At 73.8% G+C, this 55,572-nt stretch carries 51 protein-coding genes and 1 pseudogene (1 of these 52 only partly in view); 25 read left to right on the forward strand and 27 right to left on the reverse strand.

The features are described 5' to 3' along the window. Window positions 1-503 precede the first annotated feature (503 nt). Window positions 504-1,334, reverse strand: a complete 831-nt coding sequence (locus ACFWE1_RS12615) for an aldo/keto reductase (RefSeq protein WP_376933782.1) — start codon at window positions 1,332-1,334, stop codon at window positions 504-506. A 131-nt stretch (window positions 1,335-1,465) separates the two neighbouring features. On the opposite strand from ACFWE1_RS12615, the gene hrpA reads away from it, so the two are divergent. Further along, window positions 1,466-5,470 (forward strand): ATP-dependent RNA helicase HrpA, encoded by a 4,005-nt coding sequence (gene hrpA / locus ACFWE1_RS12620; RefSeq protein ID WP_376933783.1) that lies wholly within the window; start codon window positions 1,466-1,468, stop codon window positions 5,468-5,470. 55 nt (window positions 5,471-5,525) lie between these two features. Here hrpA and ACFWE1_RS12625 read toward each other — a convergent pair whose 3' ends face one another. From ACFWE1_RS12625 to ACFWE1_RS12635, 3 genes are read right to left on the reverse strand one after another with little or no spacing between them, the layout of a single operon-like run. Further along, window positions 5,526-6,278, reverse strand: a complete 753-nt coding sequence (locus tag ACFWE1_RS12625) for an amino acid ABC transporter ATP-binding protein (protein ID WP_376933976.1) — start codon at window positions 6,276-6,278, stop codon at window positions 5,526-5,528. A 56-nt stretch (window positions 6,279-6,334) separates the two neighbouring features. Continuing rightward, on the reverse strand, window positions 6,335-7,342 hold the full coding sequence (locus tag ACFWE1_RS12630; RefSeq protein ID WP_376933784.1) for an amino acid ABC transporter permease: 1,008 nt from the start codon (window positions 7,340-7,342) through the stop codon (window positions 6,335-6,337). A gap of 2 nt (window positions 7,343-7,344) precedes the next feature. Then, a complete protein-coding gene (locus ACFWE1_RS12635; RefSeq protein WP_376933785.1) occupies window positions 7,345-8,241 on the reverse strand; it encodes an ABC transporter substrate-binding protein in 897 nt (298 codons plus the stop codon). 245 nt (window positions 8,242-8,486) lie between these two features. Here ACFWE1_RS12635 and ACFWE1_RS12640 point away from each other — a divergent pair, with 245 nt between their 5' ends. From ACFWE1_RS12640 to ACFWE1_RS12675, 8 genes are all read left to right on the forward strand, one after another. After that, entirely contained in the window at window positions 8,487-9,695 is a 1,209-nt protein-coding gene (locus ACFWE1_RS12640) for an MFS transporter (protein WP_376933786.1), read from the forward strand. A 13-nt stretch (window positions 9,696-9,708) separates the two neighbouring features. Further along, the gene (locus ACFWE1_RS12645) at window positions 9,709-10,536 is read left to right on the forward strand and encodes an aldo/keto reductase (protein WP_376933787.1); all 828 of its coding nucleotides are present in this window, start codon (window positions 9,709-9,711) and stop codon (window positions 10,534-10,536) included. 153 nt (window positions 10,537-10,689) lie between these two features. Beyond that, on the forward strand, window positions 10,690-11,559 hold the full coding sequence (locus tag ACFWE1_RS12650) for a DUF4349 domain-containing protein (protein WP_376933788.1): 870 nt from the start codon (window positions 10,690-10,692) through the stop codon (window positions 11,557-11,559). Between the two features lie 9 nt (window positions 11,560-11,568). Continuing rightward, window positions 11,569-12,726, forward strand: coding sequence for an acyl-CoA dehydrogenase family protein (locus tag ACFWE1_RS12655; RefSeq protein ID WP_376933789.1), 1,158 nt, complete (start codon window positions 11,569-11,571; stop codon window positions 12,724-12,726). Window positions 12,727-12,826: 100 nt separating this feature from the next. After that, on the forward strand, window positions 12,827-13,003 hold the full coding sequence (locus tag ACFWE1_RS12660; protein WP_189085919.1) for a hypothetical protein: 177 nt from the start codon (window positions 12,827-12,829) through the stop codon (window positions 13,001-13,003). A gap of 7 nt (window positions 13,004-13,010) precedes the next feature. Continuing rightward, on the forward strand, window positions 13,011-13,892 hold the full coding sequence (locus ACFWE1_RS12665; protein WP_376933790.1) for a metal-dependent hydrolase: 882 nt from the start codon (window positions 13,011-13,013) through the stop codon (window positions 13,890-13,892). 85 nt (window positions 13,893-13,977) lie between these two features. Further along, window positions 13,978-14,472, forward strand: a complete 495-nt coding sequence (locus ACFWE1_RS12670; RefSeq protein WP_189085917.1) for a cation:proton antiporter regulatory subunit — start codon at window positions 13,978-13,980, stop codon at window positions 14,470-14,472. A 13-nt stretch (window positions 14,473-14,485) separates the two neighbouring features. Next, window positions 14,486-15,676 (forward strand): cation:proton antiporter, encoded by a 1,191-nt coding sequence (locus ACFWE1_RS12675; protein WP_376933791.1) that lies wholly within the window; start codon window positions 14,486-14,488, stop codon window positions 15,674-15,676. A gap of 49 nt (window positions 15,677-15,725) precedes the next feature. Here the strand turns inward: ACFWE1_RS12675 and ACFWE1_RS12680 are convergent, their stop codons facing one another. Next, entirely contained in the window at window positions 15,726-16,832 is a 1,107-nt protein-coding gene (locus tag ACFWE1_RS12680) for an LLM class flavin-dependent oxidoreductase (protein WP_376933792.1), read from the reverse strand. A 187-nt stretch (window positions 16,833-17,019) separates the two neighbouring features. On the opposite strand from ACFWE1_RS12680, the gene ACFWE1_RS12685 reads away from it, so the two are divergent. Beyond that, window positions 17,020-17,670 (forward strand): NADPH-dependent F420 reductase, encoded by a 651-nt coding sequence (locus ACFWE1_RS12685; RefSeq protein WP_376933793.1) that lies wholly within the window; start codon window positions 17,020-17,022, stop codon window positions 17,668-17,670. Window positions 17,671-17,696: 26 nt separating this feature from the next. Here ACFWE1_RS12685 and ACFWE1_RS12690 read toward each other — a convergent pair whose 3' ends face one another. Further along, window positions 17,697-19,184 carry an MFS transporter gene (locus tag ACFWE1_RS12690; protein WP_376933794.1) on the reverse strand — a complete coding sequence of 496 codons (1,488 nt, stop codon included), beginning with the start codon at window positions 19,182-19,184 and terminating at the stop codon, window positions 17,697-17,699. Between the two features lie 161 nt (window positions 19,185-19,345). On the opposite strand from ACFWE1_RS12690, the gene ACFWE1_RS12695 reads away from it, so the two are divergent. Further along, window positions 19,346-19,984: a hypothetical protein gene (locus tag ACFWE1_RS12695; protein ID WP_376933795.1), complete on the forward strand. Its 639-nt coding sequence runs from the start codon at window positions 19,346-19,348 to the stop codon at window positions 19,982-19,984. On the opposite strand, the gene ACFWE1_RS12700 is transcribed toward ACFWE1_RS12695, so the two are convergent. Both ACFWE1_RS12700 and ACFWE1_RS12705 read right to left on the reverse strand, forming a co-directional pair. Beyond that, window positions 19,909-20,526 (reverse strand): GNAT family N-acetyltransferase, encoded by a 618-nt coding sequence (locus ACFWE1_RS12700; RefSeq protein WP_376933796.1) that lies wholly within the window; start codon window positions 20,524-20,526, stop codon window positions 19,909-19,911. The genes ACFWE1_RS12695 and ACFWE1_RS12700 overlap by 76 nt on opposite strands. Window positions 20,527-20,629: 103 nt before the next feature. Further along, window positions 20,630-21,082 carry an SRPBCC domain-containing protein gene (locus ACFWE1_RS12705; protein ID WP_376933797.1) on the reverse strand — a complete coding sequence of 151 codons (453 nt, stop codon included), beginning with the start codon at window positions 21,080-21,082 and terminating at the stop codon, window positions 20,630-20,632. Between the two features lie 156 nt (window positions 21,083-21,238). Between ACFWE1_RS12705 and ACFWE1_RS12710 the strand changes: the two genes are divergently transcribed. Next, window positions 21,239-22,111 (forward strand): helix-turn-helix domain-containing protein, encoded by an 873-nt coding sequence (locus ACFWE1_RS12710; RefSeq protein WP_376933798.1) that lies wholly within the window; start codon window positions 21,239-21,241, stop codon window positions 22,109-22,111. Between the two features lie 12 nt (window positions 22,112-22,123). Here the strand turns inward: ACFWE1_RS12710 and menC are convergent, their stop codons facing one another. The 14 genes and pseudogenes from menC to aceB form a co-directional block, all read right to left on the reverse strand. Beyond that, window positions 22,124-23,347 carry an o-succinylbenzoate synthase gene (gene menC, locus ACFWE1_RS12715; RefSeq protein WP_376933799.1) on the reverse strand — a complete coding sequence of 408 codons (1,224 nt, stop codon included), beginning with the start codon at window positions 23,345-23,347 and terminating at the stop codon, window positions 22,124-22,126. Further along, a complete protein-coding gene (locus ACFWE1_RS12720; RefSeq protein ID WP_376933800.1) occupies window positions 23,344-24,174 on the reverse strand; it encodes a hypothetical protein in 831 nt (276 codons plus the stop codon). The genes menC and ACFWE1_RS12720 overlap by 4 nt, the downstream gene beginning before the upstream one ends. 118 nt (window positions 24,175-24,292) lie before the next feature. Further along, window positions 24,293-25,243 carry a factor-independent urate hydroxylase gene (gene pucL / locus ACFWE1_RS12725; RefSeq protein ID WP_376933801.1) on the reverse strand — a complete coding sequence of 317 codons (951 nt, stop codon included), beginning with the start codon at window positions 25,241-25,243 and terminating at the stop codon, window positions 24,293-24,295. A gap of 3 nt (window positions 25,244-25,246) precedes the next feature. After that, the gene (gene uraH, locus ACFWE1_RS12730; protein ID WP_376933802.1) at window positions 25,247-25,588 is read right to left on the reverse strand and encodes a hydroxyisourate hydrolase; all 342 of its coding nucleotides are present in this window, start codon (window positions 25,586-25,588) and stop codon (window positions 25,247-25,249) included. Window positions 25,589-25,620: 32 nt separating this feature from the next. After that, window positions 25,621-26,118 (reverse strand): 2-oxo-4-hydroxy-4-carboxy-5-ureidoimidazoline decarboxylase, encoded by a 498-nt coding sequence (gene uraD, locus ACFWE1_RS12735; RefSeq protein ID WP_376933803.1) that lies wholly within the window; start codon window positions 26,116-26,118, stop codon window positions 25,621-25,623. 171 nt (window positions 26,119-26,289) lie between these two features. After that, entirely contained in the window at window positions 26,290-26,766 is a 477-nt protein-coding gene (gene bcp / locus ACFWE1_RS12740) for a thioredoxin-dependent thiol peroxidase (protein ID WP_376933804.1), read from the reverse strand. Window positions 26,767-26,885: 119 nt separating this feature from the next. Next, window positions 26,886-28,316 (reverse strand): allantoinase AllB, encoded by a 1,431-nt coding sequence (allB, locus tag ACFWE1_RS12745; RefSeq protein ID WP_376933977.1) that lies wholly within the window; start codon window positions 28,314-28,316, stop codon window positions 26,886-26,888. Beyond that, a pseudogene (locus ACFWE1_RS12750) lies at window positions 28,305-29,432 on the reverse strand (glycerate kinase); the annotation flags it as partial. The pseudogene ACFWE1_RS12750 and the gene allB, both read right to left, overlap by 12 nt. Before the next feature lie 2 nt (window positions 29,433-29,434). Beyond that, complete coding sequence (gcl, locus tag ACFWE1_RS12755; RefSeq protein WP_376933805.1) at window positions 29,435-31,228, reverse strand: glyoxylate carboligase; 1,794 nt, start codon at window positions 31,226-31,228, stop codon at window positions 29,435-29,437. A 73-nt stretch (window positions 31,229-31,301) separates the two neighbouring features. Further along, entirely contained in the window at window positions 31,302-32,180 is an 879-nt protein-coding gene (locus ACFWE1_RS12760; protein WP_376933806.1) for a 2-hydroxy-3-oxopropionate reductase, read from the reverse strand. A 61-nt stretch (window positions 32,181-32,241) separates the two neighbouring features. Continuing rightward, window positions 32,242-33,033 carry a hydroxypyruvate isomerase family protein gene (locus ACFWE1_RS12765; RefSeq protein WP_376933807.1) on the reverse strand — a complete coding sequence of 264 codons (792 nt, stop codon included), beginning with the start codon at window positions 33,031-33,033 and terminating at the stop codon, window positions 32,242-32,244. Window positions 33,034-33,270: 237 nt separating this feature from the next. Then, entirely contained in the window at window positions 33,271-34,083 is an 813-nt protein-coding gene (locus ACFWE1_RS12770; RefSeq protein ID WP_376933808.1) for a bifunctional allantoicase/(S)-ureidoglycine aminohydrolase, read from the reverse strand. Beyond that, window positions 34,080-35,396 (reverse strand): DUF6986 family protein, encoded by a 1,317-nt coding sequence (locus tag ACFWE1_RS12775; RefSeq protein ID WP_376933809.1) that lies wholly within the window; start codon window positions 35,394-35,396, stop codon window positions 34,080-34,082. The genes ACFWE1_RS12770 and ACFWE1_RS12775 overlap by 4 nt, the downstream gene beginning before the upstream one ends. Continuing rightward, entirely contained in the window at window positions 35,396-36,997 is a 1,602-nt protein-coding gene (aceB, locus tag ACFWE1_RS12780) for a malate synthase A (RefSeq protein WP_376933810.1), read from the reverse strand. Before aceB ends, ACFWE1_RS12775 begins: the two co-directional genes overlap by 1 nt. Window positions 36,998-37,248: 251 nt before the next feature. Between aceB and ACFWE1_RS12785 the strand changes: the two genes are divergently transcribed. From ACFWE1_RS12785 to ACFWE1_RS12805, 5 genes are all read left to right on the forward strand, one after another. Beyond that, window positions 37,249-37,998 (forward strand): IclR family transcriptional regulator, encoded by a 750-nt coding sequence (locus ACFWE1_RS12785; RefSeq protein WP_376933811.1) that lies wholly within the window; start codon window positions 37,249-37,251, stop codon window positions 37,996-37,998. A gap of 332 nt (window positions 37,999-38,330) precedes the next feature. After that, the gene (locus ACFWE1_RS12790) at window positions 38,331-39,872 is read left to right on the forward strand and encodes a xanthine dehydrogenase small subunit (RefSeq protein WP_376933812.1); all 1,542 of its coding nucleotides are present in this window, start codon (window positions 38,331-38,333) and stop codon (window positions 39,870-39,872) included. Further along, on the forward strand, window positions 39,869-42,256 hold the full coding sequence (gene xdhB / locus ACFWE1_RS12795) for a xanthine dehydrogenase molybdopterin binding subunit (RefSeq protein WP_376933813.1): 2,388 nt from the start codon (window positions 39,869-39,871) through the stop codon (window positions 42,254-42,256). The genes ACFWE1_RS12790 and xdhB overlap by 4 nt, the downstream gene beginning before the upstream one ends. A 10-nt stretch (window positions 42,257-42,266) precedes the next feature. Next, a complete protein-coding gene (gene xdhC, locus ACFWE1_RS12800) occupies window positions 42,267-43,133 on the forward strand; it encodes a xanthine dehydrogenase accessory protein XdhC (RefSeq protein ID WP_376933814.1) in 867 nt (288 codons plus the stop codon). Further along, a complete protein-coding gene (locus ACFWE1_RS12805) occupies window positions 43,130-43,876 on the forward strand; it encodes an SDR family oxidoreductase (protein ID WP_376933815.1) in 747 nt (248 codons plus the stop codon). The genes xdhC and ACFWE1_RS12805 overlap by 4 nt, the downstream gene beginning before the upstream one ends. A 36-nt stretch (window positions 43,877-43,912) precedes the next feature. Here ACFWE1_RS12805 and ACFWE1_RS12810 read toward each other — a convergent pair whose 3' ends face one another. From ACFWE1_RS12810 to ACFWE1_RS12820, 3 genes are all read right to left on the reverse strand, one after another. Further along, window positions 43,913-45,052: an MFS transporter gene (locus ACFWE1_RS12810; protein ID WP_376933816.1), complete on the reverse strand. Its 1,140-nt coding sequence runs from the start codon at window positions 45,050-45,052 to the stop codon at window positions 43,913-43,915. A 162-nt stretch (window positions 45,053-45,214) separates the two neighbouring features. Then, on the reverse strand, window positions 45,215-46,660 hold the full coding sequence (locus ACFWE1_RS12815) for an NCS2 family permease (RefSeq protein ID WP_376933978.1): 1,446 nt from the start codon (window positions 46,658-46,660) through the stop codon (window positions 45,215-45,217). A gap of 57 nt (window positions 46,661-46,717) precedes the next feature. Continuing rightward, window positions 46,718-47,248 carry a nucleoside deaminase gene (locus ACFWE1_RS12820; protein WP_189085890.1) on the reverse strand — a complete coding sequence of 177 codons (531 nt, stop codon included), beginning with the start codon at window positions 47,246-47,248 and terminating at the stop codon, window positions 46,718-46,720. A 233-nt stretch (window positions 47,249-47,481) separates the two neighbouring features. Here ACFWE1_RS12820 and ACFWE1_RS12825 point away from each other — a divergent pair, with 233 nt between their 5' ends. Genes ACFWE1_RS12825 through moaA form a run of 5 tightly spaced genes read left to right on the forward strand, consistent with a single transcriptional unit; the run spans window position 47,482 to window position 51,881 of the window. Beyond that, on the forward strand, window positions 47,482-47,904 hold the full coding sequence (locus ACFWE1_RS12825) for a molybdopterin-binding protein (protein ID WP_376933979.1): 423 nt from the start codon (window positions 47,482-47,484) through the stop codon (window positions 47,902-47,904). A gap of 2 nt (window positions 47,905-47,906) precedes the next feature. Beyond that, complete coding sequence (gene modA / locus ACFWE1_RS12830) at window positions 47,907-48,779, forward strand: molybdate ABC transporter substrate-binding protein (RefSeq protein ID WP_376933980.1); 873 nt, start codon at window positions 47,907-47,909, stop codon at window positions 48,777-48,779. Then, window positions 48,776-49,606 (forward strand): ABC transporter permease, encoded by an 831-nt coding sequence (locus tag ACFWE1_RS12835; protein WP_376933817.1) that lies wholly within the window; start codon window positions 48,776-48,778, stop codon window positions 49,604-49,606. Before modA ends, ACFWE1_RS12835 begins: the two co-directional genes overlap by 4 nt. After that, entirely contained in the window at window positions 49,603-50,739 is a 1,137-nt protein-coding gene (locus tag ACFWE1_RS12840) for an ABC transporter ATP-binding protein (protein WP_376933818.1), read from the forward strand. Before ACFWE1_RS12835 ends, ACFWE1_RS12840 begins: the two co-directional genes overlap by 4 nt. A gap of 50 nt (window positions 50,740-50,789) precedes the next feature. Next, the gene (gene moaA, locus ACFWE1_RS12845; protein WP_376933819.1) at window positions 50,790-51,881 is read left to right on the forward strand and encodes a GTP 3',8-cyclase MoaA; all 1,092 of its coding nucleotides are present in this window, start codon (window positions 50,790-50,792) and stop codon (window positions 51,879-51,881) included. Window positions 51,882-51,911: 30 nt separating this feature from the next. Here the strand turns inward: moaA and ACFWE1_RS12850 are convergent, their stop codons facing one another. Together ACFWE1_RS12850 and ACFWE1_RS12855 are read right to left on the reverse strand one after the other, a co-directional pair. After that, entirely contained in the window at window positions 51,912-52,385 is a 474-nt protein-coding gene (locus tag ACFWE1_RS12850; protein WP_376933820.1) for a molybdenum cofactor biosynthesis protein MoaE, read from the reverse strand. A gap of 59 nt (window positions 52,386-52,444) precedes the next feature. Next, window positions 52,445-53,593: a ThiF family adenylyltransferase gene (locus ACFWE1_RS12855; protein WP_376933821.1), complete on the reverse strand. Its 1,149-nt coding sequence runs from the start codon at window positions 53,591-53,593 to the stop codon at window positions 52,445-52,447. A 72-nt stretch (window positions 53,594-53,665) separates the two neighbouring features. Here ACFWE1_RS12855 and ACFWE1_RS12860 point away from each other — a divergent pair, with 72 nt between their 5' ends. The 3 genes in view from ACFWE1_RS12860 to moaC are tightly spaced (at most 33 nt apart) and all read left to right on the forward strand, a layout consistent with a single transcriptional unit that may run on beyond the window. Continuing rightward, the gene (locus ACFWE1_RS12860) at window positions 53,666-53,911 is read left to right on the forward strand and encodes a MoaD/ThiS family protein (RefSeq protein WP_376933822.1); all 246 of its coding nucleotides are present in this window, start codon (window positions 53,666-53,668) and stop codon (window positions 53,909-53,911) included. Between the two features lie 33 nt (window positions 53,912-53,944). Next, window positions 53,945-55,204: a gephyrin-like molybdotransferase Glp gene (gene glp, locus ACFWE1_RS12865; protein ID WP_376933823.1), complete on the forward strand. Its 1,260-nt coding sequence runs from the start codon at window positions 53,945-53,947 to the stop codon at window positions 55,202-55,204. Next, on the forward strand, window positions 55,197-55,572 hold the 5' portion of the coding sequence (moaC, locus tag ACFWE1_RS12870; protein ID WP_376933824.1) for a cyclic pyranopterin monophosphate synthase MoaC. 110 nt of this gene lie beyond the right edge of the window; only the first 376 of its 486 coding nucleotides appear in the window; its start codon is at window positions 55,197-55,199; the stop codon falls past the right edge of the window. Before glp ends, moaC begins: the two co-directional genes overlap by 8 nt.

The following is a 55,572-nucleotide window of genomic DNA, read 5'->3' on the forward strand; positions in this document are numbered from 1 at the left end:
ATCAAAGGAATCCCACCTGCCAAAGCAGGCTGGGGTTCAATAAATTGGCATTGAACATAGTGCACGCTGTTGAGTTCTCAAGAAACGGACGCACCTGAACTCCGGTCAATCAGACCTTCAATCAGGGCAACCTGTCTACCGTACCACCCCTGCGAGCCGGTCGAGACCGAGCGATTCGAACCAGAGAGATCTGGATCGAGATTCACAGAGGAGGAGGTTTCATCTTAGGCTTGAAATCACCGAGTCGCAATGCTGCGCCTTCGAGGTTATTTGGCTAAGATCTTCGCCGTTCGGGGCCCGTTCGCTTCTCGCGTTTTCCGGCCGCCGTGGCGACATGGAATAACTTACGCGGCTCCGGCCGCCGCAGCAAAATCGGGCCTGCATCCCGGGCGTGTCGCCCGGATTTCCGCCGTTCTCGCCCGAAGACGGCGCCGGAGACGAGCAGAGGCCCGCCCATCCTCGCGGATGAACGGGCCTCGCCCTGCTCGAAGGTGCCGGGTGCCTTACTCGACCTCGTCGGGGTGCGCGCTCACGCGCCCCTCGCGCTCGAGCGCGGTGATCGCCTGCATCTCGGCCTCGTCGAGCACGAAGTCGAACACGTCGAAGTTCTCGGCCATGCGCTCGCGCCGGTTCGACTTGGGGAAGACGATGTGGCCGCGCTGCAGGTGCCAGCGGATGACGACCTGCGCCGGCGTCTTGCCGTGCGCCGATGCGGCGCCCGTCACCTCGGGCAGCTCGAGCAGCGGGTACTTGCCCTGGCCGAGCGGACCCCACGCCTCGATCGCGATGCCGTGCTCGCGGGCGAACGCCGCGGTCGCCGGCTGCTGGTGCGCCGGGTGCAGCTCGATCTGGTCGACGGCCGGCACCACGCTCGTCTCGGAGAGCAGCCGCTCGAGGTGCGGCACGAGGAAGTTCGAGACGCCGATGGACCGGGCGCGGCCGGACTCGCGGATGCGCTCGAACGCCTGCCACGTCTCGACGTAGCGGTCGCGCGCGGGCGACGGCCAGTGGATCAGGTAGAGGTCGACCTCGTCGAGGCCGAGTCGCTCGAGGCTCGCCTCGAACGCGTCGAACACCGACTGCGTGCCCTGATCGTCGTTCCAGAGCTTGGTCGTGATGAAGAGCTCGTCGCGCGGGATGCCGGACGCCGCGATGGCCCGCCCGACGCCCGCCTCGTTGTCGTAGATGCGCGCGGTGTCGAGGTGGCGGTAGCCCACCTCGAGCGCATCGCTCACGATGCGCTCCGTCTCGACCGGATCGACCTTGAAGACCCCGAACCCCAGCTGCGGGATCGAACGGCCGTCGTTGAGCTGCACCACGGGAACCTGCGTCATGCCTCCATCCCACCACGCCCCGCCGACACCCGGGAGGGGCGTTCGCTGCTCGCGATCATCGCCAGCGGACGGGCGCGGCGGCCCTCGGAACGCCCCGCCGGCCGCGCCCCGCGTCATACGATGGAGGGCTCATGTCTCGACTCGCCCCGGTGCCGCCCATCACCTACCCGCCCGAGCTCCCCGTCTCGGCGCAGCGGGAGGAGATCGCGCGCGCGCTGCGCGAGCACCAGGTCGTGATCGTCGCGGGAGCCACCGGCTCGGGCAAGACGACGCAGCTGCCGAAGCTCTGCCTCGAGGTCGGCCGAGAGCAGATCGCGCACACGCAGCCCCGCCGCATCGCGGCCCGCACGATCGCCGAGCGCATCGCGGAGGAGACCGGCACCGAGCTCGGGGGCCTCGTCGGCTACCAGGTGCGGTTCACCGACCGGGCGAGCGAGTCGACCCGGGTGAAGGTGATGACCGACGGCATCCTGCTGAACGAGATCCACCGCGACCGGGAGCTCCGCCGCTACGACACGATCATCATCGACGAGGCGCACGAGCGAAGCCTCAACATCGACTTCCTGCTCGGCTACCTGAAGCAGCTGCTCCCCCGCCGCCCAGACCTCAAGCTCATCGTCACGAGCGCGACCATCGACCCGGAGAGCTTCGCGACGCACTTCGCGGACGCCGACGGCACCCCCGCCCCCGTGATCGAGGTGTCCGGGCGCACCTACCCGGTCGAGATCCGGTACCGCCCCCTCGTCGGCGATGCGGCCGGCGACGACGACGAGGGCGCCGCCGCCGACGACCGCGACGTGCAGCAGGGCATCCTCGACGCGCTCGACGAGCTCGACCGCGAGGCACCGGGCGACGTGCTCGTCTTCCTCTCCGGCGAGAGCGAGATCCGCGATGCCGAGCAGGCGGTGCGCGCGCACGCCGAGCGCCGCGGCGGACGGGGCGGGGCGACCGAGGTGCTCCCCCTCTACGGCCGGCTCTCCTCCGCGGAGCAGCACCGCGTCTTCGAGCGCTCGGCGGTCGCCGGGCTGCGACGCCGGGTCGTGCTCGCCACCAACGTCGCCGAGACGAGCCTGACCGTGCCCGGCATCCGCTACGTCGTCGACGCCGGCACGGCGCGGATCAGCCGCTACTCCGCGCGCTCCAAGGTGCAGCGGCTGCCGATCGAGCCGATCTCCCAGGCCTCGGCCAACCAGCGCTCGGGCCGCTCCGGCCGCACGAGCGACGGCATCGCCATCCGCCTCTACGGCGAGGACGACTTCGCGCGCCGCCCCGAGTTCACCGACCCCGAGATCCTGCGCACGAACCTCGCCGCCGTCATCCTGCAGATGGCCGCCCTCGGGCTCGGCCCGATCGAGGACTTCCCCTTCCTCACCCCGCCGGACACCCGCGGCGTCCGCGACGGCCTCGATCTGCTCGCGGAACTCGGCGCGCTCGAGCCCGGCGGCCGCGACGATCCGCGCGGCCCGCGGCTCACCCGGATCGGGCGCCAGCTCTCCCGGCTGCCGATCGAACCGCGCTACGCGCGCATGGTGCTGGAGTCGAAGGCGCACGGCGTCTCCCGCGAGGTGCTCGCGATCGTCGCCGGCCTCACGATCCAGGACCCGCGCGAGCGCCCGCTCGATCGGCGCGAGGAGGCGAACCAGGCGCACGCCCGCTTCGTCGACCCGACGAGCGACTTCCTCACCCTGCTGAACCTCTGGAACCACCTCGAGCAGCAGCAGAGAGAGCTCTCCGGCAGCGCGTTCCGACGCCGCTGCAAGGCCGAGTTCCTGAACTCGCTGCGCGTGCGCGAGTGGCAGAACCTCTACCGCCAGCTCGTCCGGCTCGCGAAGCCGCTCGGCCTCGAGATCGCGGCCGGCCCGGCGGGCGCCACCGCCGCCGAGGCCGGGGCGAACGCCGACGGCATCCACCGCTCGCTCCTCGCGGGGCTGCTCTCCCAGCTCGGCCTGCGCGACGACACCAAGACCTCCTCCGGCCGGGGCGGCGCCGGGCAGGCCCGCGAAGCGGAGCGCAAGGGGCGGCGCCAGCAGGCCGAATTCCTCGGCGCCCGCGGCGCGCGCTTCGCGATCTTCCCCGGCTCCGCGCTCGCGAAGAAGCCGCCCGCCGCCGTGATGAGCGCCGAGCTCGTCGAGACGAGCCGGCTGTTCGCCCGCACCAACGCGGTGATCGACCCGGCGTGGGCCGAGCAGCTCGCCGGCCCGCTCGCGAAGCGGAGCTTCTCCGAACCGCGCTGGGAGCGCAAGCAGGGCGCGGCCGTCGCCGACGAAAAGGTCACGCTCTACGGGCTCGCCATCGTGCCGAAGCGGCGCATGCAGCTCGCCCGCGCCGACGCCGAGCTCGCCCGCGAGCTCTTCATCCGCCACGCCCTCGTGCTCGAGGAGTGGGACTGGAACCGGCTCGACCGGCGCGTGTACCGCTTCGTCCGGGCGAACCGGGAGCTCCGCCGCGAGCTCGGCGAGGTCGAGGAGCGCACCCGCCGCCGCGACCTGCTGCTCGGCGACGAGGCCGCGGTCGCCTTCTACGAGGCGCGCGTGCCCGCCGACGTCGTCGACGTGCGCAGCTTCGAGCGCTGGTGGCGCGGCGAGCACCGCGAACGTCCCGAGCTGCTCACGATGACGCGCGCCGACCTGCTCGGCGAGGAGGAGGCGGATGCCGCGGCCGACGGCTTCCCCGACGGCTGGGTGCAGGGCGATCAGCGGCTGCGGCTCGCCTACCGCTTCGAGCCCGGCGCCCCCGACGACGGAGTCACCGTGCTCGTGCCGCTCGTGCTGCTGCCGCGGCTCGAGCCGAGCGGATTCGACTGGCAGGTGCCCGGCCTCCGCGACGAGCTCATCACCGCGATGCTGCGCACCCTGCCCAAGGTGCTGCGCCGCCAGGTCGTCCCCGCCGCCGAGTGGGCGGCGAAGATCGCCGCCGAGCTTCCGGGCGGCCCGGAGAGCGGGGAGGCGCGCCCGCCGTTCGCCGAGATCGTCGCGCAGACGATCAAGCGCCTCACCTATGCGCCGGTGTCGGCGGAGGACTTCGAGCTCGACCGCATCCCGCCGCACCTCCGGGTCACCTACCGTGCGGTCGACGAACGCGGGCGCGCGCTCGGCGAGTCGAAGGAGCTCGCCGAACTGCAGTCGCGGCTGGCCGAGCGGGCCGGGCGCGCCGTCGCCGCGACGTTCACGGGCGGCGGCCGGAACGCCGCCGATCGAGCGGAGCGCGGCCCGGGTGGCGGCGAGCGCCGCGGCCCCGCCGCCGTCGCGGCCGCCGCGCACGAGGGGCCGAAGCCCGAGCGCGGGATCACCCGCTGGAGCTGGGACGCGCTGCCCGCGCACGTCGACACCCGCCAGGGCGGCAATACGATCCGCGCCTACCCGGCGATCGTCGACGAGGGCGACAGCGTCGCCCTCGTGCTCGTGCCCACGGCCGAGGAGCGCGACCGGGCGTCGCGCCGGGGCATCCGCCGGCTCCTGATGCTGCAGACCCCCTCGCCGTCGGCCTACGTGCAGGAGCACCTCTCCAACGAGGAGAAGCTCTCCCTCGGGCAGAGCGCCTACCAGGGGCCGCGCGCGCTCCTCGAGGACTGCCTCGCGGCGGTCGTCGACGACGAGCTGCGACGGCGGCATCCCGACGGTCTGCTCGCGAGCCGCGCGGAGTTCGACGACGCGCTCGCCGCGATCGGTGCGGTCGTCGTCGAGCGCATGTTCGAGACCGCCGCGCTCGTCGCGAAGATCCTGAAGGCCTCCCGCGAAGCGGATCGCGCGATCTCGAAGGCGTCGAGCCTGCAGCTGATGTCGGCGCTCGCCGACGCCAGGGCGCAGCTCGAGGCGCTCACCCCCGCCGGCTTCATCCAGGCGACCGGGCTCGCGAGGCTCCGGCACCTGCCCCGCTACCTCGAGGCGATCACCGTGCGGGTGCGCCGGATGCAGGAGAACCCCGGCCGGGACCGGCAGCTCATGACCGAGTTCGCGCAGGCCGCCGAGGCCTACGCGAAGGCGGGCGGCACCGTGCCGATCGACCCGGAGGCCGATGCCGCGCTCGTGCGCGTGCGCTGGCTGCTCGAAGAACTCCGCGTCGGCCTGTTCGCGCAGGAACTGCGCACGGCCGAGACCGTGTCGGTGCAGCGGATCCGGAAGGCGCTCGCCGGCTGAGCCGGGCGAGCGCCCTCCGTCGCGGTACGCCGTTCGGGCGTCGCGCGGACCGCGGCTAGAGGACCTTCGAGAGGAAGGCCTTGGTGCGCTGGTGCTGCGGGTTCGCGAGGACCTCGCGCGGGACGCCGGTCTCGACGACCACGCCGCCGTCCATGAAGACGAGGGTGTCGGCGACCTCGCGCGCGAAGCCCATCTCGTGCGTCACGACGACCATGGTCATGCCGGTCTTCGCGAGCTCCTTCATGACGTCGAGCACCTCGCCGACGAGCTCGGGGTCGAGGGCGGAGGTCGGCTCGTCGAAGAGCATCAGCTTCGGGTCCATCGCGAGCGCGCGGGCGATCGCGACGCGCTGCTGCTGCCCGCCGGAGAGGTGCGCCGGGTAGTAGTCGGCGCGCTCGGCGAGGCCGACCCGGGCGAGGAGCTCCAGCGCCCGGGCCTTCGCCTTGGCCTTCGGGAGCCCCTTCACCTGCGTCGGCGCCTCCATGACGTTCTCGAGGGCCGTCATGTGCGGGAACAGGTTGAAGCGCTGGAACACCATGCCGATGTCGCGGCGCTGCTTCGAGATCTCCTTCGGGTGCATCTCGTGCAGCCGCCCGCCCGCCTCGCGGTAGCCGACCAGCTGCCCGTCGACCGCGAGCCGCCCGGAGCTCACCTGCTCCAGGTGGTTGATGCAGCGCAGGAAGGTCGACTTGCCCGAACCGGACGGCCCGACGAGGCAGAGCACCTCGCCGCGCTTCACCTCGAGCGAGATGTCCTTCAGGACCTCGTTCGAGCCGAAGCTCTTCGACACGTGCTCGGCCCGCACCATCGGCACCGAGGCGGCCCCTCCGGCGGGGGCGCCCGCGGGCGCCGTCGTCTGCTCGCTCATCGTGCGTCTCCTCCGTGCTTGGCGGCGATGGCGGCGTCGGCGGCCGCGCTCTCGTCGAGCTCGACGGCCGACATGGACGCCGTCACCGGACCGGGGCCGGCATCGGGCCGCGCGCCCACGCCGCGGGCGAAGCGCTTCTCGAGGAAGAACTGGCCGACCATCAGCACCGAGGTGATGGCGAGGTACCAGATCGAGGCGACGATGAGCAGCGGGATCGGGTTGAAGATCTCGACCGAGATGTCCCGGGTTCGGGTGTACAGCTCGAGCGTGAACGGCACGGCCGTGGCGAGCGACGTCGTCTTCAGCATCGAGATGACCTCGTTGCCGGTCGGCGGGATGATGACGCGCATCGCCTGCGGCAGCACGACGCGGCGCATCGTCTTGCCCCAGCCCATGCCGAGCGCCGTCGCGGCCTCGTGCTGCCCCGGGTCCACCGAGAGGAGCCCCGCGCGCACGATCTCGGCCATGTAGGCCGACTCGTTCAGGCCGAGGCCGATGACCGTCAGCCAGAAGGCGTTGAAGAGCAGCTTGGTCGGGAACGACACCCACGGCTCCATGAACGGCACGCCCAGGTCGATCGAGGAGTAGATCGTCGCGAGCAGACCCCAGAAGACGAGCTGCACGTACACCGGCGTGCCGCGGAAGATCCACAGGTACACCCACGCGACCGACTTCAGCACGGGGTTCGGCGACTGCCGCATCACCGCGAGGATGATGCCGAGCACCACGCCGATGATCATCGAGAGGACGGTGAGCAGCAGGGTGAAGCCCGCGGCCTGGGTGACGCGCTTGTCGAAGACGTACTTGCCGACGGAGGCCCAGTCGAAGGCCTCGCGCTGCGCGGCGTCGATCACGAAGACCGCGACCGCGGCGAGCAGCAGCACCGCGACGACGATGCGCCAGGGATGCCGGAGCTTCACGACCTTCTCGGGGCCGCTGGACGGGGCGGGCGCCCCGCCCGCCGGCGCGGGCGAGGACGCCCGGCCGGCTGACGAGTCGCTCATGCCTACTTGCCCGCGTTGATGTCGATCGTGTCGACGGCGCCGGCCTCGACGCCCCACTCGGCGAGGATGTCGCCGTAGGTGCCGTCGTCGATCAGCGACTGCATCGCGGCCTGCACGGCCTTCGCGAGCTCCGAGCCCTTCTTCACCGGGAAGCCGTAGGGCGCCGAGTCGAAGACCTCGCCGGCCTGCTCGAGCTTGCCGTCGGTCTGGGCGATCGCGTAGCCGGTCACGGGCGAGTCCGCGCTCATCGCGTCGGCCTGGCCGAGGACGACGGCGTTGGCCGCGGCCTCCTGGGTGTCGAACGGCGTGATCTCGATCGCGGGCTTGCCGGCGTCGACGCAGGCCTGGCTCTTGGCCGGGAGCTCGTCGGTGTGCTCGTACGTCGTGGCCTGCACGGCGACCTTCAGGCCGCAGGCGTTGTCGGGGTCGACGGTCTTGCCCTTGGGGGCGGCCCAGAGGATGCCCGCACTGTAGTAGTCGACGAAGTCGACCTGCTTCTGGCGCTCGGCGTTGTCGGTGAAGGAGGACATGCCGAGGTCCATGGTGCCGCCGGTGATCGACGGGATGATCTTGTCGAAGCTCGCGATCTCGTACGTGATCTTGAGGCCGAGCTTGGCGCCGAGCGCGTCGACGAGGTCGACGTCCCAGCCGATGGGGTTGCCGTCGGCGTCCTTGTACTCGTTGGGCGGGTAGGCGGCGTCGGTGCCGACGACGAGCTCGCCTGCGCTCTTGATCTCCTCGGGGAGGAGCGCGACCGCGGCCTCGTCGACCGCGATGGATGCGCCGGTGTCGTCGCTGGGGGCGGCGCTGGGCGGGGTGCTGTTGTCGACGCAGCCGGTGAACAGCAGCGCGGCGGCCGAGGCGATGGCGGCCGGGAGGAGCAGACGTCGGGTGTGCATGATGGGACCTCTGTCGTCACGAAGTGATTGGGGACACGTACGACGACGTAGCGTAATCTCCAAGGCTCCGTCGCCGTGGCCCGAGCATAGCCCGCCCGGGCGCGCCGACCCGAACTCACGACCGAATACGCCGTGATCCGGCGCTCGAACGCAGGATTCTGGCGCTCGCCTCGAAATGCACGCAGCGATTCACCCATCTCGCGGCGGCTTCCCCCGGCGGCCGCGCTCGATAGAGTGGTCCAACTGTGGGGAGCTACTCGGAACTGCTGAAGACCAGGGGCGTCGCCCGCATCATCGCGGCGCAGCTGACGGCCCGATTCCCCTCCGGCATGCTCTCGCTCGCCTTCCTCCTGCACGTCGAGCAGCAGACCGGCTCGTACGGCTCCGCGGGCCTCGTGCTCGCCGCGACCTCGGTCGGTCAGGCCGTCGCCGGCCCGCTCACGAGCCGCATGATGGGGCGCTTCGGCATGCGCCCCGTGCTCGTCACCACGCTCACCATCTGCGTCGCCGCGATCGTCGCCATCGGCGTCATCCCGCCGGTCATGCCCCTCTACCTCGGCATCGGCCTGCTCGCCGGCCTCGCCACGCCGCCCGTCCAGCCCGCGGTGCGCACCATCTACCCGAAGATGGTGAACTCCCGCCAGCTGACCCCGCTGTTCTCCCTGGACGCCTCGGCGCAGGAGATCATCTGGGTCGTCGGCCCGGTCGTGACGACCTTCGTCTCCACGCAGATCGGCACCATCTGGGGCATCCTGCTCGCCGCCGCGCTCATGGTCGTCGGCGGCGCCTGGTTCATCTCCTCCCCCGAGCTCGGCCGGGTGCGCATCCCGCGCTCGAAGCGCCGCTTCGGCGTCGTGCTCGCCCGTCCGGCCGTGCTGCTCGCGACCGTGGTGGGCTTCCTCCTCGTGGGGGCGTGCGCCGCCATCGAGGCGGGCGTCGTCGCCGTCTTCGGCCACGGCGGCCCCGAGGCGGGCCTCGTGCTCGCCATCTTCTCGATCGGCAGCCTCGCGGGCGGGCTCTTCCTCGGCCACGCCCCGATCAGCCCGTGGTCGACCGCCCGACGCATGTTCATCGTCTTCGCCGGCACCGCGCTCGCCGCCGCGGCGATGGACTTCTGGTGGCTCGCCGGCACCCTCTTCGTCGCGGGCATCGGCATCGCCCCCGCGCTCGCCGTGCTGTTCGCGATCGTCTCGGCGAGCGTGAAGTTCTCCGACACCGCGGAGGCCTACGGCTGGGTCGGCACCGGCCAGCTCATCGGCGCCGCCCTCGGCTCGGCGCTCGCCGGCTTCCTCATCGACGGCAACGGTGCGCAGGGCGCGTTCTGGGCCGCCTCGGCGCTCGCCCTGCTCGGCACGCTCGTGCCGGCCCTCGCCAAACGCTGGCACCCCGACCTCCGCGGCCGCGACGCGAGCCCGATGCCCGACACCGAGCCGGTGCCGATCACCCCCAGCTGACGAGGAGGACCGCATGTCCGACCACCGCTCGCCCCTGCTGCCGCTGGCCGACGGCGCCGAGATCCCGCAGCTCGGTTTCGGCCTCTACAAGGTGCCCGCCGAGGACGCCACCCGGCTCGCCCGCGCCGCGATCGACGCCGGCTACCGCCACCTCGACACCGCGGCCTTCTACGCGAACGAGGCGGAGGTCGGCCGCGCCGTGCGCGAGGCGCCCGTGCCCCGCGAGGAGCTCTTCGTCACGAGCAAGGTCTGGAAGGACGACAACGGCTACGACGAGACGCTCCGCGCCTTCGACGCCTCGATGGGCCGCTTCGGGCTCGACCGCATCGAGCTGTATCTCATCCACTGGCCGGTGCCCTCGACCGACCGCTACGTCGATAGCTGGCGCGCCCTCGTGCGGCTCCGCGACGAGGGGCGGGTGCGCTCCATCGGCGTCGCGAACTTCCACGCGCACCACATCGAGCGGCTCATCGACGAGACCGGCGTGGCCCCGGTCGTGAACCAGGTCGAGCTGCACCCCTGGCTGCCGCAGACGGAGCTCCGCGCGTACGACGGCGCGCACGGCATCCTGACCGAGGCGTGGTCGCCGCTCGCGCGCGGCCGCGTGCTCGACGATCCCGTGCTCGCCGGCATCGCCGCGAAGCACGGCCGCACGCCGGCGCAGATCGTGCTGCGCTGGCACGTGCAGCTCGGCAACGTCGTGATCCCGAAGGCGTCCTCGCCCGAGCGGATCCGGGAGAACCTCGACGTCTTCGACTTCGCGCTCGACGCGCAGGATCTCGCCGAGATCGCGGGCCTCGAGTCGGGCGAGCGGACGGGTCGCGACCCCGACGGCGACTGAACGCGGAACCAACGCCGACGCCGACGCCGACGAACGAGCGGCGGCCGCGGTTGTGGCCGCCGAGGGACTCCCAGGAGACGGCAACCCGATCGTGACCGGACTCCCAGCGCCCGGTCAGCCACGGCCCTCGGCGTCCGCCCTAGCGTGTCCGCCATGACCACGACGACGCGACTCCCACGGCCCCTCGCGGCCCTCGCCGCGGCGGCGTTCGCCGCCCTGCTGCTCGCCGGCTGCACCGGCCAGGGCGGGGGCTCCTCGTCCCCCGACATGCCGGCCGCCCCCGGTGCTCCGCTCGCCGACGAGCCGGCGGGCGCGGACACGGCCCAGGACGCCGACGGCACGAGCGAGCGCAGCGTGGTGACCACCGGCTGGCTGCAACTCACGGTCGAGGACCCCCTCGCCGCGGCGGCGGATGCCTCGGCCCTCGTCGAGCGCGCGGGCGGCCGGGTCGATCACCGCTCCGAGACCCCGGGCACCGAGACGCAGGAGGCGCGCGCCTCGCTCGTGCTCCGGATCCCGGCCGACGAGCTCGACGGCACCGTCGCCGCGCTCCGCGAACTCGGGCACGTCGACCAGGTGTCGCTCGACGCCTCGGACGTCACGGTCGAGCGGCAGGACCTCGAGGCCAGGATCGACGCCCTCACCGCCTCGGTCGCGCGCCTGCAGCAGCTCCTCGCGAGCGCCGCGACGACCGCCGACCTCATCGAGATCGAGTCCGAGCTCACCACCAGGCAGGCGGAGCTCGACGGCCTCACCGCGCAGCGCGAGCTCCTCGTCGACCAGATCGACTACGCCACCGTGAGCCTCGAGCTCGTCACCGAGGGCGTCGCGCCGAGCGCCGGCCCCGGGGACTTCTGGTCAGGGCTCGCCGTCGGCTGGGACTCGCTCGTCGCCTTCACGGGGACGGCCCTCGTCGCCCTCGGCGTCGCCCTGCCGTGGCTCGGCGTCCTCGTCGTGCTCGGCGGCCTCGTCGTCGGGATCGTGCTGCTCGCGACGCGCCGCCGGCCCGACCCGGAGGCGTAGGCTTCGGGTGTGGGCCCTGAGACGCTGCTCGACGACATCCTGCTCGACCGTATCCGCGAGCGCGCGGCCGGCTACGACCGCGACAACGCCTTCTTCACGGAAGACCTCGAGGAGCTGCGCGAGCTCGGCTACCTGCGCGCCCTCGTGCCCGCCGAGTTCGGCGGGCTCGGCTGGAGCCTCGAAGACACGGTGCGGGGCCAGATGCGCCTCGGCGGCGCCGCCCCGGCGACGGCGCTCGCGGTCAACATGCACCTGGTGTGGACGGGCGTCGCGAGGGTGCTGCACGAGCGGGGCGACGACACGCTCGACTTCCTGCTCCGCGAGGCGGGCGAGGGCGAGCTGTTCGGCTTCGGCATCAGCGAGGCCGGCAACGACCTGATGCTCTTCGGCTCGCGCTCGGAGGCCGACCCGCAGCCCGACGGCGGGTACCGCTTCACCGGGCGCAAGATCTTCACCTCGCTGTCGCCCGCCTGGACGCGCCTCGGCACCATGGGGCTCGACTCGACGTCCGCCGACGCGCCCAAGCTCGTCTACGCGTTCATCGACCGTGAGGACCCGGACGTCAAGATCCTCGACGACTGGAACACGCTCGGCATGCGGGCCAGCCAGAGTCGCACCACGGTGCTCGACGGCGCGTACGCGGCCGCCGACCGGATCGTGCGCCGCCTCGATCCCGGCCCGAACGCCGACCCCCTCGTCTTCGGCATCTTCGCGAACTTCGAGCTCCTGCTCTCGGCGGTCTACACGGGCATCGGCGGCCGGGCGATCGAGCTCGCGGTGGCCGCCGCGCGCCGCCGCACCTCGATGAAGCACGGCGGCCGGCCGCTCTCGAGCGATCCCGACATCCGCTGGCGCATCGCCGACGCCGCGATCGCGCACGACGCCATCGAACCGCAGCTGCGCTCGCTCGCCCGCGACGTCGACGAACTCGTCGACCACGGCGCGCAGTGGTACCCGAAGCTCTCCGGGGCGAAGGTGCGCGCCACCGAGACGGCCAAGCAGGTCGTCGACCAGGCGGTGCGGGTGGCCGGCGGCTCGAGCTACTTCGCGGGCAACGAGCTCGGCCGCTTGTACCGCGACGTGCTCGCCGGCCTCTTCCACCCCTCCGACGACGAGTCCGCGCACGGCACCGTCGCGAACGCGCTGCTCGGCCCGGCCGAGCACTGAGCGGGCCGTCGGCGCGGCCCGGCCCGGCCGCGGCGCCGGTGCGCGCCTGGCTAGACTGGAGGAGGCGGCATCCGCCCGCACCCGCACTCTGGAGGTCGTTGTGAACGTCGTCGCTTTCCTCATCGCCATGGGCCTGTTCGTGTTCGGCATGTGGCTCATGGGCACCGCGCCGCACCTCGCGGGCGTCGAGGCGATCGTCTTCTTCGCGGGCATCATCTGCGTCTCGCTCGCGATGGCGATCCCGATGAACCTGCTCGGCCGTCGCGACGGCGTCTGATCCGCCGATGACGCTGCCCGGCACGCCGACCCGCGTCGACTACCCGTCCGGGGCGCTCACGAGCACCGCGACGGTGCTGCACGTCGCCCCCGCCGCCGACGGCCTCGTCGCCGTCGTGACCGACACCACGAGCTTCCACCCGGTCGACGCCGCCTGGCCCGACCAGCCCGCCGACCGGGGCGTGCTCCGCGCGGGCGGCCGGGAGCTGCCGATCGTCGACGCCGTCGTGGCGGCGACGGACGGCGCCGAGCTGCACCTCGGCGACGCCGTTCCGGTGCGCAAGGGCACCGAGGGCTGGACGTTCCTCGTCGCGCACCTCGTCGACGCCGCCGGCGCGCCGGCCGAGGGCGAGGAGGTCGAGATCGTCGCCGACCCCGAGCTGCGCGCCGCCCTCAGCGTCGGCCACACCGCCTGCCACCTCGCCTCGCTCGCGCTGAACCGGGCGCTCGCCGGGCGCTGGTCGAAGGAGCCCCGCCGGGACGCGCTCGGCGCCCCCGACTTCGACGGCACGGCCATCCAGAGCTCGCGCATCGAGGCCGACGGCTCCGTCGACCGCTACCGGCTGAACAAGTCGCTGCGCCGCGCCGGCTTCGACACGGCCTCGCTCGACGAGGCCTCCCTCCCCGCGCTCGCCGCGGAGATCGAGGCGACGCTCACCGCGTGGGTCGCGGCGGATGCCGCGGTGCGCATCGAGGCCGAGGGCCCGACGCTCACCGACCGGCGCAGCTGGGTCTGCGAACTTCCGGATGCCACGGCGCGGATCCCCTGCGGCGGCACGCACGTCGCCTCGACCGGCGCGCTCGGCGGCCTCGACGTGCAGCTCTCACTTCGCGACGACGCTGGCACGCCCGTGCTCGTCATGACCACCCGCGCGACGCCGCGGGGCTGACCCCGCGAACGATCCCCGCGAGCGGCCCGGAGCGACTCGCCCGCGGCTGCCGGAGCACCCCTCCGGCGGGAGTACCATTGCCGACGTGGGAATTCGCATCGAGAAGGTCGACCTGCCGGGCATCGGCGTCCGGCACGATCTCGTGACCGAGCACGGTCGCCGCATCAGCGTCGTCTCGCACCGCGACGGCGAACGCGACCTCGGGGTCTTCGACGAGGACGACCCCGACGCCTGCCGCAACTCCGTGCCGCTGAACGACGAGGAGGCGGCGGCGCTCGCCGACGTCCTCGGCGCCTCGGTCATGCTCTCCCGGTTGACGAGCCTCTCCGACGAGACGGCCGGCCTCTACACCGAGCAGATCGCCCTGCCCACGGACTCGCCGTTCCTGAACCGCACCCTGGGCGACACCAAGGCCCGCACCCGCACGCACGCCTCCATCGTGGCGATCGTGCGCGACGGCCAGGTCATCCCCTCGCCCACCCCGGCCGAATCGCTGCGGGCCGGCGACGTGATCGTCGCCGTCGGCACCCGCGAGGGCCTCGACGGCGTCTCGCGGCTGCTCGCCAACGGACCAGACTGAGTCCGCGCCCCGTATGCACGAGACCACGCTGCTCCTGATCGAAGTCGGCGCGCTGCTTCTCGGCATGAGTCTGCTCGGGCGCCTCGCCCTGCGCATCGGCCTCTCGCCGATCCCGTTCTACCTGCTGCTCGGCCTCGCCTTCGGCCAGGGCGGCATCGTGCCGTTCGACGCCAGCATCGAGTTCCTGCAGACCGGCTCCGAGATCGGCGTCATCCTGCTGCTCGCGCTGCTCGGCCTCGAGTACACCGCGGGCGAGCTCTTCGAGAGCCTGAAGTCCGCGCGCGCGGCGGGCATCGTCGACGGCCTGCTGAACGCGCTGCCCGGCGCCGCGCTCGCCCTGCTGCTCGGCTGGGGGCCGATCGCCGCGGTCGCCCTCGCCGGAGTGACCTGGGTGTCCTCCTCCGGCGTGATCGCGAAGCTGCTGCGCGACCTCGGCCGCCTCTCGAACCGCGAGACGCCGGCACTGCTCGGCGTGCTCGTCCTCGAGGACCTGGCGATGGCGTTCTACCTGCCGGTGCTCTCGGCGATCGTCATCGGGGTGAGCCTCTGGCAGGGCGCCATCGCCGTCGCGATCGCGGTGACGGTCGTCGTCGTCATCCTCTACATCGCGCTGCGGCACGGCGCCATCGTCTCCAAGCTGTTCCCGGCCGACCACGCCGAACCGCTGCTGCTCGGGGTGCTCGGGCTGACCATGCTCGTCGCGGGCGTCGCGCAGGAGGTCTCGGTGTCGGCCGCGGTCGGCGCGTTCCTCGTCGGCATCGCCCTCTCGGGCCGGGTCGCGGCGGCCGCGAGCCAGGTGCTCACGCCGCTGCGCGATCTGTTCGCGGCGACCTTCTTCGTGTTCTTCGGGCTCACCACCGACTCGTCGAACCTGTTGTCGATGCTCGTGCCCGCGCTCGTGCTCGTCGTCGTCACCTCCGCGACGAAGGTCGCCACCGGGGCGTTCGCCGCCCGGCGGGCGGGCGTCGCCGCGCTCGGCCAGTGGCGGGCGGGCTTCAGCCTCATCCCGCGCGGGGAGTTCTCGATCGTGATCGCGGGGCTCGCGGTGACCGCCGGGGTGACCCCGGCGCTCGCCTCGCTCGCGACGGACTACGTGCTGCTCACGATCATCCTGGGCACCTTCCTCGCTCGGATGCCCGACGCCATGTGGTTCCGCCAGGCGGTGCGCCGGCGCCGGCTCGCCAAGGAGCCGGCGCCGAGCTGAGCCGCGGTGCGCGGCGCAGCTCGACTCTGCTCAGCCCTCGGCGGCGTGCTCAACCCTCGGCGGCGGCGTCGGCGCGATCGGCGCGGGCGAGCCGCTCGGCGTCGGTCTCGCTCGGCTGCTCCGCGGCCGCGAGCAGTTCGCGGACCCGGGGCACGACCTCGCTGCCATAGCGCTCGATGCTGCCCAGCATCGCCTCGTGCGGCAGCGTGCCGTTCGAGTACTTCAGGTCGAAGCGGACGGCGCCGACGTTGCGCAGCGCCGCGGCGATCTTCTGCGCGACGGTCTCCGGCGAGCCGGCGAAGAGCGCGCCGTGCGCGGAGGCCTCCGCCTCGAAGTGCTCCCGGGTGACCGCGCCCCAGCCGCGCTCGCGGCCGATCCGGTCGATGATCACCTGGTAGTGCGGCCAGAGGAGGTCGAGCGCCTCCTCGTCGCTGTCGGCGATGAAGCCGGGCGAGTGGATGGCGACGGGCTGCTCGGGCTTGCCGAACTGGGCGAGCGCCTTGCGGTAGAGGTCGGCGAGCGGGGCGAAGCGCGCGGGGCTGCGGCCGATGATCGCGAGCACGAGGGGCAGGCCGTAGTGCGCGGCGCGCACGACGGACTCGGGGCTGCCGCCGACGCCGATCCACGTCTTCAGCCGGCCGTGCTCGACGGGCGGGAAGACGCGCTGTTCGGTGAGCGGGGCGCGCAGCGCGCCGGACCAGGTGACGGGCTCCTGCTCGAGGAGCGCGGAGAACAGCTCGAGCTTCTCCTCGAAGAGCTCCTGGTACTGCGCCAGGTCGTAGCCGAAGAGCGGGAAGGACTCGATGAACGAGCCCCGGCCGAGGATGACCTCGGCGCGTCCGCCGGAGAGCCCGTCGAGCGTCGCGAAGCGCTGGAAGACGCGCACCGGGTCGTCGCTCGAGAGCACGGTGACGGCGGAGCCGAGGTGGATGCGCTCGGTGCGGCCGGCGATCGTGCCGAGCACGACCTCGGGCGCGGACACCGCGAACTCGTGCCGGTGATGCTCGCCGATGCCGAAGAAGTCGAGCCCGAGCCGATCGGCGAGCACGGCCTCCTCGACGATGTTGCGCAGCACCTGCGCGTGACTGAGCGTCGCACCGTCGGGGCCGACCGTGACGTCGCCGAAGGTGTCGAGGCCGAATTCATACGTCTGCATGCTCTGCGGAACCTCCCCCTCGCCGAGACTATTCCCGATCCCGCCGGAGCGGAATGGCCGGGGCCCCGGGAACCGCCCGGAGCCGCCCCGCGATCCGCGCCGGGAATGCGCCGCCGACCGGGGGCGTTGCACCGCATGGACGAACGGGCACGACGCGCCCGCCGCATCGAACAGGAGTGGAACGCACGTGGAGCAGCGACCGAGCATCGGCATCTTCGGCGCCGGAAAGGTCGGCACGGCACTCGCGCGCCTCCTCGTCGAGGCCGGCTACGAGGTGCGCATCGCCGGCTCGCCCCGCCAGACCGCGCTCGAACTCCTCGTCGGCGTCGTCGCGCCCGGCGCCGTCGTCGCCTCCCCCGAAGAGCTCGTCGCGGCATCCGACGTCGTCATCGTCGCCGTGCCGTTCGGCAAGGCCGGCACGGTGCCGTGGTCGAGCTTCGACGGCCGCATCGTCGTCGACGCCATGAACTACTGGCCGCCGATCGACGGGCAGCTGCCCGAGGTCGACGCCGACCCCCGCTCGACGAGCGAGCAGCACGAGTCGCGCAATCCGGCGATGCGGCTCGTCAAGTCGCTGAACCACCTTGGCTACCACGACATGGAGGACGACGCGCTGCCCGCGGGCGACCCGCTGCGCCGCGCCCTCGCGGTCGTCGGCGACGACCCCGACGCGCGCGCCGTGCTCGCCGGGATCATCGACGCGATCGGCTTCGACGCCGTCGACGGCGGCCCGCTCGCGAACGGGCGCGTGCTCGAGCCCGGCCACCCCGCCTTCGGGCGGGAGCTGTCCGCCGCCGAGCTCGCCGGCATGTTCGCGGCCGCCCACGCCGCAGCCTGAGGCGAGGCGGCGCGGATCGGCGGCGCCTAGCCGAGCGCGCTGCGACGACGCCGACGGGCGCCGAGGTCCACGAGGCCCACCGCGAGCGCGACGGCGAGCAGCACGGCGACCGCGAGCATCGCGAGCGCGTAGGCGTCGTGGTAGACGTCGATGCCCGCCCCGCCGGCGCTGCCGTCGCCGCCCGACTCCCGGTAGATCGTCGCGTAGAAGATCGACAGCGTGAGCGCCGTGCCGATGGCCGTGCCGATGCGCTGGCCGAGCTGGCCGACCGAGCCGGCGAGCCCACCCTGCTTGACCGGCACGTCGGCGAGGGTGAGCGTCTGGTTCGGCGAGACGACGAAGCCGCCGCCCGCGCCGGCGAGCACCATCGCGGCCGCCATCGCCCAGGGCGTCCACACCTCCGGCGTCGCGACGGCGGCGAGCACGAGCAGCCCGACCCCCGCGAGGAGCAGGGCGATGCCCCAGACGACGAGGGGCCGGCCGAGGCGTTCGACGAGCCGCCCGCCGATCATGGAGGTCACGGCGCTCACGAGCGCGAAGCCGATGCCCACCATGCCCGCGAAGACGGCCTGCAGGCCGAGGCCGTGCTGCAGGTAGAGCGTCGTGAGCAGGAACATCGACGGCATCGCGGCGAAGTACACCGCGGCGAGCACCGTGCCGTTGCGGAACGAGCCGACCCGGAAGAGGGCGAGCGGCACGAGCGGATGCCGCCCTTGCGCCGCATAGCGGCGCTCCCAGGCGACGAAGGCGATGAGGCCGAGCACGAAGACCACGAGCGTCCACCACCGGGCGGGGTCGTCGTCGGGCGAGCCCGTCGTGAAGAGGAACGGCCACATCAGCGAGAGCACCGTCACCGCGAAGAGCAGCACGCCGACGGGGTCGAGCTCGAGCCGCCCCGGCGAGGGCAACCGCGTCTGCGGCAGCAGCCAGACCGCGAGGGCGATCGCGACGAGGGTGAGCGGCACGTTCATCCAGAAGATCCAGCGCCAGCCGTCGCTCGGTCCGCCGAGCGCGATGGCGAGGCCGCCGAGCGTCGGGCCGAAGGCCGTGGCGAGCCCGATCGTGGCGCCGAAGAGGCCGAAGGCCTTGCCGCGCTCCGCGCCCTGGAACAGCTGCTGCACGAGCCCGATCACCTGCGGCATCTGGATGCCGGCCGCGACGCCCTGCAGCAGCCGGCCGACGAGGAGCACGGCCCCGTTCGGAGCGAGCGCGCAGATCGCACTCGTCACGAGGAACAGCGAGAGCCCGATGAGGAACATCGCCTTGCGTGAGCGCTGGTCGCCGATACGGCCGGCGGGCACCAGGGTGAGCCCGAAGGTGAGCACGTAGCCGGCGACGACGAGCTGCAGCTCGGTCGGGCTCGCGCCGAGCGCGGTCTCGATCGAGGGCAGGCCGACGTTCACCTTGGAGAGGTCGAGGATCGTGAGCGCCGCGACCGACACGCACACCCAGTACGCGCGCCAGCGCTTGTCGGGGGTGAGCGGGATCGACTGGGTCAACGGTGGGTTCGGCATCCGCTCCAGACTATGCCCGCTGCCGAGCCGGAAACGGGCGATGTCCTCATAAATGAGGAATAGCGCGACCCGCGGGGCAGGCGCATGATGTACGGGTTATGTCGAGGGCACCGGTGGATGAGGAGAGCGAAGGCGTTGGGGACCCATCCGCCCTGCCTCCCGTGATCGACCGGGCGGGCCTGCAGGTGCGCACGTTGCGCCCGCGCCGCACGCTCGGCTGGTCGATCGGGCTGCCGATCGCGACGCTCGCGCTGCCGCTGCTGTGCCTCGCGCTCTGGGTGCTCTACCGCCCGGGCAGCACGCGTCCGTTCCTGCTCGTCGGCGTGCTCGCCGTGCTGATCGCGGGCGCCGTGGCGCTCGCGTTCCTGCAGTACCGGCGCACCCGGGCGTCCGTGAGCGCGGCCGGGATCGTCGAGCGCGGCTTCTTCGGCGGCACCAAGACGATCGCGGCGCGCGACATCTCCGGCGTGCTGCGGGTGCAGCTGTACCGCGGGGCGAGTTCGGAGACGAGCTCCCAGCTCTTCGTCGTCGACCGTCGCGGGCACTCGGTGTTCCGCATGCGCGGCGGCTTCTGGGACGAGGAGACGATGAACCTCGTCGCCCCCGTTCTCGGCGTCGACGAGGTCGTGCGCGAGGAGCCCGTCACGATGGCGGAGCTCCGCCGCAGCGACCCGCGACTGCTCTACTGGTTCGAGCGCCGGCCGAAGCTGCGCGCCGAGGGCGATCAGTCGGTGCTGATGCCGAAGAGCGGCGCCGTCGGCGTGCTCGAGGGCAGCTCGACGAAACCCAGCCGTTCGTAGAACGCGCGCGCCCCGGTGTTCGCCGGGTCGAAGCCGAGGTGCACGCCGGGAACCCCCCGACCGCGGAGCGCCGCGCGCAGCACGTCGACGAGCCGGCGGCCGAGCCCCTGCCCCTGCGCCTCGGGCAGCAGGTCGATGTGCAGGTGCGCGGGGTAGTCGTCGAGCTCGGCCACGAGCATGCGCTCGGGGTCTCGGCCCGCCTCGAGCAGGCGCGCCTCGGTGAACGCCGGCTCGCGCCCGGTGGGCGGCCCGGGGCGCGGATGCCTCGCCGCGAACCCGGGTGCCCACTCGCGCCGCCACCACTCGACGAAGTCGCGGGTGTCGGCGACGCCGAGGACGTAGCCGACGACCCGGTGCCCGTTCGTCACGACGAAGACGAGCGAGGGGTCGTAGGCGAGGTAGGGCAGCGCGAACACCTCGGGCATGAGGGCGTCGTCGGAGTAGCGGCCGCTCGCGTCGCCGCCCGCGATCGCGGTGCGGAGGCAGACGTCGGCGATGTCGTCGCGGTCGGCCGGCTGGTACTGGCGGACGAGGAGGGTCATCGCGACGCGCTTTCGGCCATGCCGCGATCCTACCGGCGGCCGGTGACGCGCCCGGCCGCCGCGGCGGCCGGGGCGGTCTGGGCCGTCTGGGCGGTCTGGGCCGTCAGCCCGGGAACGGCAAGGCGCGACCGGTCTCGACGTAGCTCTTGAAGCTCGAGAGCACGTGCGGCCAGGTGTCCGCGGTCTCCTCCGCGGCCGGGTGGCCCTCGCTCCACTCGTCGTTCGTGAACGTCGCCTTCGTGAGGCCCTCGCCGGCCCGCTCGAGCCGCCAGGTCATCCGGCTGCGCAGCTCGGCGTGGTTCTCCCGGTAGCTCGGGCCGGGGTGCTCGCTGAGCCGGAGCAGCGTCGGCGGCTCGGCCTCGAGCACCTCCCCGTAGACGTGCACGGTCTCGTCGCCGTCCTGGCCGGGGCCGACGTACTCGTAGCGGGAGCCGGGGACGAGCTCGCCGCGCAGCACGCTGCCCCACATCACCGCCCGGTTGCCGGCCTCGCCGGTGATCGCCTCCCAGACGGTCTCGGGCTCGGCCGCGATGTAGATCGTCATCTCGAAGTCCATGGTTCCGTTGCATCCTTCCTGCGCTGGTTCTGCCGTCGTGCTCGACGCTACGGGGCCGGTGCCGCCGGAGATTGAACGAACGCGACAGCGCCGAGGCCCGGACGGGCGACGCGGATGGGCGGCGCGGATGTCGCCAGCCCGGGGCAGACTGGCGGGATGGCAGACGAGCGGGCCGAGGCGTACTGGCGCACCCGCACCGGCGCGCCCCGCAGCCGCGGCGTGCTCGCGCCCGCCCCGGGCGAACCGCCCCTCGGCGGCGCCGCCTCACCGCTCGGGATGACGAGGCACGCCCCCTCCCCCGCCCTCGCCGAGCTGGTGCGGCACTACTGGATCCCGCGCTGGCGGCTGCCGCCGGGCCGCACGGTGACCCAGCGGGTGCTTGAGTACCCGAGCGCGAACCTCGTCGTCGAAGCGGGCGGAGCGGCCGTCTGGGGCCCGAGTCTCGGCCTCGGCTCCCGCACCCTGGCGGGCAGCGGCTGGGCGTTCGGCGTGCTGCTGCAGCCCGGCGTCGCCCCCCTCCTGCTCGGGCAGCCCGCCCGCGCCCTGGTCGACCCGGTGCGCGGCATCCCGCTCGACGACGTCCCGGGTGCGACCGAGGCCCTCGGCCGCGTCGCCGCGGCGACCGCCGCGGCCGACGAGGAGCACGCCGTCGCCGAGTTCGAGCGCTGGTTCACCGCTCTGGGGCTCGAACCGGGCGACGACGCCCGCACCGTGCGGCGGCTCGTCGAGCGGGCCGAGCACGACCGCACGTTGACGAGGGTCGCCCAGCTCGCGGACTCCGAGGGCCTCGGCATCCGGCGCCTGGAGCGGCTCGTGCGCGAGCAGCTCGGACTCACCCCGCGCTGGCTGATCCGCCGCTACCGCTTGCAGGAGGCGGCCGAGCGGCTCGCGAGCGCGGACTCGCCCCCGCTCGCCGAACTCGCCGCAGAGCTCGGCTACGCCGACCAGGCGCACTTCACCCGGGAGTTCCGCACCGTCGTCGGCGAGACCCCGGGCGGCTACGCCCGCGCGGCGCGGAGCGCCCGGTGAACGGGTCGCCGCTCAGCGCACGAGCACGGGCGGCGCGCTCGCCCAGGCGCGGACGAGCTCCTCGCGCACCTCGACCCCCGTGCCCGGCCCCTGCGGCACCGCCAGCTGGCCGCGGTGCTCGCCCGTGCCGAGCACGAAGGGCTCCGTGAGGTCCTCGGCGTAGTAGCGGTCGGAGGCCGAGGTGTCGCCCGGCAGCAGGAAGCCGGGCAGCGCCGCGAGCGCGACGTTCGCCGCGCGGCCGAGCCCGGTCTCGAGCATGCCGCCGCACCAGACGGGCACCTCGAGCGCCAGGCACGCCTCGTGCACCCGCAGCGACTCGAGGTAGCCGCCCATCCGGCCCGGCTTGATGTTCACGATGCTCGTCGCGCCGCGCTCGATCGCGTCGAGCGCCGTCGTGCGGTCGAGGATCGACTCGTCGAGGCAGACCGGGGTGTCGCAGGCGGCGGCGAGCGCCACGTGGCTCCCGAGGTCCTCCTCCGCGAACGGCTGCTCGATGAGCAGCAGCCCGAAGCGGTCGAGCTCGGCGAGGAGCGGAATGTCGGCCGGCCGGTAGGCGGTGTTCGCGTCGACCTGCAGGAGGCCGCCCGGGCCGAGGAGCTCCCGCACCGCCCCGACGGGCACGAGGTCCCAGCCCGGCTTGATCTTCAGCTTGATGCGCCGGTAGCCCTGCTCGACGTAGCCGGCGACCTCGTCGAGGAGCTCCTCGAGCGTCGGGGCGATGCCGACGGAGACGCCGCAGTCGACCCAGTCGCGCACCGCGCCGAAGCACGACGCCATCGAGCGCCCCTGGGCTCGGAGCTCGGCGTCGAGCACCGCCGCCTCGAGGGCCGCCTTCGCCATGCGGTGGCCCGCGACCACGGCGAGCGCGGGGCCGACCGCCGCGGCGGCGGGCACCGAGGCGATCGCGGCCGCGGCGCCGTCGGTCGACGCCGGATGGCCCGTGCTCACGCCGTGCCCGACGCGCCCCTCGCCCGCCGCGGCGGCGAGCAGCGCCGGCGCGAGGTAGCGCTCGATCACGGCCGCCGCGCCGTCCACGTACTCAGAGGAGTAGAACGGCTCCCGCCCGGCCACGCACTCGGCCCAGCCGTCGCCCGCATCGGTGCGGACCCGCACGAGCAGCGCCTCGCGCACCGTCTCGCGCCCGAAGGAGGTCTCGAACGGCCGCACGAGGGGCACCTCGATGCGGTGCAGCTCGATCACCTCGAGCCGGGGCCCGGCGCTCGTCTGCTCGGTCATGCGGCCTCCCGGTCGGCGTCGTCCTCGGTGAACACGTAGTCGCCCGCGGCGTCGAGCTCCGGGCGGAGGCCCGCGCGGGCCATCCCGGTGAAGGCCTCGACCGAGGCGCTGCGGAGCGCGGCCGCCTCGGCGCGCGACTCGCGTCGCAGCGCCTCGTAGTCGGGCACGAGTGCGAAGCCCGACGTGCCCCGCCAGGCCGGCGCCGGTGCGCCGGCGAGAGCCCGCAGCACGCGCGGCGAGCGGAGCCGCCAGCGCACCTCGAAGCGGTCGCTGCGGTCGCTGCCGGAGATCTCGTCGCCGAGCACGCCGTAGAACTCGGGCAGATAACCGGCGACCTCCGCGCCGAGGCGCACGAGGTTCATCCGGGCGTTGCGGCGGATCAGCGGGTCGAAGGTCCAGCGGATCTCGTCGACGCCGTGCGCGAGGCAGAGCGCCCGCTGCCGGAGCTTCAGCGCCGCGCCGATGCCGCGGCCGCGCGCGGCGGGTGCGACGGCGTTCATGTGCGAGTGCAGGTGCGCGCCGCCCGACCAGCCGAGGAAGCCGAGGGTCGCGCCGAGCACCTCGCCGGGCGCGGCGAAGGGCGGGGTGCCCGAGGCATCCACTCCGCCGTCGTCGTCGGGCACCGCGACGAGCACCGTGCCGCCGGCGTGGGCGAGCGCGCGGATCGTCGAGTCGTCGAGACCGCGGCCCTCGCCCCACGTCGCGTCGAAGCGGGCGAGGACGGCGCCGATCTCGTCCGCCGCGGCGGGACGGGTGCGGATGCCGCTGCGCACGTCGACCGCGTCGGCGAGGCGGCCGGCCTCCTGCGCACCGTCGAGCTGGGTCATGCCTCGACGCTAGCCGTTCGCGCGCCGGGCCGTCGAACCCACGGCGGGCGGGCAGGCAGGCACGACGACGGGCGCCGCGCGACTGCGCGACGCCCGCAGCGCCAGTCGGCGGCCGGCCTCAGCAGAACGCGCCGACGCTCTCCCACGCCTCCGGCGCGGGCTCGAGGCCCTCGCGCGTGACCGTCGCCTCGATGAGCCCGTACGAGCGGTCGGAGGCGTAGAAGACCTCGTTCGGGTTGTCGAGGCCGAACGGCGAGAGGTCGACGACGAAGTGGTGCTTGTTCGGCATGGAGAAGCGGATCTCCGCGATCTCGGGGTGCCGCTCGAGCACGGCCTGCCCCATCTCGAACAGGGTCGTCTGCAGCGCCGCCGAGTAGCGTTCGCTGAACGCCTCGAGCAGGATCGCCTTCACGCTCGCGTACGTGCCGTTGTAGTCGGGCTCGGCGCCCGGCCGGTAGCGCCAGCGCGTCGCGACGCTCGTCGCGAGGATGCGGTCGGTCGTCTCCTGCAGGGTCGTGTAGCGGTCCTTCGGGTAGCCGACGAAGCCCGACTGCGTCGTCTTCAGCACGACGAGGTCCTTGAGGCCCGCGATGACGTGGCGCGCTTCGCCGTCGGCGACGACCGCGGCGGTGCGCACCTCCTGGCCCGAGCGGACGAAGGCGTGGTCGTGCTCCTGCCCGTGGGCGAGGATGCGCTCCCAGGCGTAGCTCTCGGCGAGCCAGCGACCGCCGGTGACCCAGTCGAAGGAGCCGATGAAGTGTTCGGCGAGGCGCAGCAGGAACGCCTCGGGCGAGCCGACGCCGTCGCGCGCGAAGGCGAAGATCGTGTTCTTCTGGGTGTCGGTGGCGACGACGTGGGAGTTGTCGCCGGCGAGGTGCGCGCCGGCGAAGTCGCCGCGCAGCTGCGAGGTGACGTTCAGGTCCTCGATCTCGTGGCGGTCGGTGTCGCGGGTCACCTTGACGACGCGGACCTCGGCCTTGCCGTACTGGTTCGGGCCGAGCACGATGCGCCCGCCCTCGTCGGCGGCGCCCGCGGCGGTCTCGGTGGCGGTGGTCAGGATGTCGGTCATGAGCTAGCTTCCTCGATAGGTCGAATAGGCGAAGGGGCTGAGCAGCAGCGGCACATGGGAATGCCGGCCGTCGTCGGCGACGGTGAAGCCGATCAGCACCTCGGGGTAGAAGGTGTCGGTGCCGGAGGCGGCGAAGTACGCCCCGGTGTCGAAGCGCAGGCGGTACTCGCCGCCCGGCACGCGCTCGGGGCCGAGCTGCTTCGCGCGGCCGTCTGCGTCGGTGGTGCCGCTCGCGACGGGCTCCCAGCCCTCGCCCGAGCGGCGGGACAGTTCGACGCCGACGCCGGGCGCCGGGACACCGCGCTGGGCGTCGAGCACGTGCGTGGTGATCTGTGAGACGGTCATGGCCGGGTTCCCTCCGGTGTGCTGCGGCGCGGTCATGGGGTGACCGCCTGTTCCAGTCTGAGGAGGGCGATCTCGCGCAGCTGCGCGGCGACGATCTCGTCCTCCTCGGCGTCGTCGTGGCCGAGCCGCTCGGTGAGGGCGGCGAGGATCTCCGCCGCGCTGCGTCCGGCCGCGCGGATGAGGAACACCCGGCCGAAGCGCTGCTCGTAGGCGAGGTTGCCCGCGGCGAGGCGCTCGGCGAGCTCGGCGTCGGCCGGATCGACGCCCGCCTGCTCGGAGCGCGAGAGCGTCGCCTCCCGGCTGGTGCCCGCGGCGCGCTCGCCGATGCGCGGGTGGTGGCCGAGCGCCCGCTCGACCTCCTCCGCGGTGAACGGCGAGGCGGCCCGCTCGGCCTCGGCGAGCAGCGCGGCGACGGAGGCGTAGGGCCGCCCGTCGGCGAGCTCGTCGTACCATCTCGGCACGTCGATGCATGGTCGGAGGAGCGCGATCGCCTCGCGGCGGTCGGCTCCGTTGAACTGTTCAAGCTTCATCGCTTGATCCGCTTCCTGGTCTGCTGGCATCCACGGTGTACGGAATACGAAAGCTAGCTTTCATATCGTGGAACTGTTATTTCAGCATGCGACAACTTTAGCAAGCGGATGCCGCGTCGGCAATGGCTGCGACGCCGTCGGCGCAGGGTCGCCGACGCGGCATCCGCCGTCTCATACCGCGAGTCGCTCGCGGAGCCGCGCGACGTGACCCACCGGATCCACGTTGTACTCGACGCTCGCGACCCGGCCGTCCGCGTCGACGACGACGGTCGAGCGGATGACGCCGTCGAAGGTGCGGCCGGCGACGGTCTTCTGCCCCCAGGCGCCCCAGGCGCGCGCGGTCTCGGCCCCCTCGTCGGACAGCAGCGGGAAGCTCAGCCGCTCGACGTCGGCGAACTCGGCGAGCCGGGCGACGGGATCGGGCGAGACGCCGAGCACGACGTAGCCCGCGCCCTGCAGCGAGGCGAGGTTGTCGCGGAAGTCGCACGCCTCGGTCGTGCAGCCGGGGGTGAACGCGGCCGGGTAGAAGTACACGATGACGGGGCGGCCGCGCAGCTCGCCGAGGGTGCGCACGGCGCCCGTCGCGTCGGGCAGGGCGAAGTCGGGGGCCTCGCGGCCCGGCTCGAGCTCGTCGGATGAGGCGATCATGTCGGTGCTCCCTCTCGTCGTCGTTCTTCGTGCGAATGGTGTGGTCGTGGGACGGGGGTGGTGGTCCGGGCAGGCGAAGGCGGGGCCGGGGCGGCGGCCCCGGCCCCATCGGCGGCCGGCTACTCGTCGTTCCCCACCCGGAGCAGCCGGCCCTGCGCGAGGCCCCGGTCGATCTCCGCGCCCGCGAGATACGCGGTGCGGACGACGCCGGTGAGCTCGCGCCCGTCATAGGGGGTGACCGGGTGGCGGTGCTCGAGGGCGCCCGCGTCCACGGTGAAGTGCTCGTCGGGGGCGAACACGGCGAAGTCGGCGGCGGCGCCGACCTGGATGCGGCCCTTGCCGCGCAGCCCCGCCCGGTCGGCGGGCCGCGACGACATCCACTCGACGACCCGCTCGAGCGGGATGCCTCGGCGGCGCGCCTCGCTCCAGACGAGCGGCAGCCCGAGCTGCAGCGAGGCGATCCCGCCCCAGGCCTGCTCGAAGTCCCCGTCGCCCGCGTACTTCAGCTCGGGCGTCGCCGGCGAGTGGTCGGAGACGATGAAGTCGATCGTGCCGTCGAGGAGCCCCTGCCAGAGGGCGTCGCGGTTCGCCTCGCCGCGGATCGGCGGGCAGCACTTGTAGGCCGTGGCGCCCTCGGGCACCGCCTCGGCGACGAGAGTGAGGTAGTGCGGGCAGGTCTCGACCGTGAGGTCGACGCCGGCTGCCTTGGCCGCCCGGATCTGCGGGAGGGACTCGGCGCTGCTCAGGTGCAGCACGTGCGCGCGGGCGCCGGTCTTCGCGGCCCGGGCGATGACCTCGGCGATCGCGGCGTCCTCGGCCTCGTGCGGCCGGGAGGCGAGGAAGTCGGCGTACGCCGGTCCGCCGCGGTGCGGCGCGGCGTCGATGAGGTGCGCGTCCTCGGCGTGCACGAGCAGGAGCGAGCCGCGCGCGGCGACGACCGCCATCGCCTGCTCCATCTCCTCGGGCGTCACCTGCGGGAACTCGTCGACGCCCGAGTGCAGCAGGAAGCACTTGAAGCCGAACACGCCCTCGTCGACGAGCGGGCCGAGCTCGGCCAGGTTGCCCGGCACGACGCCGCCCCAGAAGCCGACGTCGACGACGACCTGCCCGGCCGCGACCGCGCGCTTCTCCTCGAGCGCGGCGACCGAGACGGTCGGCGGGATGCTGTTGAGCGGCATGTCGACGATCGTCGTGACGCCGCCCGCGGCGGCGGCCCGGGTCGCGGAGGCGAAGCCCTCCCACTCGGTGCGGCCCGGCTCGTTCACGTGCACGTGCGTGTCCACGAGCCCGGGCAGCAGCACTTCGCCCGCGCCGAGTTCGACGAGGCGGGCGCCCTCGAGCCTCGCGCCGAGCGGCGAGATCTGCACGATGCGGCCCGCGCGGACGCCGATCTCGGCGCCCCGCTCGACGGGCGCGCCGCCATCGGCCGCGAGCAGGGCGCGGGACGCGCGCAGCACGAGGTCGAAGGCCGGCGCCGCGGATCCGGCGTCGCCGGACGTGGCGCCGGCCGGCGCCGCGCCGGTGCCGGATGCGGTGATGAGCTCGGTCATGAGGTCCTCCGAGAGTCGGGCGAGCAGGGCTCCGGCGTTCGCGATCGAGGCGGCCGGGTCGGGTTCGAGTTCGGCGAGGGCGCGCACCGAGGCGAAGCCGGAGGCGGCGAGCGCGCCGGCGTCGAGCTCGCTGCGCCCGCAGACGGCGTGCACCGGGATGCCGCGCCGGGCGGCCGCGCGCGCGACCCCGAGCGGCGTCTTGCCCATGAGGCTCTGCGCGTCGAGGCTGCCCTCCCCCGTGATCACGAGATCGGCGCCGGCGAGCCGGGCGTCGAGGCCGGTCAGCTCCAGCACGACGTCGATGCCGGGGCGGCGCACCGCGCCGAGCACGGCGAGCGCCGCGAAGCCGACGCCGCCCGCGGCCCCGGCGCCGGGGGCCTCGGCGGCCTCGCGGGCCGGCCGGGCGAGCCGGCCGTCGTGCTCGGACAGCACCTCGACGAGGCGGGCGAGGGCCGCGTCGAGCGCCGCGATGCCCGCCGCGTCGGCGCCCTTCTGCGCGGCGAAGACGGCGGCGGCGCCGTGCGGCCCGAGCAGCGGGTTGTCGACGTCGCTCGCGAGCACGAACTCGGTGGCGGCGAGCCGCGGGTCGAGCCCGCCGAGCTCGACGCGGTCGAGCCCGGCGAGCGCGGCGCCGCCCTCGGGGAGGTCCCGTCCCGAGGCGTCGAGGAGGCGCGCACCGAGCCCGCGGAGGACCCCGGCCCCGCCATCCGTGGAGGCGCTGCCGCCGATCGCGAGCACGATGCGCCGCGCCCCGGCATCGAGGGCCGCGGCGATCAGCCGGCCCGTGCCGAGGCTCGTCGCGCGCCCGGCATCCCGCTCCCCCGTGGCGAGCAGCTCGAGCCCGGAGGCGCGCGCCAGCTCGACGACCGCCTCCTCGCCGCGCAGGCCGAACTCGGCGTCGAGCTCCGCCCCGAGCGGCCCGGGCACCCGGGCGCTGCGCGCGGTGAAGCCCGCGGCGAGCGCCGCGTCGAGCGTGCCCTCACCGCCGTCGGCGACCGGCACCTCGACGAATTCGATCGCGGGGTCGGCCCGGCGCGCGCCCTCGGCGACCCGCCGGGCCACCTCCGGGGCGGACAGCGATCCCTTGAACTTGTCGGGGGCGATCACGACGCGCATGCTCAATCCTGCAACGCGAGGATGGCCGTCGGGGCGTCTTCGGCGGATTCGGCGAGGTCTTCGAACTCGTTCACGGCGTCGAGCTCGGCGCCCATCGCGATGTTCGTCACGCGCTCGAGGATGACCTCGACGACGACCGGCACCTGGAACTCGGCCATGAGCCGCTTCGCCTCGGCGAAGCCGGCGGCCAGGTCCTCGGGCCGTTCGATGCGGATGCCCTTGCAGCCGAGGCCCTCGGCGACCTTCACGTGGTCGACGCCGTAGCCGTGGGCGACGGAGCCCTCGTCCTGCGGGGTGTTCACGTTCTCGAAGGCGAGCGAGACCTGGAAGTCCATCTCGAAGGGGCGCTGCGACTGGCGGATGAGGCCCAGGTAGCTGTTGTTCACCACGACGTGGAGGTAGGGCAGCCGGTGCTGCGCGCCCACGGCGAGCTCCTCGATCATGAACTGGAAGTCGTAGTCGCCGGAGAGCGCGACGACGGTCTCGCCGGGCTTGCCGCGGACGACGCCGAGGGCGGCGGGCCCCGTCCAGCCGAGCGGCCCGGCCTGCGCGGCGTTGATCCACTTGCGCGGCCCGTAGACGTGCAGCAGCTGCGCGCCCGCGATCTGCGAGAGCCCGATGGTGGTCACGTAGGTGGTGTCGCGGCCGAAGGCGCGGTTCATCTCCTGGTAGACCCGCTGCGGCTTGATCGGCACCTCGACGAAGTTCGTCTTGCGCTGCAGGCGCGCCTTTCGGTCCTGCGCGTCCGCGGCCCAGGCGGAGTAGTCGGGCAGGGTGCCGGCGGCCTGCCGCTCGCGGGCGAGCTCGAGCAGGGCCTCGATCGCCGCGCCGGCGTCGGAGACGATGCCGTAGTCGGGCGCGAACACCCGGCCGATCTGCGTCGGCTCGATGTCGACGTGCACGAAGGTGCGGCCGGCCCGGTAGGTGTCGAGCCCGCCGGTGTGCCGGTTCGCCCAGCGGTTGCCGAGGCCGAGCACGAAGTCGCTCGCGAGCAGCGTCTGGTTGCCGTATCGGTGCGAGGTCTGGATGCCGACCATGCCGGCGTTCAGCGGGTGGTCGTCGGCGATCGCGCCCCAGCCCATCAGGGTGGGCACGACGGGGACGCCGAGCAGCTCGGCGAGCTCGACGAGGGCATCGGAGGCGCCCGCGTTGATCACGCCGCCGCCCGCGATGAGGATGGGCCGCTCGTGCGCCGTGAGGAGGTCGAGCGCCTTCTCGGCCTGGGCGCGCGTGGCGCGGGGCTTCACGACGGGCAGCGGCTCGTAGGTGTCGATGTCGAACTCGATCTCGGCGAGCTGCACGTCGATCGGCAGGTCGATGAGCACGGGGCCGGGTCGGCCGGAGCGCATCAGCTGGAAGGCCTGCTGGAAGGCGCCGGGCACCTGCGCGGGCTCGAGCACGGTCATCGCGAGCTTCGTCAGGGGCTTCGCGATCGAGGCGATGTCGACGGCCTGGAAGTCCTCCTTGTGCAGCTTGGCCACGGGCGCCTGGCCGGTGATGCAGAGGATCGGCAGCGAGTCGGCCCAGGCCGCGTAGAGCCCGGTGATCATGTCGGTGCCGGCGGGGCCGGAGGTGCCGACGCAGATGCCGATGTTGCCGTCGGCCGCCCGGGTGTAGCCGTCGGCCATGTGGCTCGCGCCCTCGACGTGGCGGGCGAGGGTGTGCCGGATGCCGCCGTGGGCGCGCATCGCGGAGTAGAAGGGGTTGATCGCGGCGCCGGGCAGGCCGAACGCCTCGGTGGCGCCCTCCCGCTCGAGGATCAGGACGGCCGCGTCGACCGTGCGCATGCGGGTCATGTGAGTGCTCCTTCCGGAGACGGTGGAGGAAGAGAGGAGAGGAAGCGGAGGAGGAGCGCGGCTCGCGCCGGCGCTAGTCCCGCCCGGCGAGCTCGGCCGTCAGCGCGAAGAGGCCGGAGTGGTCGAGGCCCCCGTCGCCGCGGGCGACGGTCGCCTGGACGAGCTGCGCCACGGCGGAGCCGAGCGGGACGGTGATGCCGGCCTGTCGTGCGGCGGCGGTGACGATGCCCAGGTCCTTGTGGTGGAGGGCGAGACGGAATCCGGGGGCGAAGTCGCGGTCGAGCATCTTGCGCCCCTTCTGGTCGAGGACCTTCGAGCCGGCGAGTCCGCCGCCGAGGACCGTCAATGCGGCGTCGGTGTCGACGCCGAAGGCTTCGAGGAAGACGACCGCCTCGGCGAGCGCCTGGATGTTGACCGCGACGATGAGCTGGTTCGCGGCCTTCACGGTCTGGCCGGCGCCGGAGGGGCCGACGTGCACGATGGTGCGGCCGACGGCGTCGAGCACCGGACGGGCGCGCTCGAAGTCCTCGGGCGAGCCGCCGACCATGATCGAGAGCACGCCGTCGATGGCGCCCTGCTCGCCGCCGGAGACGGGGGCATCGATCGCGCCGAGCCCGGCGGCCGCGGCCTCCTCCGCCAGCTCCTTCGCCACGTCGGGGCGGATGGAGGAGGTGTCGATCCAGAGCGCGCCGGCCTTGGCGTTGGCGAACACGCCGTCGTCGCCGCGGACGAGGCCCGCGACGTCGGGCGAGTCGGGCACCATCGTGACGACGACGTCGGCGTCGCGGACGGCCTCGGCGACGCTGCCGGCGGCGCGGCCGCCCGCCTCGACGAGCGTGTCGACGGGGCCGCGGCTGCGGTTGTATCCGGTGACGTCGAAGCCCGCCTCGACGAGGTTCTTGGCCATGGGCAGGCCCATGATGCCGAGTCCGATGATCGCGATGCTGGTCATGGTGTCGTCCTTCGGGGTCGCGGTGGCGTGCGTGGGGTCGGGTCGGGCGGCTCTGGCCGCGTCAGGCGTCGGCGGATGCCTCGGCGAGCCAGGCGAAGGCGTCGTCGAGCGGGGCCGTGTACTCGAGGCCGATCGGACCGGCGTACCCCAGCTCCCGGCTGCGGGCGATCCACCGCTCGAGCGGGAGGGCGCCCGTGCCGGGCGCGCCCCGGCCGGGGGCGTCGGCGATCTGGATGTGGCCGAAGCGGGCGGCGTGCGCCTCGATGACCGCGGCGACGTCGTCGCCGTTCACGGCGAGGTGGTAGAAGTCGGCGAGGAGGGCGAGGTTTCCGGCATCCGGCACCCGCGCGATGGCGGCGAGCGCGTCGGCCGTCGTCCGCAGCGGGTAGCGCGGCGCGCCCGAGACGGGCTCGACGAGCACGGTGCCGCCGATGCGGGCGACGCCCGCGGCGGCGACGGCGAGGTTCTCGGCGGCGGTCTCGTCCTGGGCGGCGGCGTCGACGCCGTCGAGGCGGTTGCCGTAGAGGGCGTTGAACGCCGGGGTGCCGAGCGCCTCCCCGATCGCGGCGACGGCGTCGACGTTGTCGCGGAACTCGGCCTCGCGGCCGGTCCAGGAGACGAGACCGCGGTCGCCGGCCGGCATGTCGCCGGCGAAGAAGTTCAGCCCGGTGAGCTGCACGCCCGCGTCGCGGATCGCGGCGACGAAGGCGTCGGCGTCGCGGTCGGCCGGGACGGCGCCGTCGAACGGCCACCAGAACTCGACCGCGTCGAAGCCCGCGGCCTTCGCGGCGGCGGGGCGCTCGAGCAGCGGCAGCTCGGTGAGGAGGATCGAGCAGTTCACCGTGTACGTCATCGTCGCGAGCCCTTCAAGTTTCCACTATTCGGAAGAATACTTTTGCTGTGTGAAAGCGTAGGCGAGGCTTTCTCCGCCGTCAACCCCTCTGCGCGAGGCGGCGGCCGGCGAGTGCGAGGGCGGACACGACGAAGCGCCCGGCGAAGGGAGTCTGCTTCGCCGGGCGCTCCGGACGCCCCGGCCGGGAGTCACCCGGCGCGGAGCTGGTCCCCGCCGCCCGAGGGCGCGGGAGTCAGGTCAGGTGAGCCGGATCTGCCGGTTCACGTCCTTGTAGAGCAGGTAGCGGAACGGCCCGGGGCCGCCCGCGTAGCAGGCCTGCGGGCAGAACGCCCGCAGCCACATGAAGTCGCCGGCCTCGACCTCGACCCAGTCGTCGTTCAGCCGGTAGACCGCCTTGCCCTCGAGCACGAAGAGCCCGTGCTCCATGACGTGCGTCTCGGCGAAGGGGATCACCCCGCCCGGCTGGAACGTCACGATGTTCACGTGCATGTCGTGCGCGAGGTCGTCGGGGTCGACGAAGCGAGTGGTGGCCCAGGCCCCGTCCGTGTCCGGCATCGGGCGCGGCGCGACATCCTGATCCCGTGTGACGAAGGAGGCAGGAGCGGGGATGCCCTCGACCGGCTCGTACGCCTTGCGGATCCAGTGGAAGGAGCAGAGCTCCGCGCCCTCGTTCGCGATCGACCACTCGGCGCCCGCCGCGAGGTACGCGTAGCCGCCCGCGCCGAGCACGTGCCGCTCGCCGGCGAGCGTCAGCGCGAGCTCCCCGGCCGTGACGAAGACGACGCCCTCGACGCCGGCCTCCGGCTCGGGCCGCTCGGCGCCGCCGCCCGGCGAGATCTCAACGATCAACTGGGCGAACGTCGTCGCGAAGCCCGCGATCGGCCGGGCGAGGATCCACGAGCGGGTGCCCGTGAAGCCCGGCAGATTGCTCGTGACGATGTCGCGCAGCACGCCCTTCGGGATGACGGTGTACGCCTCCTTCACGACGGCGCGGTCGGTGAGCAGCTCGGACTGGGCCGGCAGCCCGCCCTTCGGCGTGTAGTAGCTCATGCTGAGGCTCCCTGGGTCGACGGGGCGGGGACGGATGCCGCGGCGAGCCGCGGGTGCGCGAGCGCGACGAGGCCCGCCCGCTGCACACCGGCGTCGGCGGCGACCTCCTCGGCGGAGACCGCGCCGCACTCCACCCCCCGCAGCACGAAGTCGGCGAGCGCGCGCGCCGTGGCGGGCTCGTCGAGCACGGCGCCGGGGGTCTGCTCGAGGTAGGCGCGCAGCCGCGCGGCCGCGGCCGGGTAGCCCTCCCGGAAGAAGGCGTAGCTCGCGAGGTACCGGGTCGGCAGCTGGTGCGGGTGCAGGTCCCAGCCCTGGTAGTAGCCGCGCTCCAGCGAGCGCCGCACGAGCCGCGCGTGCAGCGCCCACGCCTCCGCGGTGCGCTCGCCGAGGGGCAGCACGTTCGTGGAGCCGTCGGAGAGGCGGATGCCGGTGCCCGCGACGGCGAGCTGCATGACGCCCTTCGCGAGGTCGGCGGCGGGGTGCTCCATCGACTGGTAGCCGGCCGCGATCTGCAGCGAGGCGCTGTAGTCGTAGGTGCCGTAGTGCAGGCCGGTGATGCGACCGGGCGCGGCGTGCGGCAGCTGCGCGACCGGCGAGCGGCCGTCGGCGCCGAGCACGAGCTGCGGGGTCTCGACCTGCACCTCGAAGCGGATCCGGCCCTCGGTGAGCCCGTGCACCCGCTCGAGCTCGGCGGCGAGCGCCGCCATCGTCTCGACCTGCGCGACGGTCGTCACCTTCGGCAGGGTGAGCACGAGCCCGTCGGGCAGCCCGCCGCCCTCGACGAGGGCGGTCACGAAGAGGTCGAGGGTGCGGATGCCGCGTGCCCGCGTCGGCCGCTCGAAGCACTTGAAGCGGATGCCGAGGAAGGGCGGCGCCGTTCCCGCCTCGACGGCATCGAGCACCCGCCGGGCGGCGTGCACGGCGTCGGCGTCCTCGGCGTCGTCGCCGCGGTCGCCGTAGCCGTCCTCGAAGTCGAGACGGAGGTCCTCGATGGGCTCACGCTCGAGCTTGCGCGCGACGCGAGGCGCGAGTTCCGCGGCGATCGCGGCGTCGAGGCCGGCGACGACGGCGACGGCCTCGAGGCCGCCCGCCTCGTCGGCGGCGGCGAGGGCGGCGGCGCCCCACTCCGCCGGGAGCTCGGGGGTGAAGCGGTCGGCCGGCACGTAGACGGTGTGCACGGGCTGGCGCGAGCCGTCGTCGCCCGGGTAGCCGCGGTCGAGCAGCGCGTCGGTGGCGGCGAGGCGGCGCTCGGCGTCGGCGAGCGCCGCGGTGCCGAGGGCGGTCGTGGGAGCGGTGCCTGCGCCCTGACCCATCAGCCCTCCAGGAGTTCGTAGGCGGGCAGGGTGAGGAAGTCGACGAAGCCGTCGTCAAGGCAGAGGTCCTCGACGAGGCGGGCCGCGGGCTCGGAGAACCGGGCGAAGCGCTCGGCATCCACCTGCTCGCGCAGGGCCGCGACCTCTTCGGCGAGCACGGTGCGCACGAGCTCGGGCGTGACCTGCCGGCCGGTGTCGGCGAGCTCGACGCCGTTGCGCAGCTGCTGCCACACCTGCGAGCGCGAGATCTCGGCGGTCGCGGCATCCTCCATCAGGTTGTGCAGCGCCACCGCGCCGTCGCCGGAGAGCCAGACCGCCGTGTACGCGACGGCGACCGAGAGGTTCAGCCGGAGCCCGGCCTCGGTGACCCGGCCGGGGGCGGATGCCGCGTCGAGCAACTGCTCGGCGGTGACCGCGACCTCGGGGCGCTGCCGCTCGAGCTGGTTCGGGCGGCTGCCGAGCACGCCGTCGAAGACCTCCCGGCAGACCGGAACGAGGTCGGGGTGGGCGACCCAGGAGCCGTCGAAGCCGTCCTCGGCCTCGCGGGTCTTGTCGGCGCGGACCTTCTCGAAGGCGGCGCGGGTGACCTCGAGGTCGTTGCGGTTCGGCACGAAGGCCGCCATGCCGCCCATGGCGAAGGCGCCGCGGCGGTGACAGGTCTGCACGAGCAGCTCGGTGTAGGCGCGCATGAACGGCGCCGTCATCGAGACGTCGGCGCGGTCGGGCAGCACGAAGGCGGGGCCGGCGTCGCGGAAGACCTTGATGAAGCTGAAGAGGTAGTCCCAGCGCCCGGCGTTCAGGCCGGAGGCGTGCTCGCGGAGCTCGTACAGGATCTCGTCCATCTCGAACGCGGCGGGGAGCGTCTCGATGAGCACGGTCGCGCGCACGGTGCCGCGCGGCAGGCCGAGCTGCTCCTGGGCGAAGACGAAGACGTCGTTCCAGAGCCGGGCCTCGAGGTGGGACTCGAGCTTCGGCAGGTAGTAGTACGGGCCGTGGCCGTTGTCGAGCAGGGGCTTCGCGGTGTGGAAGAAATGCAGCCCGAAGTCGACGAGCGACCCGCTCGCCCGCTCGCCGTCGATCAGCACGTGCCGTTCGGGGAGGTGCCAGCCGCGCGGGCGGGTGACGACGGTCGGCCGTTCGATGTCGTTGCGCAGTGCGTACTGCTTGCCCTGCGGCGAGGTGTAGGCGAGGGTGCCGCGCGCGGCGTCGAGGAGGTTCCGCACGCCGGCGACGACGTTGTGCCAGGTGGGGCTCGCGGCGTCCTCGAGGTCGGCGAGCCAGACCTTGGCGCCGGAGTTCAGGGCGTTGATCGCCATCTTCGGCGGCGCGGCGGGGCCGGTGATCTCGACCCGGCGGTCGAGGAGGGCGGGCGGAGCGGGGGCGACGCGCCACTCGGACTCGCGCACCTCGCGGGTCTCGGGCAGGAAGTCGAGCCGCCCGCTCGCCGCCGCCCGCTCGCGTCGTTCGCCGCGGGCCGCGAGCAGCTCCAGCCGGCGTGCCGCGAAGCGGTGGTGCAGCGCTTCGACGAAGGCGAGGGCCTCGGCCGAGAGGATCTCGTCGCCCCCCTCGACGTCGGTGGGGGTGGTGATCTCGATGGTCATGCGGCTGCTGCTCCTTCGCGGCTCGACGCGGTCCGCTCATCATCGCGTATGCACCGAGCGTCCCGAAAGTTTTCGCATTATGGATGTTAATGTTTGCTTTACGGAAACACAAGCCTCCGGCGGCCCCGACGGCGCCCGAGGCCGCCCCACCGCGCCCCGCTCACGGCGAGGCCGTGCGGTATCTTGTGTCCACCCGCGTTTTCCGCGATGCGGATACTCGCCCCCGAGATGCAGAACCGAGGAGCCCCGGCATGGCCGAAGCTGAAGGCGTCAAGTCCGTCGCGCGGGTCTTCGACCTGCTCGAGCTCATCGCCGACGCTGGCGGCGACGTCACGCTGAGCGAACTGTCGACGATGGCCGAACTGCCGCTGCCGACCATCCACCGGCTGCTGCGCACCCTCGTCTCGCTCGGCTACGCCCGCCAGCTCGCGAACCGCCGCTACGCCCTCGGCCCGCGCCTCGTGCGCCTCGGCGAGGTCGCGAACCGCCAGTTCGGGCAGCTCGCCCGCCCGCAGCTCAAGGGACTCGTCGAGCGCCTCGGCGAGACCGCGAACCTCGCGACCCTCGACGGCGACCGCGTCATCTACGTCTCCCAGGCCCCCTCGCCGCACGCCATGCGCATGTTCACCGAGGTCGGCCGGCGCTCGTACCTGCACTCCACGGGCGTGGGCAAGGCCATCCTCGCCGAGCTCGACGACGAGCAGGTGCGCGAGATCGTCGGCCGCACGGGCCTGCCGGCCGAGACCGAGCGCTCCATCACGACGCTCGAAGCGCTGCTCGCCGACCTCGCCGAGATCCGCGCGCGCGGCTACGCCATCGACGACGGCGAGCAGGAGATCGGGGTGCGCTGCTACGCCATGGCCGTGCCCGGCGCCCCCGTGCCGACGGCCGTCTCGGTGTCCGGGCCGCTCGCCCGCGTCGACGAGGACTTCGCCGCCCGGGCCATCCCCGTGCTCCGCGAAGCGGTGCGCGAGATCGGCGCCCTCGCCGCCGCGGCCTGAACAGCAGCCCACCCCACCCTCCCCCGTCCCTCCACTCTCGCGCGGAGGAGATTCGCGCGCCGGGAGGTCGATTCGCGGCTCGACATCCTCCCGCGCCGCAAATCTCCTCCCGCACGGCGACCCCGCACGCACTGCCCCTGCCGGATCGCGCCCGAGTCGCGTAGTATCCATATCCGTTCTGCGAAAACCGGATTCCGGATCGCAAGAACTGCCGGCTCGGCGAGCGGTACCCTGGAGGTGCCTGCCGCTGCGCAGGCGCGGTGCGAGGTGGGGCCACCGGGGCCCCGGTGCCGCAGGCGTCGACGCTGACGCCGGACCCGAGGAGTTTCGACATGGAACACCACGCCCTGACCGTCAACGGACGCTCCCGCCCGCTCGACGGCGTCCCCGCCCACGCGACCGCCCTCGACTGGCTGCGCGACACCGGCCTCACCGGCAGCAAGGAGGGCTGCGCCGAAGGCGAGTGCGGTGCCTGCGCGATGCTGCTCGCCACCCCCGCCGATGGCGGCGGCACCGCCTGGACCGCCGTGAACGCCTGCCTCGTGCCCGTGCACGCCCTCGCCGGCCAGGAGCTCGTCACCGCGGAGGGCCTCGGCTCCCCCGAGGCCCTGCATCCCGTGCAGGAGAAGCTCGCCGAGGCCGGCGGCTCCCAGTGCGGCTACTGCACCCCGGGCTTCGCGTGCAGCATGGCGGGCGAGTTCTACCGCGCGGACCGCGTCGCCCAGGATGCCTCGGCCGAGCCCTGCCCCGTGCACGACGGCGCCCCGAGCGCCGCCGCCCCCGACGACCCCGACAGCGCCGCCGACGCCGAGCACGGGCCGAACGGCTTCGATCTGCACTCCCTGAGCGGCAACCTCTGCCGCTGCACCGGGTACCGGCCCATCCGCGACGCCGCCTACGCGCTGGGCTTCCCCGAGGCCGGCGACCCGCTCGCCGAGCGCCGCGAGCGGCCCGCGCCCGAGGCCGTCCCCACCGACTACGCCCACGAGGGCGAGCGCTTCGTGCGCCCCGCCTCGCTCGACGAGACGCTGGCGATCCTCCGCGACGAGCCCGACGCGCTCCTCGTGGCCGGCTCGACCGATTGGGGCGTCGAGGTGAACCTCCGCGGCCGCCGCGCTCCCCTCGTCGTCGCCATCGAGCAGCTCGACGAGCTGCGCACGCTGCACCTCGGCGAGGACGTCGTGGAGATCGGGGCGGCCCTGCCGCTCTCGGACGTCGAGCGCCGCCTCGACGGCCGGGTGCCGCTGCTCGCGCAGCTCTTCCCCCAGTTCGCCTCCCGGCTGATCCGCAACCGCGGCACCATCGGCGGCAACCTCGGCACCGGCTCGCCCATCGGCGACACCCCGCCCGCCCTGCTCGCGCTCGGCGCCCGCGTCGTGCTCGCGAAGGCGGACGAGGCCGGCGCGGTCCTCGAGCGCGAGGTCGAGCTCGCCGAGTACTTCACCGGCTACCGCCAGACGGTGCGGGAGGCGGGCGAGCTCATCCGGGCCATCCGCATCCCGCTGCCCCTCGCCGGGCTCACCGCGTTCCACAAGATCGCCAAACGGCGCTTCGACGACATCTCGAGCGTCGCCGTCGCGTTCGCGCTCGACGTCGACGAAGCGGGCGTCGTCACGGCCGCGCGGATCGGCCTCGGCGGCGTGGCCGCCACCCCGCTCCGCGCCTACGAGGCCGAGCAGGCCCTCGTCGGCAAGCCCTGGGACCTCGGCACCGTGCGCGCCGCCTCGGCGGTGCTGCGCGAGACCGGCACCCCGATGAGCGACCATCGGGCGAGCGCCGACTACCGCAGCGCAATGCTCGGCACCGCCCTCTTGAAGCTGTACGCCACCTCACACGGCTCCAGTCGCAGCACCCGGACGGAGGTGCCGGCATGAGCGCCCTCGCGGACCGCCCCGCCGACCCGGTCGTCGGGCTCCGCGCTGCGCACGAGAGCGCCGCGCTGCACGTCACCGGCGCGGCGATGTACACCGACGACCTCGCCGCCCGCGACCACGGGGTGCTCACCGCCTGGCCGGTGCAGTCGACGAACGCGCACGCGCGCGTCACCGTCGATGTGGCCCCCGCCTACGAAGTGCCCGGCGTCGTGCGCGTGCTCACCGCCGCCGACGTGCCCGGCCTGAACGACGCGGGCATCAAGCACGACGAGCCGCTGTTCCCGAGCGAGGCGATGTTCCTCGGGCATGCGCTCGTCTGGGTGCTCGGCGAGACGCCCGAGGCCGCCCGGCTCGGCGCCGCCGCCGTGCGGGTCGAGTACGAGCCGCTGCCCTCGCTCATCACGGTGCGCGACGCCATCGCGGCGGAGTCGTACCAGGGCATCGCCCGCACCGTCGCCCGCGGCGACGCGGCCGCCGCCCTCGCCGAAGCCCCGCGCGTCTTCTCGGGGGTCACCGAATTCGGCGGCCAGGAGCACTTCTACCTCGAGACGCAGGCCTCGTACGCGATCCGCGACTCCGAGGGCCAGTACTTCGTGCAGTGCTCGACGCAGCACCCCTCCGAGACGCAGGAGATCGTCGCGCACGTGCTCGGCGTGCCCTCGAACGAGGTCACCGTGCAGCAGCTGCGCATGGGCGGCGGCTTCGGCGGCAAGGAGATGCAACCGCACGGGCTCGCCGCGATCGCCGCGCTCGGCGCGAAGCTCACCGGCCGGCCGGTGCGGCTGCGGCTGAACCGCACGCAGGACCTCACGATGACCGGCAAGCGCCACCCCTTCCACATCGAGTGGCGGGCGGGCTTCAGCGAGGACGGCTTCATCCAGGCGCTCGAGGCCACCCTCACGGCCGACGGCGGCTGGAGCCTCGACCTCTCCGAGCCCGTGCTCGGGCGTGCGCTCTGCCACCTCGACAACGCCTACTGGATCCCGAACGTGCACGCGCACGGTCGCATCGCGAAGACGAACAAGACCTCGCAGACCGCGTTCCGAGGCTTCGGCGGCCCGCAGGGCGTCTTCCTCATCGAGGACATCCTGGGCCGGGTCGCTCCCGAGCTCGGCATCGACGCGGCGACGCTCCGCGAGCAGAACTTCTACCGACCCGGGCAGGCCACCCCGTACGGGCAGACGGTGAAGGACGCCGAGCGGATGCCGCGCATCTGGAGCGAGCTCAAGGCCGAGAGCGACTTCGACGCCCGGCGCGCCGGGATCGCCGCGTTCAACGCCGCCCACGAGGACCGCAAGCGCGCGCTCGCGATCACGCCGATCAAGTTCGGCATCTCGTTCAACTTCGCGGCCTTCAACCAGGCGGGCGCGCTCGTGCACGTCTACAAGGACGGCTCGGTGCTGATCAACCACGGCGGCACCGAGATGGGCCAGGGCCTGCACACGAAGATGCTGCAGGTCGCGGCGACGGCCCTCGGCCTCGAGCTGCACCAGGTGCGGCTCGCGCCCACCCGCACCGACAAGGTGCCGAACACCTCCGCGACCGCGGCGAGCTCCGGCGCCGACCTGAACGGCGGCGCGGTGAAGAACGCCTGCGAGCAGATCCGCGAGCGGATGGCGAAGGTCGCCGGGCGCCTCCTCGGCGTCGACGAGCGCGACGTGCGCTTCTCGGGCGGCGTCGTCACCGGCCTCGGCAACCGCGAGCAGCGGCTGAGCTTCGCCGAGGTCGCCGAGGCGGCGTACCTGCAGCGGGTGCAGCTCTGGGCGGCCGGCTACTACCGCACCGAGGGCCTGCACTGGAACCCCGACGTCATGCAGGGCTCGCCGTTCAAGTACTTCGCCTACGGCGCGGCCGCGAGCGAGGTCGAGGTCGACGGCTTCACGGGCGCCTACCGGGTGCGCCGGGTCGACATCGTGCACGATGTGGGTGACTCGCTCTCGCCCATGCTCGACATCGGGCAGATCGAGGGCGCCTACGTGCAGGGCGTCGGCTGGCTGACGCTCGAGGAACTGCGCTGGGACGAGAGCGACGGGCCCGCGCGCGGGCGCCTGCTCACCCAGTCCGCGTCGACGTACAAGCTGCCGAGCTTCTCCGAGATGCCCGAGGTGTTCAACGTGCGCCTCTTCGAGGACGCCCGCGAGGAGGGCGCCGTCTACGGCTCGAAGGCCGTGGGCGAGCCGCCCTTCATGCTCGCCTTCAGCGCCCGGGAGGCGCTGCGCGAGGCCGTCGCCGCGTTCGGCCCCGGCGGTCGGGCGGTCGAGCTCGCCTCGCCCGCGACGCCGGAGGCCGTGTTCTGGGCCGTCGAGGCGGCCCGGGCGGCCGGCGCACCCGCCGAGGCCGTCGCGCAGACGGATGCCTCGCGCGAGCTCGTCGGCGCGGACTGACGGGACCCGGATGGACTGGCTGGACGCGCTGCAGCGGCTCCGCGAGGCGCGGACGCCCGCGGTCATCGTCACCATGGCGATGGTCCGCGGGCACGCGCCGCGCAACGGCGGCGCGAAGATGGTCGTCTCCGCCGACGGGCTCTTCGGCACCGTCGGCGGCGGCAACCTCGAGGCGACCGCCGTGCGCCGCGCCCGGGAGCTCCTCGCCGCGGGCGCGGCCGAGCCCGAGCTGCTCACGCTCACCCTGAGCGACAAGGCGAACGCGGAGTACGGCGTGCAGTGCTGCGGAGGAGAGGTCACGATGCTCTTGGAACCCGTGCGCACGGTGCCCGCGGTCGCCGTCTTCGGCGTCGGCCACGTCGGCCTCGAGCTCGCCCGCGTGCTGGCGAGGCATCCGCTCGAGCTCCACCTCGTCGACTCCCGCCCGGAGATGCTCGCCGCCGAGCGGCTCGGCGAGCCGGGCCGCAGCGGCCCCCTCGGCGACGCCGTCGCCGAGGTCCGGGTGCACCACGCGCCCGTGCCCGAGGCGGCGCTCGCCGAGCTGCCGGCCGGCGCGCACGTGCTCGTCATGACCCACGACCACGTCGAGGACCTCGCGATCGTCGAGACCGCGCTGCGGACAGCCGGCATCGGCTCGATCGGGCTCATCGGCTCGCGCTCGAAGTGGGCACGGTTCCGCGGCAAGCTGCACGAGTTCGGCCACGACGACGAGGCGCTCGCGCGCGTGACCACGCCGATCGGCATCGACGGCATCGACTCGAAGCTGCCCGCCGCGATCGCCGTGAGCGTCGCCGCGCGGATGCTGCAGCTCATCGAGGCCGCGGAGCCCGACGCACCGCCCGCGGCGGACGCTGCGGCCGCGACGGACGCCGGATGAGCGCCGCCCGCTCGGCTCTCGTCACCGGCGCGGGCAGCGGCATCGGCCGTGCGTGCGCCCGCGCGCTGCTCGACGCCGGCTGGAACGTGACCCTCGCCGGTCGACGGCGCGCCCCGCTCGAGGAGACCGCCGCCGGCTTCGGGGCGGCGCTCGTCGTCCCCGCCGACGTCACCGAGCCCGCCGACGTCGAGCGGCTCTTCGCCGGCCACGACGAGCGCTTCGGCCGCCTCGATCTGCTCTTCAACAACGCGGGCACGTTCGGGCCGAGCGCCGATGTCGGCGGGCTCGACGAGGCCGCGTGGGCGGCGACGCTCGCCGTCAACGTGTCGGCGGCGGTCCGCTGCGCAGGGGCCGCGTTCCGCCGGATGGCGGCGCAGCATCCGCCCGGGGGCCGCATCGTGAACAACGGCTCCGTCTCGGCGCAGGTGCCCCGGCCCCGCTCGGCCGCGTACACGACGACGAAGCACGCGATCGCCGGGCTCTCGAAGTCCATCGAGCTCGACGGCCGGGCGCACGGCATCAGCTGCACCGAGCTCGACCTCGGCAACGCGCGCACCGAGCTCGTCGACGACCTCGTCGGGGACGGGGCCCTGCAAGCCGACGGACGCCGCCTCGTCGAGCCGACGATGGCCGCCGACGACGTCGCCCGGCTCGTGCTCGCCCTCGCCGAGCTGCCGCTCTCGGTGAGCGTGCCGCAGCTCACCGCGACCGCGGCGGGCATGCCGTTCATCGGCCGCGGCTGAGGCCGCGAGCATGGCCGGCGGGGAGGCATCCGCCCGTCAGCTGAGCCGGCGCCCCCGCATGATCGCGAGCGGGAGCGTCGCGAGCGACAGCGCCGCCGCGCAGAGGAACGCGACCGGGAACGAGAAGCCCGCCGCGATCGTGCCGACGAGCACGGCCCCGAAGCCGGTGCCCGCGTCGAAGCCGATGTTCCACACCATGCTCGCGAGCAGCGTGTCGCGCGGGCCGACCGCGGCGAACGCCTCGCCCAGGGTGAGGTTCTGCAGCCCCCCGTAGCCGAGGCCGACGAGCGCCGCGCCGACGAGAAGCGCCCAGTCCGCGGGCGCCGAGGCGTCAACGACGCCCCAGGCGGTGATCGCGAGGCCGGCGGCCGTGGCGAGTACGAGCGGCCACAGCAGCGGCCGGGCGCCGAAGCGGTCGGCCGGTCCCCCGATGAGCCAGCGCGAGAGCGCCGCGAGGCCCGTGAGCAGCAGCAGCGCGGCGGCCGCGAGCAGCTGGTCGCCGGCGAGCTGGGGCAGGAAGGTGATCAGCGCACCGCCCGCGACGGTGACGGCGAGGAGCAGCGCGACCGGGCGGAACAGCACCGCGGCCGCGGCGAGCGGCCCGTGCGAGGCGTGCGCGTGCTCGGCGGGGTGCGGCGGCTTCGCGGCGAGGTGCTTGGCGAGGCGCAGCGCGGCGGGGATGCCGAGCACCGGCAGCGCCGCGACGACGAAGACCGGGACGTAGCCGAGGTGCTCCGCGACCCAGGGCGCGAGCGGGAGCAGCACGAGCTGGGGTCCGGCGATCGCGAGGCCCCAGGCGCCGATCGCCCGGCCGCGGCGAGCCGGTTCGATGAGCTCGGGCACGGCGCTGCCGCCGGCCACCGTGAGCACGGCGAAGCCGAGCCCGCGCACGGCCGACCAGGCGAGGATGACGGGCAGCTCGGCGGACGCGAGCATCGCCGGGGCGGGCAGGCCGAGCAGCAGCAGCCCCACCACGAGCACGGGCGCCCAGCCAAAGCGGCGCAGCGCAGCCGGCACCATCGTCTGCCCGGCCACGGTCGCGAGCATCAGCACGCCGGTGACCAGCCCGGCGCCCGCCACGTCGGCGCCGCCGGCGACCGCCCACAGCGGGGCGACCGGCATCAGCACGGCGAAGCCCGAGAAGCCGAGGGCCGTCATCGTGATGAGCGCGGGCATCCCGGGCGCCCGCCACACCGATCCTGCGCCCGGTCCGTTCGTCGTCAACTCCGCTTCACCGTTCCCTTCCGATTCATCCCACCACGACCGGAGGGCGTGTGACGCGCGGCGCGGACGCGCGCCCCGGCCGGAATGCCGGCCGGGGCGCGTCCGATCTCGGGCTCAGCCCGCGATGAGGCTCTCGATCGGCCCGCGCACGAAGTAGAGCGCGAAGCCGGCCGCGACGACCCACATCAGCCAGTGCACCTTGCGCGCCCGGCCCGATGCCGCGTTCACGAGCGCCCAGGAGATGAAGCCGACGCCGATGCCATTCGCGATCGAGTAGGTGAGCGGCATCGTCACGATCGTGAGGAACGCCGGCAGGGCGACGGCGAACTTGTCGAACTTGATCTCGCGGATCTGCCCCATCATCATCGCGCCGACCACGACGAGCGCGGCCGAGCCGACCTCGATCGGCACCACGAGGGTGAGCGGCGTGAGGAACATGGACAACAGGAAGAGCAGCCCGACCACGACCGAGGCGAGCCCGGTGCGCGCGCCCTCGCCGATGCCCGAGGCGCTGTCGACGTAGACGGTGTTCGAGGAGGTCGAGGTCGCGCCGCCCGCGATGGCGCCGGCGCCCTCGACGATGAAGGCGGCCCGCAGCCGCGGGAAGGTGCCGTCCTTGTGGGCGAGCCCGGCGTTCTTCGCGAGCCCCGTCATCGTGCCCATGGCGTCGAAGAAGTTCGAGAACACGAGCGTGAAGACGAGCATCGTCGCCGAGAGCGCGCCGATCCGGCCGAAGGCGCCGAACACGTCGAACTGCCCGACGAGCCCGAAGTCGGGCACCGTGAACAGGGCGGTCGGCAGCTCCGGCATCGTCATGTGCCAGCCGTTCGGGTCCTCGAAGGAGGGGCCGAGCTTCAGGAGCGCCTGGGCGATGATCGCGACGATGGTGGTCACCACGATGCCGATCAGGATGCCGCCCGGCACCCGGCGCGCCACGAGGATGCCGATCAGCACGAGGCCGAGCAGGAAGATGAGCGTCGGCACCGAGGTGATCGAGCCGGCGTCGCCGAGCTGCACGGGCGGGCCGCCGGGCGTGCGGTTCACGAAGCCCGAGTCGACGAAGCCGATGAAGGCGATGAACAGGCCGATGCCGACCGTGATCGCCGCCTTGAGCGCCTGCGGCACGGCGCGGAAGATCGCCGTCCGCGCGCCGGTGGCGCCGAGGAGCACGATGATGACGCCGTTGATGACGACGAGGCCCATCGCCTCGGGCCAGGTGACCTGCCCTACGACCGAGACCGCGAGGAAGGAGTTGATGCCGAGGCCGGCCGCGATGGCGAAGGGCAGCCGGGCGAAGACGCCGAACAGGATGGTCATGAGGCCGGCGGTGAGGCCCGTCGCCGCGCCGACCTGGGCGGCGTCGAGCGCGTTGCCGGCGACGTCCTCCGAGCCGCCGAGGATCAGCGGGTTCAGGATGACGATGTAGGCCATCGTCACGAAGGTGACGATGCCGCCGCGGATCTCGCGCCCGAAGGTGGAGCCGCGCCGGGTGATCTCGAAGAAGCGGTCGATCGCGTTCTTCGGCTCCCCCTCGACCGTGGTGGTCGCGCCCGTGGGCAGCGGGTCGGGGATCGGGGTGGCGGTGCTGTCGGTGTGCTGGGTCACGTTCGGCTCCGCTCAGTACTCGATGCGGGTGGCGGTGTGCTGCCACTCGGTGAAGGGGGCGACCCGCTCGGCGGGCGGCAGCTCGATGTCGGCGACCGGCATCACGGCGCGGTCGGCGTCGTCGCCCTCGAAGTAGCGGTAGAAGACGGCGTCGTCGAATCCGGCGTCCGCCGCGTCGTGGCGGCTGGCGGCGAAGTAGACCCGGTCGATGCGGGCCCAGAGCGAGGAGGCGAGGCACATCGGGCACGGCTCGCAGCTCGTGTAGAGCACGGCGCCGGAGAGGTCGAAGTCGCCGATGCCCTGGCAGGCGGCGCGGATGGCCGAGACCTCCGCGTGCGCCGTGGGGTCGAGGTTCGCGGTGACCCGGTTGACGCCCTCGAAGACGCGGCCGTCGGCGGTGACGACGATGGCGCCGAACGGGCCGCCGGAGCGGCGCACGTTCTCGGTCGCGAGCGCGACGGCTCGGGCGAGGTACTGGGCGGGCGTCGGCGCGGCGCCCTGGGGGCCCGTGTCTGCCGGAGTGGTGGTACCGAGCGATTCCATGAAAAGCATCCTTGCTCTCGGAGTCCGACCGGTCGGCTCGGCCAGCGGCGCCGGTTCGGCGCCGTCGTGATCGTCGTCGATCCGTTCGGGTCTGCTGGGCTTCGGCACCGGGCGGCTTCGTGGCGGGCCCGGCGACTGGTCGAGGCTAACAGCCACCCCTGCCCCGGTCTACACGTTTTTGGAAGTTTGATTCTGAAATACGGAAAACTTGATTATAGATCCGCAGATACGGAATTATTGTGAGCGTTATGGCGCAATATCGGATCAGTGAGGCCGCGGATCTCCTCGGCGTGAGCGACGACACCGTTCGGCGATGGGTGCAGGACGGGCTGCTGAGCGTCTCGAAAGACGACGCCGGCCGCCAGGTCGTGCCCGGTCGCGAGCTCGCGGCGAGGGCGCAGGCCATCGCGGCGGCCAGCACCGACCGGTCCCACGTGCGCCGCAGCGCCCGCAACCGCTTCGTCGGTCTCGTCACCAAGGTCGAGATCGCCGGGCTGATGGCCCAGGTCGAGCTGCAGTGCGGCCCGAACCGGGTCGTCTCCCTCATGTCGGCCGAGGCCGCCCGCGAGCTGGAGCTCGAGATCGGTTCGCGCGGCGTGGCCGTGGTCAAGGCGACCACGGTCATCATCGAGACGGAAGAGGATCCCTCGTCGTGACCCTGCAGCACCGCACGTCCCGCAGCACCCCCAGCGCCCTCCCCGCCCGCCACCGCCGTTCGCGCTTCGCCGGCGCCGGCGTCGCCATCGCCGCCGTCGCGCTCCTCGCCGGCTGCGCCGGCGGCGCGGCCGAACCGAGCCCCACCGCGAGCAGCGGCGCCGACGAGCCCGCCCTCACCGGCGAGCTCACCATCTACGCCGCGGCGTCCCTGAGCGGCGCCTTCGACGAGCTCGCCGCGCAGTTCGAGGCCGAGCACCCCGAGCTCGACGTGCTGCCGATCACCTACGACGGCTCGTCCGTGCTCGCCACCCAGCTCATCGAGGGCGCCCCCGCCGACGTGTTCGCCTCCGCCGACGAGAAGAACATGACGAAGGTGCTCGACGCCGGTCTCGCGGACGGCGCCGACGACTTCGCGACGAACGTGCTCGAGATCGCGGTCGCCCCCGGCAACCCGCTCGGCATCGCGGGGCTCGACGCCCTCGCCGACGGCGCCACGACGACCGCCGACGGCCGGCCCGCGACGGTCGTGCTCTGCGCGCCCGAGGTGCCCTGCGGCGCCGCCTCGCAGACGCTCCTCCAGGCCGCCGGCCTCACGCTGACCCCCGCGAGCGAGGAGCAGAACGTCACCGCCGTGCTCACCAAGGTGAAGTCCGGCGAGGCCGACGCGGGGCTCGTCTACGTCACCGACGTCGAGGCCGCGGGCGACGCCGTCGAGGGCGTCGAGATCGCGAACGCCGCCGACGCGACCAACGTCTACCCGGTGACCGCGCTGAGCGCCGCGCCCAACCCGGAGGCGGCCGCCGCCTTCGTCGCCTTCGTCACCTCGAAGGCCGGCCAGCAGCTGCTCGCCTCCTTCGGCTTCGGAGCGCCGTGACCCGAGTCGCGCACGCGCCCCGCGACGGCCTCGCCGTCGCGGGGCGCTTCCCCGGCTGGCTGTACCTGCCGGCCGGCCTCGGCGCCGCCGTGCTGCTGCTGCCGCTCGCGGCGCTGCTCGTGCGGCTCGACTGGGCCGGGGTGCCGGCCGCCATCACCTCCCCTGCGGCCCTGCAGGCGCTCGGGCTCTCACTCGCGACCGCGAGCTGGGCGACGCTCGCCTGCGTCGTGCTCGGCGTCCCGCTCGCCCTCGTCATCGCCCGGAGTCGGCCCGGCCTCGCCGCCGCGCTCCGCACCCTCGTGACGCTCCCCCTCGTGCTGCCCCCGCTCGTCGGCGGCATCGCCCTGCTCGCCCTCCTCGGCCGCACCGGGCTCTTCGGCGAGGTGCTCGCGGTCTGGGGCATCCGCATCCCCTTCACGACCGCCGCCGTCGTCATCGCCCAGGTCTTCGTCGCCCTGCCCTTCCTCGTGATCTCCGTCGAGGGCGCGCTGCGCACCGCCGGCACCCGCTTCGAGGCCGTCGCCGCCGGCCTCGGCGCCGGCCGGTTCACCGTCTTCCGCCGGATCACGCTGCCCCTCGTCGCCCCGGGCCTCCTCGCCGGCGCCGTGCTCTGCTTCGCCCGGGCACTCGGCGAGTTCGGCGCGACCGCCCTCTTCGCCGGCAACGCCGCCGGCACGACCCGCACGATGCCGCTCGCGATCTACACGGCCTTCAACGGCGCGGGAGTCAGCGAGGACACCGCGATCGCGCTGTCGCTCATGCTCATCGCCGTGGCGATCGCGGTGCTCGTGCTGATGCGCGGCTGGCGAGCGGACGCCCCGCGATGAGCGCCGCACCGCAGCAGCAGGCGGATGCCTCGGCCGGGCCGGCCTCGGGCGCCGGGCTCGTCGCCGAGCTCGAGGTCGCGCGCGGCGGCTTCTGCCTCGACACCGCCGTCGCGGTCGGCCCCGACGAGGTGCTCGCCGTGCTCGGGCCGAACGGCTCGGGCAAGTCGACGCTGCTCGGCGCGATCGCGGGGCACGTGCCCGTCGACCGGGGCGAGGTCCGGGTGGGCGGCCGCGTCCTCGGCGGCGCCGGTGCGCACGAGGTGCCGCTCGCGGCCCGGCGCATCGGCCTGCTCGGCCAGCAGGCGCTGCTGTTCCCGCACCTCAGCGCGCTCGAGAACGTCGCCTTCGGACCGCGCGCGCAGGGCGCCGGCCGGCGGGAGTCGCGCGCCGAGGCCGCCGCCTGGCTCGAGCGGGTCGGCCTCGCCGGCTTCGAGCGCCGCCGCCCGGCCGAGCTCTCGGGCGGGCAGCAGCAGCGCGTCGCGCTCGCCCGCACGCTCGCGGCGAAGCCCGCGGCCCTGCTGCTCGACGAACCGTTCGCGGCGCTCGACGTCGAGGCGGCGGCGGGCATGCGGCGGCTCGTCCGCGAGCATCGGGCCGCCCTCGGCATCCCCATGCTGCTCGTCACCCACGACCCGCTCGACGCGCTCGTGCTCGCCGCTCGCGCGGCGATCCTGCAGGCCGGCCGGCTCGTCGACGAAGGCCCGATCGCGCGCGTGCTCGGGCACCCGCGCACGCCGTTCATCGCCGCCCTCGCCGGGGTGGACCTCGTCGAGGGCGTGGCGTTCGACACCGCGACGGTGCGCAGCGACGGCGGCCTCGTGCTGCGCGCCGCGGAGCCGGCCGGGCTCGTACCCGGCGCGCGCGCCTCCGCCGTCTTCGCGCCGGGCGCGGTGCATGTGCGGCCCGCGCGCCCGGCGGCCGCGGGGGGCGAGCATGCCGTGGCGAACCACTGGTCCGGCACCGTCGCGAGCCTCGAACCCACGGGCGGCGGCGTGCGCATCGTCACCGCCGAACACCCGGGCGTCGCCGTCGACGTGCCGACCGCCGCGGCCGTCGCGCTCGACCTCGAGGCGGGCGCGGCGCTCGTGTTCCGGATCGAGCCCGCCGACGTGTCGGTGCGCCCGCTCGACTGACGGCGTGCTCCCGGGGCGGTGTTACGGTAGACGCCCACGAGGGGGTGACGATGACGATCACGACGCCGGCGGGAGCCGGGACGGGCGGAGCCAGGCGGCTGCCGGCCTCCGGCGAGCTGCCCGATCGGCTCGGGCGCCCCATGCGGGACCTGCGCATCTCGATCACCGATCGCTGCAACTTCCGCTGCGTCTACTGCATGCCGAAGGCCGTGTTCGGCCGCGACTACGCCTTCCTCGATCGCGACGAGCTGCTGAGCTTCGACGAGATCGTGCGGATCGCCCGCGTGGCCGCCGCGCACGGCGTCGAGAAGCTGCGGCTGACCGGCGGCGAACCACTGCTGCGCCGCGGCGTCGAAGAGCTCGTGGCCCGGCTCGCCGAGCTGCGCACGCCCGACGGGCGGCCGCTCGAGCTCGCCCTCACGACGAACGGCGCCGCGCTCGCGGTGAAGGCCCGTGCCCTCCGGGACGCCGGGCTCAGCCGGGTCACGGTCTCGCTCGACTCGCTCGACGACGCCAAGTTCCAGGAGATGAACGACGTGCGCTTCCCGGTGGCGCGGGTGCTCGCCGGCATCGATGCCGCGCACGAGGCGGGGCTCGGCCCGATCAAGCTGAACATGGTCGTCAAGCGCGGGCTGAACGACGACGAGGTCGTCGCCATGGCCAGGCACTTCAAGGGCACGCCCTACACGCTGCGCTTCATCGAGTACATGGACGTCGGCACCTCGAACGGCTGGGACCTCGCCGAGGTCGTGCCCTCCGCCGAGATCGTGGAGCGCATCGGCGCCGAGCTGCCCCTCGTGGCCATCGGCCGCTCCGCCCCCGGCGAGACTGCGGCGCGCTGGCGCTACGCCGACGGCGAGGGCGAGATCGGCGTCATCTCGAGCGTGACGAACGCGTTCTGCGGCACCTGCAACCGCGCCAGGATCTCGACCGAGGGGCGCCTGTTCACCTGCCTCTTCGCGAGCGAGGGCCACGATCTGCGGGCCCTCCTCCGCGGCGGCGCCGACGACGCCGAGCTCGCCCGCGCCATGGGGGCGATCTGGGGCGCGCGCGACGACCGCTACTCCGAGCTGCGGGCGACGCTCACCCCCGAGCTGCGGGCCGCGCGGCCGAAGATCGAGATGAGCTACATCGGCGGCTGAGGCGCGGGCGCCCCGATCGCCGGGGCGCTGCTAGAGGCCGACCCACTCCGAGACGCCGTCGTCGAAGTGCTGTCGCTTCCAGATCGGCACCTCCTGCTTCACGAGCTCGACGAGGCGCTCGCACGCGTCGAAGGCCTGCGCCCGATGCCCGGCGCCGGCCGCCGCGACGAGCGCGACGTCGCCGATCACGAGATCGCCGACGCGGTGGGCGGCGGCGACCGCGAAACCCGTCTCCTCGTGGATGCGCCGGACGCAGTCGGCGAGGAAGCGCTCGGCCTCGGGGTGGCCGCGGTAGTCGAGGGCGCGCACGGCCCGGCCGCCGTCGTGGTCGCGCACGACGCCGTGGAACACGACGACGGCGCCCGAGGCGTCGTGCTCGACCGCCCGGCGCACCGCGTCCGCGTCGAGCGGGGCCTCGGAGACGACGGCGTAGAGCTCGGTGGGTTCGGGACTCGTGCGGTCGGGACTGGTGCGGTCGGGACTGGTGCGGTCGGGACTGGGCATCGCTGGCTCGCTTCCGCTGCGGTTGGTCGGGGGTGCGTCGGTCATCGGGTCGGCGTCGGTCACCGGATGAGGTACTCCGCGCCGAGCGCGGCGAAGCGGTCGAGGCCGCCGTCGAGCGAGACGACGTCGGCGTGCCCGCGCGCGGCGAGCGCCGCGGCGGCGCGGGCCGAGCGCATCCCGAGCTCGCAGTACACGACGAGCGGGCCCGGCTCGGCCGCGGGCTCCGCGCCGCCGAGCAGCTCCCCCAGCGGCACGAGCTCGCTGCCGGCGATCCGGCGCAGTTCGGCTTCGGCGGGCTCGCGCACGTCGAGGAGGCGCAGCGGCTCGCCGGCGCGCAGCCGGCGCAGCAGTTCCGCGGCCGAGATCGCCGCGGTCGGGGCATCCGCGGCGGCCTCCTGGGGAACCAGCCCGCAGAAGCGCTCGTAGTCGACGAGCCCCGTGATCTCGGCGGCGTCGGGATCGACGCCGTAGGGGATCTCGCGGCTGCGCCCGCTCAGTGCGTCGTAGCTCAGCACCCGCCCGAGCAGCGGCTCGCCGATGCCCGTGACGAGCTTCACCACCTCGCCGACCAGCATCGCACCGATCGTGAGGCAGAGCGTCGGCAGCACGCCGCCGAGCTCGCAGGAGGGCACCTCGCCGGGGGCCGGCGGCGTCGGGAACAGGTCGCGGTAGCCCGGCCCGTGCCCCCGCCAGGCGACGCCGAGCTGTCCCTGGAAGCGCAGGATCGCGCCCCACACGAGCGGCACGCCCGCGAGATGCGCGGCGTCGTTCGCGAGATACCGGGTGGGGAAGTTGTCGCTGCCGTCGACGACGAGGTCGTAGTCGGCGAGGATGCCGGGCAGGTTCGCCGCCGTCAGCCGCACCCGGTGCCGCACCACCCGGCACTCCGGGTCGATCGCCGCGACCGTGTCGGCGAGCGAGTCGACCTTCGCGCGGCCGAGGTCGGCGACCCCGTGGCTGAGCTGCCGCGGCAGGTTGCTGAGCTCGACGACGTCGTCGTCGGCGATGCCGATCGTGCCGATGCCCGAGCCGGCGAGCGCGGGCACCACGGCGCTGCCGAGGCCGCCGGCGCCGATGACGAGCACGCGGGCCGCGGCGAGCCGGCGTTGCGCGTCCTCGCCGTAGCCGGGCAGCATGAGCTGACGGCTGTGCCGGCTCACGCGCTCGGCGCTGAGCGGCGCGCCTGGCGCGACGAGCGGCTGGGTCATCCGGTCAGTGTACTCGCGGACCTTTTCCGCGTGGCGGATGCCGGATTCCGCCGTTCGGGTAGCATCGAGCCCATGACCCTCGTGACCGTGCGCTACTTCGCGGCCGCCGCCGACGCCGCGGGTCGCGAGGAGGAGCGCCTGGAGCTCGGCGAGGCGACCGTCGGCGCGCTCCGCGAGCTGCTCGCCGAGCGCTACGGCGAGCCCATGCAGCGGGTGCTCCGCAACGGCTCCTTCCTCGTCGACGGCACCGTCCGCCGCGACCCGGCCACGCCCATCGGTGCCGCGGTCGATCTGCTGCCGCCGTTCGCCGGCGGCTGAGCCGCCGAGGCATCCGCCGTTTAGGCTGAACGCATGCGCAGCTACGCCGAACACCGTCGTGCGGTCACCGAGCTGCTCGCCCCGCTCGAGTCCACCCTCGACGCCGAGCACGCGAGCCTCTCCGGCGGCGACGCGCTCGGTCGTGTGCTCGCCGCCGACGTCGTCTGCCCGATCGAGCTGCCCGGCTTCGACAACTCGCAGATGGACGGCTACGCCCTCCGCGCCGCCGAGCTCGCCGGCGCCGCGCCCGGCGCTCCGGTGCGGCTGCCGATCGGCCCGACGAGCGCCGCCGGCGACCGCGTCTTCGAGCTCGCCCCCGGCACCGCCTCGCCCGTCATGACGGGTGCCCCCATCCCCCGCGGCGCGGACGCCGTCGTGCCGATCGAGGCCGCCGATCCGCCGTCGTTCATCGGCATCTCGGGCGCGCGTCACGACTCGCCCGTGCAGGAGACGGTCGGCTTCGCCGCCCCCGTCGAGCCCGGCGCCTTCATCCGCCGGGCGGGCAGCGACGTCGCGGCGGGCGCGCTCCTGCTCGCCGCCGGAACGCGGCTCGGCCCGGCGCAGCTCGGCGCGCTCGCGGCCGCCGGCGTGACGGCGTTCCCGGTGCGGCGACGGCTGCGCGTGCTGCTCGTCTCGACCGGGCACGAGCTGCGGCCGCCGGCGGCCGAGCTGCGGCCCGGGCAGATCCACGACGCCAACTCGACGATGCTCGGCGCCGCGCTGCGCGCCTGCGGCGCCGAGGTGGTCGAGGCGGTCTCCCCCGACGACGCCGCCTCCCTGCGCGAGGCCGTCGGCTCCGCCGCGGGCCGCGTCGACCTCGTCGTCACGAGCGGCGGCGTGAGCGAGGGCGCCTTCGAGGTCGTGCGGGAGGCGCTCGCCCCGCTCGGCGTCGCCTTCGAGAAGGTCGCGATCCAGCCCGGCGGCCCGCAGGGGCTGGGGCTCGCCCGCTTCGACGACGAGGCCGCCCTCCCGGTCGTCGCCTTCCCGGGCAACCCGGTGAGCGCGCTCGTCTCCTTCGAGCTCTTCCTGCGACCGGTGCTGCGCCGCCTCGAGGGGCTCGCCCCCGACCGGCACCGGGCCACGCTCCCGCTCGCCCACGAGGTGGTGTCGCCGCTCGCGAAGCACCAGGTGCGCCGCGGCGTCGTCGACGGCGACGGCGCCGTCGAGGTCGGCGCACCCAGCTCGCACCTGCTGCACGCGTACGCGCAGGCGACCGTGCTCGTGCACCTGCCCGTGGGCGTCGACCGGCTCCCGGCCGGCGCCCCCGTCGACGTCTGGAGGATCGATGACTGACGAGACCGCTTCCGGCCTCACGCACCTGCGCGCCGACGGCTCGGCGCACATGGTCGACGTGACCGACAAGGCCGTCACCCGGCGCACGGCGAGCGCGCAAGCGGTGCTCGTCACCCGCGAGGACGTCGTCGCCCGCGTCGCCGACGGCACCCTGCCGAAGGGCGAGGCGCTCGGCACCGCGCGCATCGCCGGCATCATGGCCGCGAAGCAGACCTCGACGCTCATCCCGCTGTGCCATCCGCTGCCCCTCACGAAGCTCGCCGTCGACTTCGAGCCGGCCGGTGACCGCGTGCGCGTCGTCGCCACGGCGACGACGAACGGCGTGACCGGCGTCGAGATGGAGGCGCTCACCGCCGCGAGCGTCGCAG

The sequence above is a fragment of the Agromyces sp. NPDC060279 genome (genome assembly GCF_042726785.1).
In the GTDB taxonomy this organism is placed as follows: domain Bacteria; phylum Actinomycetota; class Actinomycetes; order Actinomycetales; family Microbacteriaceae; genus Agromyces.

Bases quoted from the DNA above. Each gene is read 5' to 3' on its own strand.
- ACFWE1_RS12615 (WP_376933782.1), bottom strand. From the start codon at position 1,334: ATGACGCAGGTTCCCGTGGTGCAGCTCAACGACGGCCGTTCGATCCCG.
- hrpA (WP_376933783.1), top strand. From the start codon at position 1,466: ATGTCTCGACTCGCCCCGGTGCCGCCCATCACCTACCCGCCCGAGCTC.
- ACFWE1_RS12625 (WP_376933976.1), bottom strand. From the start codon at position 6,278: ATGGTGCGGGCCGAGCACGTGTCGAAGAGCTTCGGCTCGAACGAGGTC.
- ACFWE1_RS12630 (WP_376933784.1), bottom strand. From the start codon at position 7,342: ATGAGCGACTCGTCAGCCGGCCGGGCGTCCTCGCCCGCGCCGGCGGGC.
- ACFWE1_RS12635 (WP_376933785.1), bottom strand. From the start codon at position 8,241: ATGCACACCCGACGTCTGCTCCTCCCGGCCGCCATCGCCTCGGCCGCC.
- ACFWE1_RS12645 (WP_376933787.1), top strand. From the start codon at position 9,709: ATGTCCGACCACCGCTCGCCCCTGCTGCCGCTGGCCGACGGCGCCGAG.
- ACFWE1_RS12650 (WP_376933788.1), top strand. From the start codon at position 10,690: ATGACCACGACGACGCGACTCCCACGGCCCCTCGCGGCCCTCGCCGCG.
- ACFWE1_RS12665 (WP_376933790.1), top strand. From the start codon at position 13,011: ATGACGCTGCCCGGCACGCCGACCCGCGTCGACTACCCGTCCGGGGCG.
- ACFWE1_RS12675 (WP_376933791.1), top strand. From the start codon at position 14,486: ATGCACGAGACCACGCTGCTCCTGATCGAAGTCGGCGCGCTGCTTCTC.
- ACFWE1_RS12680 (WP_376933792.1), bottom strand. From the start codon at position 16,832: ATGCAGACGTATGAATTCGGCCTCGACACCTTCGGCGACGTCACGGTC.
- ACFWE1_RS12690 (WP_376933794.1), bottom strand. From the start codon at position 19,184: ATGCCGAACCCACCGTTGACCCAGTCGATCCCGCTCACCCCCGACAAG.
- ACFWE1_RS12700 (WP_376933796.1), bottom strand. From the start codon at position 20,526: ATGACCCTCCTCGTCCGCCAGTACCAGCCGGCCGACCGCGACGACATC.
- ACFWE1_RS12705 (WP_376933797.1), bottom strand. From the start codon at position 21,082: ATGGACTTCGAGATGACGATCTACATCGCGGCCGAGCCCGAGACCGTC.
- ACFWE1_RS12710 (WP_376933798.1), top strand. From the start codon at position 21,239: ATGGCAGACGAGCGGGCCGAGGCGTACTGGCGCACCCGCACCGGCGCG.
- menC (WP_376933799.1), bottom strand. From the start codon at position 23,347: ATGACCGAGCAGACGAGCGCCGGGCCCCGGCTCGAGGTGATCGAGCTG.
- ACFWE1_RS12720 (WP_376933800.1), bottom strand. From the start codon at position 24,174: ATGACCCAGCTCGACGGTGCGCAGGAGGCCGGCCGCCTCGCCGACGCG.
- pucL (WP_376933801.1), bottom strand. From the start codon at position 25,243: ATGACCGACATCCTGACCACCGCCACCGAGACCGCCGCGGGCGCCGCC.
- uraH (WP_376933802.1), bottom strand. From the start codon at position 25,588: ATGACCGTCTCACAGATCACCACGCACGTGCTCGACGCCCAGCGCGGT.
- uraD (WP_376933803.1), bottom strand. From the start codon at position 26,118: ATGAAGCTTGAACAGTTCAACGGAGCCGACCGCCGCGAGGCGATCGCG.
- bcp (WP_376933804.1), bottom strand. From the start codon at position 26,766: ATGATCGCCTCATCCGACGAGCTCGAGCCGGGCCGCGAGGCCCCCGAC.
- allB (WP_376933977.1), bottom strand. From the start codon at position 28,316: ATGACCGAGCTCATCACCGCATCCGGCACCGGCGCGGCGCCGGCCGGC.
- gcl (WP_376933805.1), bottom strand. From the start codon at position 31,228: ATGACCCGCATGCGCACGGTCGACGCGGCCGTCCTGATCCTCGAGCGG.
- ACFWE1_RS12760 (WP_376933806.1), bottom strand. From the start codon at position 32,180: ATGACCAGCATCGCGATCATCGGACTCGGCATCATGGGCCTGCCCATG.
- ACFWE1_RS12765 (WP_376933807.1), bottom strand. From the start codon at position 33,033: ATGACGTACACGGTGAACTGCTCGATCCTCCTCACCGAGCTGCCGCTG.
- ACFWE1_RS12770 (WP_376933808.1), bottom strand. From the start codon at position 34,083: ATGAGCTACTACACGCCGAAGGGCGGGCTGCCGGCCCAGTCCGAGCTG.
- ACFWE1_RS12775 (WP_376933809.1), bottom strand. From the start codon at position 35,396: ATGGGTCAGGGCGCAGGCACCGCTCCCACGACCGCCCTCGGCACCGCG.
- aceB (WP_376933810.1), bottom strand. From the start codon at position 36,997: ATGACCATCGAGATCACCACCCCCACCGACGTCGAGGGGGGCGACGAG.
- ACFWE1_RS12785 (WP_376933811.1), top strand. From the start codon at position 37,249: ATGGCCGAAGCTGAAGGCGTCAAGTCCGTCGCGCGGGTCTTCGACCTG.
- ACFWE1_RS12790 (WP_376933812.1), top strand. From the start codon at position 38,331: ATGGAACACCACGCCCTGACCGTCAACGGACGCTCCCGCCCGCTCGAC.
- xdhB (WP_376933813.1), top strand. From the start codon at position 39,869: ATGAGCGCCCTCGCGGACCGCCCCGCCGACCCGGTCGTCGGGCTCCGC.
- xdhC (WP_376933814.1), top strand. From the start codon at position 42,267: ATGGACTGGCTGGACGCGCTGCAGCGGCTCCGCGAGGCGCGGACGCCC.
- ACFWE1_RS12805 (WP_376933815.1), top strand. From the start codon at position 43,130: ATGAGCGCCGCCCGCTCGGCTCTCGTCACCGGCGCGGGCAGCGGCATC.
- ACFWE1_RS12810 (WP_376933816.1), bottom strand. From the start codon at position 45,052: ATGCCCGCGCTCATCACGATGACGGCCCTCGGCTTCTCGGGCTTCGCC.
- ACFWE1_RS12820 (WP_189085890.1), bottom strand. From the start codon at position 47,248: ATGGAATCGCTCGGTACCACCACTCCGGCAGACACGGGCCCCCAGGGC.
- ACFWE1_RS12840 (WP_376933818.1), top strand. From the start codon at position 49,603: ATGAGCGCCGCACCGCAGCAGCAGGCGGATGCCTCGGCCGGGCCGGCC.
- moaA (WP_376933819.1), top strand. From the start codon at position 50,790: ATGACGATCACGACGCCGGCGGGAGCCGGGACGGGCGGAGCCAGGCGG.
- ACFWE1_RS12850 (WP_376933820.1), bottom strand. From the start codon at position 52,385: ATGCCCAGTCCCGACCGCACCAGTCCCGACCGCACCAGTCCCGACCGC.
- ACFWE1_RS12855 (WP_376933821.1), bottom strand. From the start codon at position 53,593: ATGACCCAGCCGCTCGTCGCGCCAGGCGCGCCGCTCAGCGCCGAGCGC.
- ACFWE1_RS12860 (WP_376933822.1), top strand. From the start codon at position 53,666: ATGACCCTCGTGACCGTGCGCTACTTCGCGGCCGCCGCCGACGCCGCG.
- glp (WP_376933823.1), top strand. From the start codon at position 53,945: ATGCGCAGCTACGCCGAACACCGTCGTGCGGTCACCGAGCTGCTCGCC.